This is a genomic window from Pseudomonas sp. rhizo25, assembly GCF_031931935.1.
In the GTDB taxonomy this organism is placed as follows: Bacteria; Pseudomonadota; Gammaproteobacteria; order Pseudomonadales; family Pseudomonadaceae; genus Aquipseudomonas; species Aquipseudomonas synxantha.
In genome coordinates this window covers 1-56,558 of sequence record NZ_JAUJXA010000018.1, presented here as the reverse complement: position 1 = coordinate 56,558, position 56,558 = coordinate 1, and the positions used below count along the sequence as shown (strand labels likewise).

Annotated in this window: 51 protein-coding genes and 2 pseudogenes (1 of these 53 running past the window's edge); 29 read left to right on the top strand and 24 right to left on the bottom strand. The window is 59.9% G+C overall.

The window, feature by feature from the left end; all coding sequences use genetic code 11:
• The 4 genes from QZR30_RS24945 to QZR30_RS24930 form a co-directional block, all read right to left on the bottom strand.
• Positions 1 to 1,421: the 5' portion of an undecaprenyl-phosphate glucose phosphotransferase gene (locus tag QZR30_RS24945; RefSeq protein WP_046068989.1), read on the bottom strand. The gene continues 19 nt to the left of window position 1, outside the view; only the first 1,421 of its 1,440 coding nucleotides appear in the window; its start codon is at positions 1,419 to 1,421; its stop codon lies off the left edge, out of view.
• Positions 1,422 to 1,923: 502 nt separating this feature from the next.
• Positions 1,924 to 4,410 (bottom strand): TonB-dependent siderophore receptor, encoded by a 2,487-nt coding sequence (locus QZR30_RS24940; RefSeq protein WP_311904452.1) that lies wholly within the window; start codon positions 4,408 to 4,410, stop codon positions 1,924 to 1,926.
• Between the two features lie 105 nt (positions 4,411 to 4,515).
• On the bottom strand, positions 4,516 to 5,466 hold the full coding sequence (locus tag QZR30_RS24935; protein WP_311904451.1) for a FecR domain-containing protein: 951 nt from the start codon (positions 5,464 to 5,466) through the stop codon (positions 4,516 to 4,518).
• Positions 5,453 to 5,968 carry a sigma-70 family RNA polymerase sigma factor gene (locus tag QZR30_RS24930; RefSeq protein WP_046072525.1) on the bottom strand — a complete coding sequence of 172 codons (516 nt, stop codon included), beginning with the start codon at positions 5,966 to 5,968 and terminating at the stop codon, positions 5,453 to 5,455. The genes QZR30_RS24935 and QZR30_RS24930 overlap by 14 nt, the downstream gene beginning before the upstream one ends.
• Before the next feature lie 168 nt (positions 5,969 to 6,136).
• On the opposite strand from QZR30_RS24930, the gene QZR30_RS24925 reads away from it, so the two are divergent.
• A complete protein-coding gene (locus tag QZR30_RS24925) occupies positions 6,137 to 6,766 on the top strand; it encodes a LysE family translocator (protein ID WP_046068986.1) in 630 nt (209 codons plus the stop codon).
• Between the two features lie 68 nt (positions 6,767 to 6,834).
• Here the strand turns inward: QZR30_RS24925 and inhA are convergent, their stop codons facing one another.
• Positions 6,835 to 7,515 (bottom strand): isonitrile hydratase, encoded by a 681-nt coding sequence (inhA, locus tag QZR30_RS24920; RefSeq protein WP_046068985.1) that lies wholly within the window; start codon positions 7,513 to 7,515, stop codon positions 6,835 to 6,837.
• Between the two features lie 90 nt (positions 7,516 to 7,605).
• Between inhA and QZR30_RS24915 the strand changes: the two genes are divergently transcribed.
• Positions 7,606 to 8,574 (top strand): GlxA family transcriptional regulator, encoded by a 969-nt coding sequence (locus QZR30_RS24915; protein WP_274358260.1) that lies wholly within the window; start codon positions 7,606 to 7,608, stop codon positions 8,572 to 8,574.
• On the opposite strand, the gene QZR30_RS24910 is transcribed toward QZR30_RS24915, so the two are convergent.
• The 4 genes from QZR30_RS24910 to QZR30_RS24895 all read right to left on the bottom strand — a co-directional run bounded on the left by QZR30_RS24910 (position 8,560) and on the right by QZR30_RS24895 (position 13,844).
• Positions 8,560 to 9,471 (bottom strand): alpha/beta fold hydrolase, encoded by a 912-nt coding sequence (locus QZR30_RS24910; protein WP_311904450.1) that lies wholly within the window; start codon positions 9,469 to 9,471, stop codon positions 8,560 to 8,562. The genes QZR30_RS24915 and QZR30_RS24910 overlap by 15 nt on opposite strands.
• On the bottom strand, positions 9,459 to 11,285 hold the full coding sequence (locus tag QZR30_RS24905; protein ID WP_068966819.1) for a glycoside hydrolase family 15 protein: 1,827 nt from the start codon (positions 11,283 to 11,285) through the stop codon (positions 9,459 to 9,461). Before QZR30_RS24905 ends, QZR30_RS24910 begins: the two co-directional genes overlap by 13 nt.
• Positions 11,278 to 12,078 (bottom strand): glucose 1-dehydrogenase, encoded by an 801-nt coding sequence (locus tag QZR30_RS24900; RefSeq protein ID WP_046068981.1) that lies wholly within the window; start codon positions 12,076 to 12,078, stop codon positions 11,278 to 11,280. Before QZR30_RS24900 ends, QZR30_RS24905 begins: the two co-directional genes overlap by 8 nt.
• Positions 12,079 to 12,149: 71 nt before the next feature.
• On the bottom strand, positions 12,150 to 13,844 hold the full coding sequence (locus QZR30_RS24895) for a hypothetical protein (RefSeq protein WP_311904449.1): 1,695 nt from the start codon (positions 13,842 to 13,844) through the stop codon (positions 12,150 to 12,152).
• Between the two features lie 82 nt (positions 13,845 to 13,926).
• On the opposite strand from QZR30_RS24895, the gene QZR30_RS24890 reads away from it, so the two are divergent.
• From QZR30_RS24890 to QZR30_RS24860, 7 genes are all read left to right on the top strand, one after another.
• A complete protein-coding gene (locus QZR30_RS24890; RefSeq protein ID WP_411741017.1) occupies positions 13,927 to 14,322 on the top strand; it encodes a c-type cytochrome in 396 nt (131 codons plus the stop codon).
• A 99-nt stretch (positions 14,323 to 14,421) separates the two neighbouring features.
• Positions 14,422 to 14,922: a sigma-70 family RNA polymerase sigma factor gene (locus QZR30_RS24885; protein WP_046068979.1), complete on the top strand. Its 501-nt coding sequence runs from the start codon at positions 14,422 to 14,424 to the stop codon at positions 14,920 to 14,922.
• A gap of 26 nt (positions 14,923 to 14,948) precedes the next feature.
• A complete protein-coding gene (locus QZR30_RS24880; protein ID WP_311904447.1) occupies positions 14,949 to 15,899 on the top strand; it encodes a FecR family protein in 951 nt (316 codons plus the stop codon).
• Positions 15,900 to 16,002: 103 nt separating this feature from the next.
• A complete protein-coding gene (locus QZR30_RS24875; protein WP_046068977.1) occupies positions 16,003 to 18,408 on the top strand; it encodes a TonB-dependent siderophore receptor in 2,406 nt (801 codons plus the stop codon).
• A gap of 254 nt (positions 18,409 to 18,662) precedes the next feature.
• Entirely contained in the window at positions 18,663 to 19,700 is a 1,038-nt protein-coding gene (locus tag QZR30_RS24870; protein ID WP_199525528.1) for a type III secretion effector protein, read from the top strand.
• A 25-nt stretch (positions 19,701 to 19,725) separates the two neighbouring features.
• Positions 19,726 to 20,157, top strand: a complete 432-nt coding sequence (locus tag QZR30_RS24865) for a type III secretion protein (protein WP_233518717.1) — start codon at positions 19,726 to 19,728, stop codon at positions 20,155 to 20,157.
• Between the two features lie 241 nt (positions 20,158 to 20,398).
• Positions 20,399 to 21,250: a type III secretion protein gene (locus tag QZR30_RS24860; RefSeq protein WP_236708695.1), complete on the top strand. Its 852-nt coding sequence runs from the start codon at positions 20,399 to 20,401 to the stop codon at positions 21,248 to 21,250.
• Between the two features lie 8 nt (positions 21,251 to 21,258).
• Here the strand turns inward: QZR30_RS24860 and QZR30_RS24855 are convergent, their stop codons facing one another.
• Positions 21,259 to 22,410: an MFS transporter gene (locus tag QZR30_RS24855; protein WP_046068975.1), complete on the bottom strand. Its 1,152-nt coding sequence runs from the start codon at positions 22,408 to 22,410 to the stop codon at positions 21,259 to 21,261.
• Positions 22,411 to 22,769: 359 nt separating this feature from the next.
• Here QZR30_RS24855 and QZR30_RS24850 point away from each other — a divergent pair, with 359 nt between their 5' ends.
• The 5 genes from QZR30_RS24850 to QZR30_RS24830 all read left to right on the top strand — a co-directional run bounded on the left by QZR30_RS24850 (position 22,770) and on the right by QZR30_RS24830 (position 29,826).
• The gene (locus QZR30_RS24850) at positions 22,770 to 23,756 is read left to right on the top strand and encodes a diaminopimelate epimerase (RefSeq protein ID WP_274358265.1); all 987 of its coding nucleotides are present in this window, start codon (positions 22,770 to 22,772) and stop codon (positions 23,754 to 23,756) included.
• 299 nt (positions 23,757 to 24,055) lie between these two features.
• Positions 24,056 to 26,062 (top strand): type VI secretion system tip protein TssI/VgrG, encoded by a 2,007-nt coding sequence (gene tssI, locus QZR30_RS24845; RefSeq protein WP_274358266.1) that lies wholly within the window; start codon positions 24,056 to 24,058, stop codon positions 26,060 to 26,062.
• Positions 26,062 to 26,898: a DUF4123 domain-containing protein gene (locus tag QZR30_RS24840; protein WP_274358267.1), complete on the top strand. Its 837-nt coding sequence runs from the start codon at positions 26,062 to 26,064 to the stop codon at positions 26,896 to 26,898. The genes tssI and QZR30_RS24840 overlap by 1 nt, the downstream gene beginning before the upstream one ends.
• A 4-nt stretch (positions 26,899 to 26,902) precedes the next feature.
• Entirely contained in the window at positions 26,903 to 27,664 is a 762-nt protein-coding gene (locus QZR30_RS24835; RefSeq protein WP_046068971.1) for a hypothetical protein, read from the top strand.
• 11 nt (positions 27,665 to 27,675) lie between these two features.
• A complete protein-coding gene (locus QZR30_RS24830; RefSeq protein ID WP_274358268.1) occupies positions 27,676 to 29,826 on the top strand; it encodes a lipase family protein in 2,151 nt (716 codons plus the stop codon).
• Here the strand turns inward: QZR30_RS24830 and codA are convergent.
• The 5 genes from codA to QZR30_RS24805 form a co-directional block, all read right to left on the bottom strand.
• Positions 29,823 to 31,073, bottom strand: a complete 1,251-nt coding sequence (codA, locus tag QZR30_RS24825) for a cytosine deaminase (RefSeq protein ID WP_059396889.1) — start codon at positions 31,071 to 31,073, stop codon at positions 29,823 to 29,825. The genes QZR30_RS24830 and codA overlap by 4 nt on opposite strands.
• A gap of 50 nt (positions 31,074 to 31,123) precedes the next feature.
• Positions 31,124 to 32,392, bottom strand: coding sequence for a cytosine permease (gene codB, locus QZR30_RS24820; RefSeq protein ID WP_059396890.1), 1,269 nt, complete (start codon positions 32,390 to 32,392; stop codon positions 31,124 to 31,126).
• Between the two features lie 183 nt (positions 32,393 to 32,575).
• Positions 32,576 to 33,025: a GNAT family N-acetyltransferase gene (locus tag QZR30_RS24815; RefSeq protein ID WP_059396891.1), complete on the bottom strand. Its 450-nt coding sequence runs from the start codon at positions 33,023 to 33,025 to the stop codon at positions 32,576 to 32,578.
• Between the two features lie 77 nt (positions 33,026 to 33,102).
• A complete protein-coding gene (queD, locus tag QZR30_RS24810; RefSeq protein ID WP_003190259.1) occupies positions 33,103 to 33,459 on the bottom strand; it encodes a 6-carboxytetrahydropterin synthase QueD in 357 nt (118 codons plus the stop codon).
• Positions 33,460 to 33,539: 80 nt separating this feature from the next.
• Complete coding sequence (locus QZR30_RS24805) at positions 33,540 to 34,619, bottom strand: hypothetical protein (protein ID WP_046071949.1); 1,080 nt, start codon at positions 34,617 to 34,619, stop codon at positions 33,540 to 33,542.
• A 158-nt stretch (positions 34,620 to 34,777) separates the two neighbouring features.
• On the opposite strand from QZR30_RS24805, the gene QZR30_RS24800 reads away from it, so the two are divergent.
• From QZR30_RS24800 to QZR30_RS24785, 4 genes are read left to right on the top strand one after another with little or no spacing between them, the layout of a single operon-like run.
• A complete protein-coding gene (locus QZR30_RS24800) occupies positions 34,778 to 35,080 on the top strand; it encodes a PepSY domain-containing protein (RefSeq protein WP_059396892.1) in 303 nt (100 codons plus the stop codon).
• The gene (locus tag QZR30_RS24795) at positions 35,080 to 35,391 is read left to right on the top strand and encodes a PepSY domain-containing protein (protein WP_046071951.1); all 312 of its coding nucleotides are present in this window, start codon (positions 35,080 to 35,082) and stop codon (positions 35,389 to 35,391) included. Before QZR30_RS24800 ends, QZR30_RS24795 begins: the two co-directional genes overlap by 1 nt.
• The gene (locus QZR30_RS24790; RefSeq protein ID WP_311904444.1) at positions 35,391 to 36,059 is read left to right on the top strand and encodes a response regulator transcription factor; all 669 of its coding nucleotides are present in this window, start codon (positions 35,391 to 35,393) and stop codon (positions 36,057 to 36,059) included. Before QZR30_RS24795 ends, QZR30_RS24790 begins: the two co-directional genes overlap by 1 nt.
• Positions 36,056 to 37,369 carry a sensor histidine kinase gene (locus QZR30_RS24785; protein WP_046071953.1) on the top strand — a complete coding sequence of 438 codons (1,314 nt, stop codon included), beginning with the start codon at positions 36,056 to 36,058 and terminating at the stop codon, positions 37,367 to 37,369. The genes QZR30_RS24790 and QZR30_RS24785 overlap by 4 nt, the downstream gene beginning before the upstream one ends.
• Before the next feature lie 194 nt (positions 37,370 to 37,563).
• On the opposite strand, the gene QZR30_RS28130 is transcribed toward QZR30_RS24785, so the two are convergent.
• Positions 37,564 to 38,319 (bottom strand): methyl-accepting chemotaxis protein, encoded by a 756-nt coding sequence (locus tag QZR30_RS28130; protein WP_370881255.1) that lies wholly within the window; start codon positions 38,317 to 38,319, stop codon positions 37,564 to 37,566.
• 102 nt (positions 38,320 to 38,421) lie between these two features.
• A pseudogene (locus tag QZR30_RS28125) lies at positions 38,422 to 38,568 on the bottom strand (HAMP domain-containing protein); the annotation flags it as partial.
• A 1,380-nt stretch (positions 38,569 to 39,948) separates the two neighbouring features.
• On the opposite strand from QZR30_RS28125, the gene QZR30_RS24775 reads away from it, so the two are divergent.
• The 3 genes and pseudogenes from QZR30_RS24775 to QZR30_RS28115 all read left to right on the top strand — a co-directional run bounded on the left by QZR30_RS24775 (position 39,949) and on the right by QZR30_RS28115 (position 43,114).
• Entirely contained in the window at positions 39,949 to 41,268 is a 1,320-nt protein-coding gene (locus QZR30_RS24775) for a Na+/H+ antiporter family protein (protein ID WP_161793259.1), read from the top strand.
• A 166-nt stretch (positions 41,269 to 41,434) separates the two neighbouring features.
• Positions 41,435 to 42,256 (top strand): annotated as a pseudogene (locus QZR30_RS28120) (cache domain-containing protein); the annotation flags it as partial.
• Positions 42,257 to 42,292: 36 nt separating this feature from the next.
• Positions 42,293 to 43,114 carry a methyl-accepting chemotaxis protein gene (locus tag QZR30_RS28115; RefSeq protein WP_442965900.1) on the top strand — a complete coding sequence of 274 codons (822 nt, stop codon included), beginning with the start codon at positions 42,293 to 42,295 and terminating at the stop codon, positions 43,112 to 43,114.
• Between the two features lie 4 nt (positions 43,115 to 43,118).
• On the opposite strand, the gene trhP is transcribed toward QZR30_RS28115, so the two are convergent.
• Positions 43,119 to 44,432, bottom strand: coding sequence for a prephenate-dependent tRNA uridine(34) hydroxylase TrhP (gene trhP / locus QZR30_RS24760; RefSeq protein ID WP_311904442.1), 1,314 nt, complete (start codon positions 44,430 to 44,432; stop codon positions 43,119 to 43,121).
• Between the two features lie 174 nt (positions 44,433 to 44,606).
• Here trhP and QZR30_RS24755 point away from each other — a divergent pair, with 174 nt between their 5' ends.
• Complete coding sequence (locus QZR30_RS24755) at positions 44,607 to 45,674, top strand: AI-2E family transporter (RefSeq protein ID WP_311904441.1); 1,068 nt, start codon at positions 44,607 to 44,609, stop codon at positions 45,672 to 45,674.
• Here QZR30_RS24755 and QZR30_RS24750 read toward each other — a convergent pair.
• The 3 genes from QZR30_RS24750 to QZR30_RS24740 all read right to left on the bottom strand — a co-directional run bounded on the left by QZR30_RS24750 (position 45,671) and on the right by QZR30_RS24740 (position 46,746).
• The gene (locus tag QZR30_RS24750) at positions 45,671 to 45,853 is read right to left on the bottom strand and encodes a hypothetical protein (protein ID WP_043051642.1); all 183 of its coding nucleotides are present in this window, start codon (positions 45,851 to 45,853) and stop codon (positions 45,671 to 45,673) included. The two genes, QZR30_RS24755 and QZR30_RS24750, sit on opposite strands and share 4 nt — an antisense overlap.
• 91 nt (positions 45,854 to 45,944) lie before the next feature.
• The gene (locus tag QZR30_RS24745; protein ID WP_046071958.1) at positions 45,945 to 46,139 is read right to left on the bottom strand and encodes a hypothetical protein; all 195 of its coding nucleotides are present in this window, start codon (positions 46,137 to 46,139) and stop codon (positions 45,945 to 45,947) included.
• Between the two features lie 232 nt (positions 46,140 to 46,371).
• Positions 46,372 to 46,746 carry a hypothetical protein gene (locus QZR30_RS24740; protein ID WP_046071959.1) on the bottom strand — a complete coding sequence of 125 codons (375 nt, stop codon included), beginning with the start codon at positions 46,744 to 46,746 and terminating at the stop codon, positions 46,372 to 46,374.
• 156 nt (positions 46,747 to 46,902) lie between these two features.
• Between QZR30_RS24740 and QZR30_RS24735 the strand changes: the two genes are divergently transcribed.
• Complete coding sequence (locus QZR30_RS24735) at positions 46,903 to 47,721, top strand: shikimate 5-dehydrogenase (protein WP_311904440.1); 819 nt, start codon at positions 46,903 to 46,905, stop codon at positions 47,719 to 47,721.
• A 376-nt stretch (positions 47,722 to 48,097) separates the two neighbouring features.
• On the opposite strand, the gene QZR30_RS24730 is transcribed toward QZR30_RS24735, so the two are convergent.
• Positions 48,098 to 48,751, bottom strand: a complete 654-nt coding sequence (locus tag QZR30_RS24730; protein WP_311904439.1) for a YceH family protein — start codon at positions 48,749 to 48,751, stop codon at positions 48,098 to 48,100.
• Between the two features lie 116 nt (positions 48,752 to 48,867).
• Here QZR30_RS24730 and QZR30_RS24725 point away from each other — a divergent pair, with 116 nt between their 5' ends.
• Positions 48,868 to 49,377, top strand: coding sequence for a DUF1993 domain-containing protein (locus QZR30_RS24725; protein ID WP_046071961.1), 510 nt, complete (start codon positions 48,868 to 48,870; stop codon positions 49,375 to 49,377).
• Between the two features lie 65 nt (positions 49,378 to 49,442).
• On the opposite strand, the gene sstT is transcribed toward QZR30_RS24725, so the two are convergent.
• Positions 49,443 to 50,663, bottom strand: a complete 1,221-nt coding sequence (sstT, locus tag QZR30_RS24720; protein ID WP_056846103.1) for a serine/threonine transporter SstT — start codon at positions 50,661 to 50,663, stop codon at positions 49,443 to 49,445.
• Between the two features lie 241 nt (positions 50,664 to 50,904).
• On the opposite strand from sstT, the gene QZR30_RS24715 reads away from it, so the two are divergent.
• On the top strand, positions 50,905 to 52,062 hold the full coding sequence (locus QZR30_RS24715; RefSeq protein WP_059396897.1) for an MFS transporter: 1,158 nt from the start codon (positions 50,905 to 50,907) through the stop codon (positions 52,060 to 52,062).
• 4 nt (positions 52,063 to 52,066) lie between these two features.
• Here QZR30_RS24715 and nhaR read toward each other — a convergent pair whose 3' ends face one another.
• Positions 52,067 to 52,969, bottom strand: a complete 903-nt coding sequence (nhaR, locus tag QZR30_RS24710) for a transcriptional activator NhaR (RefSeq protein WP_046071964.1) — start codon at positions 52,967 to 52,969, stop codon at positions 52,067 to 52,069.
• A gap of 134 nt (positions 52,970 to 53,103) precedes the next feature.
• On the opposite strand from nhaR, the gene QZR30_RS24705 reads away from it, so the two are divergent.
• From QZR30_RS24705 to mnmH, 4 genes are all read left to right on the top strand, one after another.
• The gene (locus tag QZR30_RS24705) at positions 53,104 to 53,355 is read left to right on the top strand and encodes a hypothetical protein (RefSeq protein WP_046071965.1); all 252 of its coding nucleotides are present in this window, start codon (positions 53,104 to 53,106) and stop codon (positions 53,353 to 53,355) included.
• Between the two features lie 31 nt (positions 53,356 to 53,386).
• On the top strand, positions 53,387 to 54,136 hold the full coding sequence (locus QZR30_RS24700) for a TerC family protein (protein ID WP_034119028.1): 750 nt from the start codon (positions 53,387 to 53,389) through the stop codon (positions 54,134 to 54,136).
• A 93-nt stretch (positions 54,137 to 54,229) separates the two neighbouring features.
• Positions 54,230 to 55,264, top strand: a complete 1,035-nt coding sequence (selD, locus tag QZR30_RS24695; RefSeq protein ID WP_046071966.1) for a selenide, water dikinase SelD — start codon at positions 54,230 to 54,232, stop codon at positions 55,262 to 55,264.
• A complete protein-coding gene (gene mnmH / locus QZR30_RS24690) occupies positions 55,264 to 56,367 on the top strand; it encodes a tRNA 2-selenouridine(34) synthase MnmH (RefSeq protein ID WP_311904437.1) in 1,104 nt (367 codons plus the stop codon). The genes selD and mnmH overlap by 1 nt, the downstream gene beginning before the upstream one ends.
• The last annotated feature ends 191 nt before the right edge of the window (positions 56,368 to 56,558 follow it).

Below are 56,558 nucleotides of genomic sequence, written 5' to 3'. Positions count from 1 at the left end.
GAAAGAACGGCAGGAATCGTCATGAAAACGATGTACAGATCCAGCCACACCGACCATTTGGCGATGTATTCCAGGTCGTATTCGACCCGCTTCTGGATCTTGAACAGGGTGTCGGTCTCGCCGCGGTAGCCGTTGATCTGCGCCCAGCCGGTGATGCCCGGCTTGACCCGATGGCGCGAGCTGTATTCGCTGACCGCTTGCTCGAACGGAATACCGGCGGCCTTGGTGGCCGTGGCGTGGGGGCGTGGGCCGACCATCGACATATTGCCCAGCAGCACGTTGAACAGTTGTGGCAGCTCATCGATGCTGGTCTTGCGAATGATCCTGCCTACCCGGGTGATGCGTGGGTCCAGGCGCGTGGTCTGGTTCTCGGCGTTGAGGTCGGTCTGCTCGACATACATCGAGCGGAACTTGAACACGCGAATCAGGTTGTCGTTGTAGCCAAAGCGCTTCTGGCGAAACAGCACCGGGCCCTTGGAGTCGAGTTTGATCGCGATAGCGGTCACTAGCATCAGCGGTGACAACAGCAACAGGCCCATGCTGGCCAGCAGCAGGTCTTCGCAACGCTTGATAAAGGGCGACCAGCCGCGCAGTGGCAACTGTGACGTGTTGAACATCAGGATGCCGCCCACATCGGTGATGCGGTTATGGCCATAGCGCAAGGCGGCCATGTCTGGCACCAGCATGACGTTCACCGACATCTGCCGCAGGCGCTTGACCAAGCCATTGATGCGCTGTTCGGCGGCCCAGGGCAGGGTGATCATGACCTGGTTGACCTGTTCGGAGCGGATCAGCTTTTCCAGGTCGCGGGTATTGCCCAGCAAGGGCAGGCGGCTCAATTCCTTGGGAATGCGCTCGGTACGGTCGTCGATAAAGCCGATCAGGCCGGAACGGATATCGCTGTTGCGCGACAGGTGTTCAGCCACATGCACCGCTGTTTCGGTAAAACCCAGGATCACCGTGCGCTGCAAGAACTTGCCGTTCTTCATCAAATGGCGATACAGGCGCAGCATCAATATCCGCTCCACGCCAAACAGCACCAGGCTCATGGAGAACCAGGCCGCCAGGTTGCGTGGGCTCAACTGTGGGAACAGGAGCAGGATCTGGTACATGAACAGCAGGATGCAAAACGCCGAGACCCAGGCCACCAGCATCACGCGAAAACGCAGGCGATTGCTGAACAGATCCTCGGAGTACACCCCCAGGGCCTGGAACAGAATGATGGTCAGCAGCGCAAAGAACACCAGCAGGCCCAGGTAGTGGTTGCGCATGTGCTCGGCGACAGGTTCCGGATAGAACAACAGGATAATTGCCGGCACCACAGCAGTGAGGCCGTGGATCAGTTTTACAAAGACGACAAAAAACTCAACGAAACCGGGGCGAGTCAAAAACAGGCTATCGACCGACGATTTACCGCGCATAGATCAGATCCTCAATACACCACCAGAACGTTCCTGTTCGTTTGCTCATCCATAAGGCAGGTGTGCTTTACAAGTGGTGCAAATCGAACGACTGCTGTCGCTGGGTAATACGTAATGCCTGTTCGTGCGCAGGAATTTACGGGGTGATGGCTAAATAGTGGCTTCCTTGAGGTTCCGTGTCAATGATTTGGCTTTTTTCGCCGTTGCCGTCAATGGCTCTCATAAGGCCCCCATGATATGACGCTTTATTGACATTGGTGGGGGGTCTTTCAGAATAATCGAGAATTGATGCTGGCTTTTTGGAGTGTAGGAACAAACATGGGGATTTGCCCGACGGCGAAAAAAAGCTTTCTGACGTTGTAGGAGGGGAAGGGCAAGGCTTTTTAGTAGGAGCGAGCTTGCTCGCGAAAACGTCAACGATAACGCGTGTTTCCTGGATAAACGCGGCGTCTGTGAGGTTTTCGCGAGCAAGTTCGCTCCTACAGGAGGGAATGTGCAGTGCTTAGAAGTTGCCTTTGAGGCTCAGCGTCAGGTTGCGCGGCTCTCCGTAGAGATTGCCCCAACCGGCTGTGCCTACGGTCTGGTAGTAGTTTTTATCAAACAGGTTGTTGCCGTTGAGCGCCACGGTCCAGGTGTCGTCTACCTGATACGCCAGGCGCGCATTCCACAACGCATATCCGGCTTGTTCAAGCTTGATGGTTTGCAGCCGGTAGTTGCTGCTTTGGGCGTTAACCCCTGCACCGACTGTCCATTTCGACAGCGCACCGTCCAACTGATAGTCGCCCCACAACCTGAGCATATGCCGTGGCACGTAGGTGTTGGATACCGCGCCTTCGGCTGTGCTATCGATGTTCTTAAGGTTCTTGGTCTGCGTGTAGGTATAGCCGCCGAACACTTGCAGGCGTTCGAGCAATTCACCACTGAGCTCGGCCTCCACCCCTTGGGCGCGAACTTTGCCTGTGTCGGTGTAGCAGTAGCCGTCGGAGGAGCTGCCGCAACGGGTCTCGAAGTCGGTTTGGGCGGCATTCTTTTCGATTGCGCGGAACACTGCCAGGGAACTGTTCAAGCGCCCGTCAAACCACTCACCCTTGATGCCAAGCTCGTAGTTCTCGCCCATTTTTGGCTTGAGGGCCGAACCGCTGACGGTGGCGTAGGAGCTTTGTGGCTGGAAAATATCGGCGTAGCTGGCGTATACCGAGATATTGTCATTGAGGTCATAGATCAACGCGCCAAACGGCGTTACCACGCCGGTTTCCTTGGTGCGTGCGTCTTGATCGGCCCACTCGCCCCACGCCAGGTTCAGGGATTTGCGGCGGTTTTCGTACCAACTGACGCGACTGCCAAGGACCAGCATCAGGGGCTCGGCCAGGCGCAGGCGCAAGGTGGCGTATGCGCCGTATTGCGTGGCGGTCTCGTTGACGGTGCCGCCTCGGTACATGTTGGGCCAGAAGGTGTCGTCGGCAGGTTCCGGGAAGTGGTGATTGGGGTTGAAAACGCTTTGGCGCTGGGGCAGGTTGCGGATCGCGTAGACATCGTCCTGGGTGCCGCGACTACCGTTGGCGCCGAGGATCAATTCATGTTGCAGGCCAAACGCCTCGAATTGACCGTCGATATAGGCATCCAGGCCGTAGTCCTTGTGATCGTAGTCCAGCAGTGCGGCGTAACTGGTGAGCGTAGGGGCCGGGTTGCCATAGTCCACGGTGCTTTCGCTGGCGGCGTATTTGATGTCTTGCAGGTTGCGGCTATGCACGGCGCTGACTTTGAGTTTCCAGTCGTCGTTGAAGTGATGGGTCAGATCGGCGAACAGCGTGGTGCGCTGGCTTTGCCAATCGTTCCAGGCCTGGCCCAGGCAGGTGGAGCGGCTCAGGCCGAGGCTTTTGCCGTCGCGGTAGCGCGGCAGGCCGCTCCAGCACGGCGTGGCGTCGACATCCTCATGGCTGGCACCGAAGCCCAGGGTGGTGTCGGGTGTGACATCCATGTCCAGGGCTGCGTAAAACGCTTGGTCCTGGCGCTTGGCAAGGTCCATGTAGGAACCGCGATTCTGTTGGCTGACCGCCGCGCGGCCACGCACCGTGCCGCTGTCGTTCAACGGGCCGCCGGTGTCGAGTTCGGCGTGGTAGTTATCCCAGGTGCCCGCTGACAGCCCGAGGCTGGTGGTCGGGGTGGCTTGGGGCCGCTTGCGCACGAAGTTCACTGCACCGCTGGCGGTGCCGGCGCCCTTGAGCATGCCGGCGGCCCCCTTGAGCACTTCCACCCGGTCATAAATCGCCATGTTTGCGCTGAAACTGTCGGCCTGTATGTAATCCTTGCCGATGTCCAGCGGCACGCCATCGAACTGGTACTGGCCGAGCATCTTGAAGCCCCGGGAGTAGAAATACTTGCCGCCCATGGGCGATTCATAGCTGGTGATGCCGGGCGTGCGCTCAAGCAATTGGTCGATGGTGGTGATGTTCTGGTCATCCATCAGCTTGCGGGTCATCACGCTCACCGATTGCGGGGTGTGTCGCAGGCTTTGTTCACCCTTGCCGATGGTCACCGCACCGGTGGTGTAGGAGCCGCTGCCTTCGGTGGTGGCGCCCAGGCGATCGCCTGTGATGGTGGTGGCGCCCAGGTTCAGCGCCGAGCTGTCTTGCTGCTGAGGCAACAGCAACCAAGCGTTCCGGCCCTGGCTTTGAGCCTGCAACCCCTGGCCCTGAAGCAACCGGCTCAGGGCCGATTGTGGGTCCAGGGTACCGTTCAGCCCCAGGCTGTTTTTGCCGGCCACGCTGCCCGCGTCATATGACAGGCTGATACCGGCCTGCCGCGCAAATTGATCAAGGGCGCCGGCCAGAGGGCCAGGGGCAATATCCCAGGCGCGGGCCGGGCGCTCGTTGCCGGGCTCTTGGGCACTTGCGGTATAGGGCAGGGCGCTGGCCGCCACGCTCGCGCCGAGGAGGAGGGCGTTGACGGCGTGTCTGAGAGGTGAACGTTTGGAGGGGAACGCTTGCATGACCGCGGGATGCTCCTGAGGAAAGTGGACAAAACCGGCCTGTTGATCGGCCTTTCCTTACAGGTCGAGCGGCAATGAGAATTCACCTCATTTATTTTCAGTCGGTTAAACCCGAGCGGAGACGGTCACCCAATAACGGCTGCGGTAGGTCACAGCGACCGGCAACGATTGGGCCACCAGTTTGAGTACCTGGTCAGTGTCATCCAGTTGGTAGGTGCCCGAGACCCGCAGCCCGGCCACCGCTTCGCCGCAACGCACCAGCCCGTTGCGGTAACGGCCCAATTCGGCCAGGAAGTCATCCAGGCGCATATTGTGAGCGCTGATCACGCCGTCACTCCAGGCCCAGGGGTCCAGGCCGTTAGCAGGTGAAGGGCGAATGCCGCCGCGGTTGAACAGCACCTGTTCGCCGGGCTTGATCACCCGGCGCGCAGTGGTGTCATGGCTGCCGGAAAATACCGCCACCGCGCCTTGTTGCACGGCCAATAATGTGCCTGCTGACTCTTCGCGCACCAGCAAGCGCGTGCCGAGGGCGCGCAGGTAACCGTCGCGGGTGTGTACCCAGAGCGGGCGATTGTCGGCGCCGGTATCGATCAGCAGTTCACCCTGATGCAGGTTCACCAGCCGGCTTTCGGCGCTCAGCGCGATATCGAAGGCGCTGGCGCTGTTGAGCTGGACTTTGCTGCCATCGCCCAATGCCACCCAGCGCCGCTCACCGGTGGCAGTGCGGTAGTCGGCCATAAGCGCGGGCAGGGGGGTGTAGTCGCGACCCAGCCAGGCGAGGCCGGAGGCGCCGGCAAACAACCCCAGCACCTTCAAGCCTTCACGCCGACTGATGCGTTGGCGCGCGCCATCGAGTGCATGGCGACTGACATGCGCCGGTAGTTGCTTGAAATCGTCATCCATGGCCGCTACCCGCTGCCAGGCCTGCTGATGTGATGCGCTGCGCTGCAACCACTGCTCAAAGGCCGCGGTGCTGGCGTCGTCGGCGACGTTGAAACGCAGCTTGATCATCCACTGGATGGCTTGGTCCACCAGGCGCGGGTCAGAGTTCGGCATAGCGCAACCGATAACAGGCGTGCAGCGCCTTGGACAGGTCACGTTCCACCGTGGCCCTGGATACGCCCAGGCGCAGGGCGATTTGCGGGCAGGTCAGGCCGTCCAGTTGCGCCAACAGGAACGCCTCGCGCACCCGCGGCTTGAGCTGATCGAGCAAACGGTCGATGCGCTCCAGGCTGTCGAGGATCAGCAAGCGGGTTTCTTCGCTCGGCACCTCGACTTGGGGGAAGTGCGCCAGGCTTTCCAGATAGGCGCGTTCCAGCTCGCGACGCCGGTATTGGTCGATCATCAAGCTGCGTGCAATGCTACTTAAATAGGCCCGCGGCTGCTGCAAGGTCTGGTGCTTGCGTGCGTTGAGCAGGCGCACAAAGGTTTCCTGCGCCAGATCGGCGGCGTGTTCACGGCAGCCGGTGCGCCGGCTCAACCAGCCGCGCAGCCAGGAATGGTGGGCCTGGTAAAGCTGGCCGATGGCGGCAGGGTCCAGAGGGTGATCGCTCGACATGGTCATCCCGGCGCAGCAAACTTAATTGATAATGTTTCGCATTCTAGACGTTGATCGTGGCATTCAGCAATCACCTGGTTTTCTGCGCAAGCAATGTATCCAGCACAATTTTTTGTGTGCCCTGTACTCGCCGATTAATCTGGGCTTTTCCCGGCGGACGGTTCACCCATGATCAGCCTCGTCACTCTTGCGGTTTTTTCCGGCGCTGTTTTGCTGTTGCTGCTATCACCGGGGCCAAATATGGCGTTTGTGATCAGCCATGGTGTGACCCATGGCTGGCGCGGAGGCTGTGCGTCGGCCCTGGGCATCGCTGTGGCAGACCTGTTGCTGACGGCGTTGACCGTCATGGGGGTGACGGCGTTGGTCGCCAGTTGGCCGCCAGCGTTTGACTTGATTCGTTACGCCGGTGTGATCTACCTGTTGTGGCTGGTGTTCAAGACCTTGCAGACGCGCTCCGGGCCGGACACTGCGCACGTCGATCGCGTGGCCCTGGGCAGGGTATTTCTACAGGCCATGCTCAACAGTTTGCTCAACCCCAAGGCGCTGTTGTTTTTCATGGTGTTCCTGCCACAGTTTGTGCAACCGGAGGCTGGGCCCATCGCCGTTCAATTAATGGTGCTGGGTGGCGTGCTGACGCTGATTGCAGGCGTGTTTCACGCGCTGCTGGGGATGTTTGGCGGTGCGCTCAGTCGCTTCTTCGCCAAGCGCTCAAAAAGCGCCTGGCTGCAGAAGTGGGGTTTGGCGGCAGTGTTGATGGCGTTGGCTGTGCGTTTGGCGGTGATGTCTCGTCCTGCCTGAAGACACGCTGGACGCCAAGCAAGCTTTTTTGTGGCGAGGGAGCTTGCTCCCTCGCCACGGATGAACATTCAACCCAACCGCGCAGCCGCTCGGGTCACAATCTCCCCACGCACTCTGCGCGACTCTACCGTGCGCTTGTTGGCTTCCTCCAGCACATGCCTGGGCGCAGTCTCCGGGCTGCCTGAGTCGAACGGTGGCGCCGGCGCATATTCGATCTGCAACTGCACCAGTTGCGCCGCCGCTTCGCTATACAACTCGGCCGCCAGGGTCAACGCAAAGTCGATTCCCGCCGTGATCCCTCCGCCCGTAAACAGGTTGCCGTCACGCACCACACGTTCCTGCACGGGGATGGCGCCGAGCGGCGCGAGCAGGTCGTGGTAAGCCCAGTGGGTGGTGGCCTTGCGACCGCGCAGCAAACCCGCCGCCCCCAATACCAGCGAGCCGGTGCATACCGAGGTTATGTAACGTGCGGTCTGCGCCTGTGTGTTCAGGAAGTCCAGGGTTTGCGGGTCTTCCATCAACGCGCCCACGCCTACACCGCCGGGCACGCACACCACATCCAGCGTCGGGCAGTCGGCATAGGTCATGGTCGGCGTGAATACCAGGCCGGTACTTGAGGTGATCGGCGCCAGGTCTTTCCACACCAGGTGCAGCTTCACGTCGGGTAGTGAACCCAACACGTCATAGGGGCCGGTAAGGTCCAGTTGCTGGATACCGGGGAATAACAGAAAGCCGATGTGCAAAGTCATTAATCAAGCTCCGATAAAGGGGTGGACGACCTCACTGTAGGAGCCTAGGCTTTGGCGCATACGCCATTGAGCCCACTAATCACGCCAATCATGCCCAGAATCATTCATGTACTCGCCTTCGAGAATGTCCAGGTGCTGGATGTGACCGGACCCCTGCAGGTGTTCGCGTCCGCCAATGACCTGGCACGCCAGCGTGGCTTGGCGTTGCCTTACGCGGTGAGTGTGATCACCGCCCAGGCTGAACCGGTAATGACCTCTGCCGGTCTGGCGCTGCTGGCCGAACCGCTGCCCGCCAACGACACGCCTTGCGACACCCTGGTGATTGCCGGTGGTTGGGGCGTGTATGGCGCTGCCGAAGACCCGGCGCTGGTGCAATGGGTGCGGGAAAAGGCCCGGCACACACGGCGCATGGCTTCGGTGTGCACCGGAGCTTTTCTGTTGGCCGCCAGTGGCTTGCTCGACGGCTGCCGGGTGGCCACGCACTGGACGCGCTGTGAAGAACTGGCGCGCAAGTTTCCCGCGCTGACGGTGGAGGCCAATCCGATTTTCATCCAGCAAGGCGCAGTGTGGACGTCGGCCGGGGTGACCGCCGGGATCGACCTGTGCCTGGCTCTGTTGGAAGAGGACCTGGGGCGTGCCTTTGCCCTGGAAGTAGCGCGTCACCTGGTGGTGTTCCTCAAGCGCCCGGGCGGGCAGGCGCAATTCAGCGTGACGCTGGCCCTGCAAAAGAGCGACAGCCGCTTTGCCGAATTGCACGCCTGGATCGCCGAGCACCTGACACTGGATCTGAACATCGCCAACCTGGCGGCGCAGGCCGGCATGAGTGAGCGTAGTTTTGTGCGTCACTACCGAGCCGAAACCGGCCAAACCCCGGCGCGCGCTGTTGAGCTGATCCGTATCGAAAGCGCACGCCGGCAGTTGGCAGACAGCACCACCTCGATCAAACGCATTGCCCTGCAATGCGGCTTTGGCTGTGAAGAGACATTGCGCCGCAGCTTCCTGCGCGCCCTGTCGGTGACGCCCCAGGCTTATCGGGAGCGTTTTTCAGCGCTGCAGTAATTCCAGCAAGGCCTCCAGCGTGACCTTGGGCGCTTCCTGGAAAACATTGTGGCCCACGCCGGGCAATACGTGCCGTCGATAAAAACCGCTGAATTGCTCCACATCCTCATCCTCTTGAGAGGGCGGGCCAACGCCATCGTCGGCACCGCACAATGAGATGCTCGGCACCGAGATCGCCGGTTGCGGCACCAATGCCTGCTCGATGAATTCCAGCGCGGGGTCACCCGGTGCATACATGAATCGATGGCGATAGGAGTGAATCACCACCGCGACAAAATCCGGGTTATCAAACGATGGCGCGGTGTTGGCGTACAGGCTTGGCCCTTCACGCCAGGTCGGTGACCAGAGCCGCCATAACAACTCGCAGAGTTCACGGCGGTTGGCGGTCAAACCGTCGACCCCGCGCTGGGTGTGAAAGTAATACTGGTACCACAAACGATGCTCAGTTTCCGCAGCCCGAGGCGTGAGCGACTTGGCGATGTCCTGGATGTTATAGCCATCGCCGGTCACCAGGCCGCGTACCCGTTCCGGCCACAGCGCCGCGACAATGCACGCGGCGCGCCCACCCCAGTCAAAGCCTGCGAGAGTAGCCCAGGGGATCGCCAGAGCATCCATGAAGTCCAGCAGGTCCTTGGCCAGCGCCGCCTGCTGGCCGGAGCGCATGACCTGGGCGTTGGTAAACCGCGTCGGGCCATAACCGCGCAGATATGGCACCAACACCCGATAACCCCGCTCGGCCAATACCGGCGCGATCTCGTCGTAGCCGCGTGGGTCGTAGGGGAAGCCATGCAGCAGAATCACCGGCTCGCCCTCGACAGGCCCGTGGGTCTCGTAAGCCACATCCAACATAGAGGTGCGCACGTACAGCAATGGGGCAGGGGGGTTCAGGGTTGCCATACAGTCTTCTCCCCGCTGAGCTTGCGGTCCAGAAACGTCGCCGCACTGATCAACGCCAAATGGCTTAGAGCCTGGGGCGTATTGCCCAGGTGCCGGGCCTGGCTGTCGAATTCTTCGGCGTATAACCCCAGGGGGTTGGCGTAACGCAGCAACTGTTCAAATTCCAGATGGGCTTTTTCCACTTGGCCGGCGCGGGCCAGGCATTCGACGTACCAGAATGAGCAAGCGGCAAACGCGCCCTCGGTGCCTTGCAGCCCATCGATCTGGCTGTCGTCGTTGCGATAACGGTAGACCATGCCGTCGCGCACCAGGCTTTTCTGGATCGCTTCCAGTGTCGACAGCCAGCGCGGGTCGGTCGCCGCTACAAAGCGCACCAGCGGCATCAACAGCATCGAACCGTCCAGCGCGGTGCTGCCGGTATGTTGCACAAAATGCCCGCGCTCCTCGTTCCAGAAGTTGCTCCAGATGTCGGCGTAGATCGCCTGGCGCGTCTGATCCCAGCGGGCGAACGGTGCCGGCAGTGAACGTTTGGACGCCAGGCGAATGGCGCGATCCACGGCCACCCAACACATCAGGCGCGAATGCAGGAAGTGGTGCTGCTCGCCGCGCATTTCCCAGATGCCCACGTCTTTGCGGTTCCAGATCTCACACACTTGGTCGACCACTTCCACCGTGTGTTTCCAGCCTTCGTGGGAGATGGCTTCGCCGTATTTGTTGACCAGATACACCGCGTCCATAAGTTCGCCGTAAATATCCAGTTGGATCTGGTCAAACGCTTCATTGCCCACGCGCACCGGTTGGGCGCCGCCATGGCCGCTCAGATGGTCAAGTGTGGTTTCCGGCAGTTCCTGGCGACCGTCGATGCCGTAGAGGATGTTGATCTTGGTCGGCTGCCCGCAGCAGGCGCTGACCCGGCCTTTGAGCCAACGCATGTAGGCATTGGCCTCTTCGACAAAACCCAGGCGCATGAACGCGTAGACGGTGAACGAGGCGTCGCGGATCCAGGTGTAGCGGTAATCCCAATTGCGTTCGCCGCCGGGGGTTTCCGGCAGGCCGAAGGTAGCGGCGGCGATGATTGCGCCGTGCTTGCGCGAGGTCAAAAGCTTCAACGCCAAGGCCGAGCGGTTGACCATTTCACGCCAGCGCCCACGGTAATTGGACTGGGAGATCCAGCCACGCCAGTACTTCAGGGTACGCTCCAGGTACAGGTCGGTGCAGTCATTGACCACACGCGGATCGTCCTGGCCACCGAGCACGAATTCGGCGCCTTCGTCCTGGGCCAGAGTGAAACTGGTGACGGCTGCATGTTCTTCGAGGGTCAGCGGGTGGCTGCCCACCAGGCGCAGGCCGGGCTGATCGTCGGCGCTGAACAGCACGCCGCTATCGTCGGCTGTGGCGCGAGTCTTGGCACGCGCGTAGTCGTGGCGCACGGCGCAGCGCAGGTGCAGGGTGGCTTGGCCGCTGACCACCCGTACCCGGCGAATCAGCAAAGGCAGCTCGTCGACCTCTTCGCTGACCGCCAGCAGGTCGGTGACTTCTACCACCGCCGCGTCGCTGAGCCAGCGGGTTTGCAGCACGTTGGTGTCGGGCAGGTAGATCTGTTCGCGGCGGGCGTTGGGCAAGTCCGGGGTGAGCTGGAACGTTCCGGCCTCGGGCGTATCGAGCAGCGCGCAGAAGATCGACGGGCTGTCGAATTCGGGCCAACAGAAAAAGTCGATGGTGCCCCGGTCGTTCACCAGTGCTGCGCTACGCATGTCGCCGATGATGCCGTGAGCGTCGATGGCGCTTTGGGGTTCGCTTTTCAAATCAACCATTGCCATTAAACTCCGGATAAAGACTCATGCCACCATCGATAAACAGCGTACTGCCGACGACATAATCAGACGCGTCGCTGGCCAGCCATACCACCGCATTGGCCACGTCTTGCACATCACCGACACGGCCATAAGGGATCAATTTGAGTAACTCTTTCTCCGCAGCGCCTTCGGTGGCGGCACGGTTGATCGCCGTACGAATAGCGCCGGGCGCAATACCATTGATGCGGATACGTTGCTCGCTGACTTCCTGGGCGAGGGTGCGCATCAGCATCTCCACACCGCCCTTGGACGCCGCATAATTCACATGCCCGGCCCAGGGGATGAGTTGATGCACCGAGCTCATATGGATGATTTTACCGGCGGCGCGGGACACGCCTTCGCGAATACCTTGACGATTGAAAATACGCACGGCCGCACGGGCACAAAGGAATTGCCCGGTGAGGTTGACGCCGATCACGGTGTTCCAGTCCTCAAGGGTCATGTCGACCAGGTTGGCGTCTTTTTGCAAGCCGGAGTTGGCCACCAGGATATCCAGGTGGCCGAAGGCGTCGAGCGTCTGGGCGAACAGGCGTTCGACGTCAGCTTCCTTGGACACATCGCCACCGATGGCAAGCGCCCGGCCACCGGCGGCATTGATCTGTGCGGCGAGGGCCTCGGCCGGTGCCGCCTGGGAATTGTAGTTGAGCACCACCGCCGCACCCGCTGCGGCCAGGGCTTTGGCGGCACCGGCGCCAATGCCGGAGCTGGCGCCGGTGACCAGGGCCACTTGTTGCTGCAAGGAAATCTGCATCGCCCACCCACTGTGATTATGAGAGTCCTTTCAGCTGACTGACGACGAGCAGTGGAAGTTCACCGTTTGGCTCATATGCCCAGTCCATGGGCAACAACGGTATGCGCGCCGATACATACCCGTCGGCTGACCCTGGCAGCGCTGTCAAACCGGGACAGGTGCTGGAACAGGGGATCGGCCAGGTAGGCATCAATGGCCGAGTCCGGAGCATGGGGGCTGGGAGGAGGCCCTTCGCGGGCGGCGGCCGGCCGATGAATGATTTGCCCGTCGACCATGCCGATTTCGACCGCAGCCCTACCGGCCACCAGGTTCACAAACGTGTGCATGTCATAGAGCAGGATGCCGTTTTGAAGTGACCACATGTCCATGCTGCCGACATTGTGCAAGCCTACCGGGATGATGCGCTCGCATTCGGCCGGTGTGAGCCCGTTGCCGATCAGCACCGCCCGAGCCTTCTCATCGTTGCGGGCAACCAGCACCAGGTTTTCCAACTGTCGGACCAGGTTACCCAACCCACTTGCCGGCTCCCGGAGCAGGCTGAGCCATCCCAGTAGACCGCTATGGGAGCGCTTCTTGAGGTGTTTGAGCTGAACGCCATAAACCTGGCCATGCAGGTTGTCCCGGATGAAAAAATCGACATCCACTTCCACGGCACTGTCTTTTGTATGGTGTTGCAGCAGTTCGAAATCGAGCACTTCAATATGGGCGCAACGTTTGAGCCGGTTCAACAGGTAGGCCTTCTGTGCATCAGAGGTGGCCTTGCCGTGCCAATTGGCACCGAGCTTTATTTCTGCAAGTTTTTCGGCTGTCTCGATGGCGCCACTCGCCAGGTTGCGCGTTCCCAGGATCAGTCCGCCTCCAGAGAAATCGAACAGCCGGTCAACCACGGGGAGTTGCGCTTGAATCTGACTGACAAGTTCGTAGACCGGCGTGATGCCCTTCTGCGCGGCGTGGCGATGATCGAAGGGTGGGGTTCCAGGGTGCTGTGCCCCATGCACCGCGTGAATGATCATCAGCAGCAAGGGTTCGAGTTGATCGAATAATAATCCGGCCACGGGACCGTAGTCTGGCGGCAGTCGCCAATGCTGGGGAAATATAGTCAATGCCGATACGCTGGCGTTTGGCAGTTGGTTTCGTCGAGCCGGGTCGGCGGCCACGATGGCAAGGCTCTGGATGGCCAGGGAGGCAGACGCAAGAGATGCCTGCTCCAGGGCTGAACCAAACCACACTCGTCGAAGGTGCATGCGCATGGCGTCCGAGGACGGCGTGATGCTGCAACGGCCGGTCTCATCAAGGGTTGCCCTGGCGATACCCAGTATGACCAGCGCCAGTAGCTCAGAAAGCCAAACGCATTGGCACGTCAGGCTAACAGTGTCATGCGAGGATGGGGCACCCATGGCTTCGCATGGCATGGTCGAGAGTACGGTTTCAAACAGCTGCAGATCGAGCAGCCGCGCAATATCGGTCAGGGTGCCGTTGGGTAAAGGTCCCGTGTCGACGGTGGTGTGTATCTGGGTTTGCTGCAGATGCGCCTCGCGGGATTTCCACAGTGCGCTCGTGCCGGTGAGTGGCAGCTTGGGTGCCAGCAGCGCCTGTATCTGGCACAGCTGTTCGACCAATGTCTGCACGCCCGGGCATTCATCCGTCAGGGAACTGATGAGTTTTCGATTGGATTCGCTCAAACAGAACTTGTGCGGGTAAGTGCTGACGTTGCAGGCAAGGCGTAAGGCGTGGTGGCAGCGGGTATCGATAAAAGGCGTGTGCATAGGTGTAGCGCTCGGCCGGAAGGTGAATGTTATTGTATGGTGCTTAGAATAAAGGGAATGGAGAGGGCGCGATGGAATGTATATGCCGACAGGCACCGCACGCATGAACAAAATACTCATAGGTCTATCAGCGGTTTTGTCACTGGCTCAAACGTCGGGGGCCTTGGCAGAAAACATTAATGGCAAGACGCTCTACCTCCAAAGATGCGCGGTGTGTCATGGGCCCGATATCAGAGCGACCGGGCCATTGGCTAAAAAAAGCAATCCGCCAACGCCTGACCTTACAACCACAGCTTTCAAGCAGCGGCTCAAGGATTATCCGGGAGTTATCGTGTCGTCGATCATCCTTCGTCCCAATGGCGACCTGATCCCAAGAACGTTGCGGGAGAACGGTGTAAAGATAGCGCCGCATGCCTGGAGCATTAAGGATCTGCGCGACCTGCATCAATATATGAGTGCGGTTATTTCAAAAAAATAAGTGCTCTCGGGAACAGAAGTGGCGCAGGCGATCAGCAGCAATTGCCCTGCTTAATAGGAAGCATTACTATTCACGCCCCGCCTACCCAGTGCATCCGCGATGACCCCTCAGCCGCCCCGCAGAACAGGCTTTTTCGAGCACTACGAAGAGTTGATCGGAACCTGGACGCGCCGCCTGAGAAACCGCCAGCAAGCCGAAGATCTGGCCCATGACACCTTTGTGCGTGTGCTTGAGTCCCGCGCCAGCGAGGTAGTACAACCGCGCGCCTACCTGCATCAAACCGCACGCAATATTGCGGTGGACGCCTACCGCCGCGAAGACCGCCGCGCGGCGCTGACGCTTCAAGTCATTGATCACAGCTTGCCCCATGGTGGTGATCCGGAGCATTACATGCACGCGATCCAGTTGGCCGATTCCATCGAGCGGGCCTTGGCGGAGCTGCCGCTCAACTGTCGCAGGATTTTCATCTGGCAGAAAATCGAGGGCCTGACCCAGCAGGAAATCGCCGAGCGCCTGGGGCTGTCTAAAAACATGGTGGAAAAGTATATGATCCGCACCCTGCGGCATCTGCGTGATCGTCTGGATGCGATGGCGCCATGACCCGCTTTGAATCAGGATCTTGCTCGATGGATAACCGTGTCCGTGATGAGGCCGCGCAATGGTTTGTACGCCTGCAGGACGGCCCATTGAATGCCGAGGAGCGGCAACGTTTCGATGCCTGGCGGGCGCGGGCGCCTGAGCACCAGTATGAATTCGATGTGCTGCAAGGGCTGTGGGGCGCCACCGATCTGCTGCCCAGGGCCCGCTTGCAGGCCCTGGGCGATACGCCGGTCGAGGCTCCCAGGCGCCGTGCGGTATTGCGCTATGCCGTTGCCGCCAGTGTGGTCGCCATTGCAGTGGGCCTGGGTTTAGTCAGCGGGGTGGGCCAGTCAAAGCCTTACAGTGCAGAGTTCAGCACCCGATTGGGCGAGCATCGCCAGGTAGCCTTGCCCGATGGCTCGGTGATGGACCTCAACAGCCGCAGCGTGGCCGCGGTTCGCTATGAAAAGGGCCTGCGGAACGTGGAACTCAAGCAGGGCGAGGCGATGTTCAGTGTCGAGCATGACGCCGGGCGCCCGTTCGTCGTGGTCGCCGGGTCAGGTCAGGTAACGGTTACCGGCACGCGTTTTGATGTGCGCCGCGATGAAGACCAGACCCGCGTGGCGGTCGAGGCCGGTACGGTCAAGGTGCAGGGGCGCATATCGGATCAGACAGTGACGCTCACCGCCGGCCGTGGCACCCATGTCGATACCCAAGGCCAAGTGGCAGCGGCCTACGCGGTGAACCCTGAAGAACTGACAGCGTGGCGTACCGGCAAACTGGTGTTCAACAACGCCACCTTGGGCGAGGTGGCCCGGGAAGTGTCGCGCTACCGTGAGCAACCGCTGCGTGTCAGTACGGCAGCGGTGGGCAACCTGCGCCTGACCAGCGTATTCAAATCCAGTGACACCGACGCCTTGCTCAAAGCCTTGCCGCACATCCTCCCCGTGGCCTTGCGCACCTTGCCGGACGGCAGTCAGGAAATTATTTCACGCTGACATTCAGGTTTTTTTCGAGTTCTTCGTCTTCTCCTGCAACTGCAACCGCAACTGGTTTGCATTAACAGCCGCACACTCTTGCGATCACAGGACTAGGTTCGACGTGAAAAAACTCGCCATCCACAATAATAAAATCTCTCGCTGGGCTCCCCTGGCCCTGGCCATTGCGGTCAGCACCGCGCTGCCTGCCACGTATGCGGCCGATGGCATACATATCCGCGCCCAGTCACTGGGTGCTGCGCTCAGCCAACTGGGCCAGCAGACTTCGCTGCAAGTGTTCTTCAGCCCCGACATGGTGGCCGACAAGCAAGCTCCAGCGGTGGATGGCAACCTCTCGCCCGAACAAGCCCTGCGCCAACTGCTGCAGGGCAGTGGGCTGGATTACCAGATCGACGCCGGCTCCGTGACCCTGCGCCCGGTGAGTAACGGCACCGGTGAAGCGGGTTCACCGTTGGAGCTGGGAGTCACCGATATCAAGGTGGTGGGCGACTGGCTCGGCGATGCTGATGCCGCCGTGGTGCAAAACCATCCGGGTGCGCGTACCGTGGTGCGCCGCGAAGCCATGGTGGAGCAGGGCGCGATGAACGTCGGTGATGTGCTGCGACGTATACCAGGCGTGCAGGTGCAGGAAGCCAACGGCACCGGCGGCAGCGATATTTCCCTCAACGTCGGTGTACGCGGCTTGACCTCACGGCTGTCGCCGCGCTCCACCGTGCTGATCGACGGCGTACCGGCGGCCTTCGCCCCGTACGGCCAGCCGCAACTGTCGATGGCACCGATTTCTGCCGGTAACCTGGAAAGCATCGACGTTGTCCGCGGGGCCGGCTCCGTACGTTATGGGCCACAGAACGTGGGGGGCGTGATCAACTTCGTGACCCGCGCAATTCCGGAGAAATTCTCCGGTGAGGTCGGCACTACCCTGCAGACCTCCGCCCATGGTGGCTGGAAGCATGTGGAGAACGCCTTTATTGGCGGCACGGCAGACAACGGCATCGGCGCCGCATTGCTGTACTCCGGGGTCAACGGCAACGGCTATCGCAACAGCAATAACTCCAACGATATCGACGACGTGATCTTCAAGACCCATTGGGCGCCGACCGATCAAGACGACTTCTCGCTGAACTTCCACTACTACGACGCCAGCGCCGACATGCCCGGCGGCCTGACCCAGCAGCAGTTCGACGCCAACCCGTATCAGTCGGTGCGCGACTGGGACAACTTCAGCGGTCGCCGCAAGGACGTGTCCTTCAAGTACATCCGCCAGATCGATGATCGCACCCAGGCCGAAGTGCTGACCTACTATTCCGACAGCTTCCGTGGCAGCAACATCGCCAACCGTGATTTGAAAACCCTCAGTTCCTACCCGCGCACCTACTACACCTTTGGTATCGAGCCGCGGGTGTCCCATGTGTTTGACCTGGGCCCGAGCACCCAGGAAGTCAGCGTTGGCTACCGTTACCTCAAGGAAGGCATGCACGAGCAAGCCACCAGCCTGAACCTGGTCAACAACGTGCCGACGCCGGGCGGGCAGAGCGATGGCCATGTCTATCAGGACCGCACCGGTGGCACCGAAGCCAACGCCTTCTACATCGACAACAAAATCGATATTGGCAAATGGACCATCACTCCGGGCATCCGCTTTGAAGATATCCGCACCCAATGGCATGACCGCCCCGTCGTGGCCCTGAACGGCAAGCGTACCGAGGAAAAACGCCGCGAGATCCACAACAACGAGCCCTTGCCGGCCCTGAGCGTGATGTATCACGTCTCCGATGCCTGGAAACTGTTTGCCAATTACGAAACCTCCTTCGGCAGCCTGCAGTATTTCCAGCTGGGCCAGGGCGGCACCGGCAACCAGACCGCCAATGGCCTTAACCCGGAAAAAGCCAAGACCTACGAGATCGGAACGCGCTACAACGACAGCGTCTGGGGCGGCGAAGTGACACTGTTCTACATCGACTTCTCGGATGAGCTGCAATACGTCAGCAACGATGTAGGCTGGACTAACCTCGGCGCCACCAAGCACGCCGGTGTCGAAGCCTCGGCCCACTACGACCTGTCCAATCTCGACCCGCGCCTTGACGGGCTGACGGCTAACGCCGGCTTTACCTATACCAAGGCCACCTCCGAAGGTGATGTACCGTTCAAGGGCCGCGACCTGCCCCTGTACTCCCGTGAAGTGGCGACGCTGGGCCTGCGCTACGACGTCAACCACTGGACCCATAACCTCGATGTCTATGCGCAATCCAAGCAGCGTGCACCAGGTACCGGCACCACCTACATTACCCAGGGCACCGACGATGGCCAATATGGCGACATCCCAGGTTATGTCTCCGTCAACCTGCGCAGCGGCTATGACTTTGGCGCGCAATTGTCGAACCTCAAGCTGGGCGTGGGTGTAAAAAACGTCTTTGACCAGCAGCATTACACGCGCTCCAGCGACAACAACGCCGGGATATACCTGGGTGAGCCGCGTACGTTCTTCGTCCAGGCAAGCGTCGGGTTCTGATATTCAGTTGATAGGAAAAATCGCAACCCACGGGTTGCGATTTTTTTTTTGCTCGGGCACGCCGCCGCTTTGCCTGGGGGCAGCAGCTAAAAGACCATTGCCTGCTCGATCTGTTTCCTACACTCGCACAGCATATATTGTTGCTGGCACAGGAACTGATTCCGACAAAAAGCCACACATGGGAAAGCTGATGGGCTTCGACACTACGTTGGAGCGACAAGCTGAAAATCGCGCCCACTGTAATGGAGAAACGCATGTCGGTACCGATGTTGGATCCATCCCCCGTCTCTACCTCATCAACCTCTGATCCTTCGCAGGCCACTGCCAAGCCCGAGGTCAAGAACACTCGTGAAGCGCCTGCTGCGCCTTCTTTCAAAGGTCAGAGTTCCGCCAACGTAAATTTTCAATCCGGGGAAAGTAAGGCCGGTCCAGTGTTCGGCAACCATCAGGCGGCCACCACTGGCGCAGATGTGTCAGGCAGCCACCATCACCATCATCACGCTCCTGCAATGCAGGATTTCCTGAGCCAGTTCAAGCAATGGATGAACCAATGGTTTTCCGGACATCGGCCGCCTCCGTATCCAGGCTGCGGCGGTCCACCACCAAGGCCGAACCCAGGTTGCAGCAATCCGCCGCCGAGGCCGAATCCCGGGGCGAGCAACCCGCCACCGCGACCAGACCCTACCGGCGGAGAAAGGCCCTATCCGGTCGCGCCTGGCAGGCCAGATCCGCAATACTCGCTGAAGAACAATGAAGAGTTGGCAGCGCAATTGCGCGACAGTTTCCATGCTTTCAGGGACCCCAGGAATCCAGGGTATATCAGTGTTGACAGCATCCTTGCGATGGCGAGAAGAGGGTGGTCGCCTAACCCCGCCATGCGGGAGAACATTCGCTTGGCCAATGAGCTGCTGCGGCGTCCGGAACTGATGGCGGCGCTTGACCGACAAGCGTCTACCGGTGCATTGGATAATCTCATCGACTTTCAGAATGTGATCGCGGTCATCAAGGGCGAAAACTACTTCAAGTACAAGTCTGACAAGGAGTTGGCCGCTGAAATGCTCGAGCATTTTGACGAATTGAAGGGCTGGCCCTGGGGGCCAGACCTTAGAATCCACGACCTGAAAAAGCTCGCCCGCCAACCTTTCACAGGCGACGCTGAAAAGGACCACCTTATCCAGTTGGCCCAGGCAGTGATCCAGCGAGGTAATCTGCTCAAACTGATGGACGACCTTGCCAGTAAAGACGGGGACGGAAAGATCAATTGGAGAGCATTGGTCCTATTGTCCAAGTGACCAACCTACAGGCGCTGCACGGCGAATGCGGCGCCTGACTCAATTGTTCGAGGAACGGATTACACTCATTTGCCACATAGCTGATATCTACAGTAGTGATTCACCCGCCGCTTTTCAGATTCCGAGTGAGGGCAAACTCATGAATTCAACCTCGTTTAACTCCCCCCCATCCCAGCGCCTTGAACTCTTGCACAGCACCCAGGACGCGAAACTTGCGGTATCAGAGGAGGGCGCAGCAACGCGAGGCCTGCACACCCCTGCAAAGGAACATGCGGCCCAAGCCCTGCGCATGAAGGCTTTTGCCGGTCAGCGACAATTCCAGGCGCCCGTTTCGGATGACTTTTCCAGGGGCATGCTTGCGGACGGACAGACCCCCGAAGATGGTGCCGGATCGATAAAAAATGTCGGGCTGATTCACACCCTCGCGGGCTGGTGGCGCAGACGCAAGTTGGGTTGAGCGTCGCTGGTTGCGGTTTTACATATTGTTATTGGTATTCGTTGTCCGTAAGGAACTGCCGGGTTCATCCAACCACACATGATGTGCTTGTCCGAGTGGAATTCATTCGTTGATTTTGGTCATCACCGAGCCGATCACCAAGCGGATATGCATCTCAAAGAGTTGGAGAAAACCCATGTCAATCGATGGTGTACTACCTCCCGGGCGGTCTCACGCCCCTGGTGGACCGGCCCCGCAACCCATGGCGCCACCACCGGTCGACAGCGCTGGAGCCTGGAGTGAAACGCCCTCCGTGCCTGCGGCTGTTGGGCCTCGCAAGCCCTTCCTGCTGCGCGAAACATTGTCTGTCCTGCGTCATCGAAACTTGCAGAACTTCCCCCCGCAGCGGGCGCAGTTTTCCCTGCCGGGCCCCAACTCCACGGACAAGCAATTGGCGAGTGCCCTGGAGAAAGCCTTCGGGTTGCTGCACTCGTATATGAATGACGGGCGCTTGACCTGGTTGTCATTGCAGCGGATCGCCGCTGAGCCCACCGGAAAAAACGAGGAGTTGGACGGCGCGATTCAGGTCGTCCGGGAAATTCTCGAGCGCCCGCGACTAAGCGATGCGATCTTCGGTCGTGACGGTGATATCACGCGAGATAGTCTCAGGGCGGCGGCCCAGGCGTTGCAGGGCAACAGCTCCCCAAGCGCCTTCAGCCAGGATCCCTTTCATGCCCAGGGCAATGCTGATGTGGTTGAGGCGCTGCAAGGGCAGTTTGAACACTTGAGAGATAAAACCAAGGATCGGACCTTTCTTTTCGAACAGCACCAGTACGTAGACATCGCCAAACTCAGGGAAGTTTTGCAGGATCCGTATGAGGTTGATCAACAGGGCAACCCGGTGCTGGACCCGTCCACCGGGATGCCCAGGTCCAAGTACAGCGAAATGTGCGTCTACACGATGAAGAACATTTTTGAGCGGCCGGGTCTGCTACCTGCGCTGAAGCATGCGAATACTCCACGCCTGTTTGGCCCGCCGCATGTAGAAGACCACCTGTGCAACAAAAACCTCGAACGTTGGCAGGAGCAGCACAAAGCTCGCAAAGCGCGTTGAGCCGTGACCTACACCTTGAGGATTCTGCCGCTGATAGCGACTGCCGCCAGCAATACCGCAATCAGCACGAAAGCGGTACTCAAACTGCTGCCATGGGCGATAAAGCCGATCATGGCGGGGCCGGCGAGAATACCGGCGTAACCCAGGGTGGTGATGGCCGGCACTGCAATATGTTCAGGCATGACTTTTTGTCTACCGACGGCGGTGTACAGCACCGGCACGATATTCGAACACCCGGCACCCACCAATGCGTACCCGAGCAACGCTGTTTCCCAAGCCGGCAATAATGTCGCCAGGAGTAAGCCGGCACACGCCAGCGCGCCACCGATCACGATCACTAGCGTGGCGCCCAGGCGTCGGACAATGGCATCACCGGTCAGGCGCCCAGCGGTCATGGTCAAGGCAAATGCCGCGTAGCCAAGACCGGCGTAGGCCTCATCCAGGCCACGCTCAGCACTCAGGAATACCGCACTCCAATCCAGCACGGCACCTTCAGCCAGGAACACGATAAAACACAAGCAGCCGATAAACAGCACCACTCCGTGGGGCACTGCAAATGCAGGACCTGAGCTTTCACTGCCATACGGCAACAGGTGCGGCGCGGCCTTGAACAGCGCAACTGCCATGATAATGACCACCACCAGGGTCGCCTGCAGGGGAGACAGGCCCAGCCCCAGCAAACCGGAAACTCCTGCCGCGCCGACAATGCCACCCAGGCTGAAGAGGCCATGAAACCCTGACATCATGGTCTTGCCACTGGCGCGCTCAACGATGACGGCTTGCAGATTCACGGTGGAGTCCACGGTGCCCAGGCCCGCACCAAACAGGAATAACCCGGCGATCAGTAACGGGATCGAACTGACAGTGGCCAACATCGGCAGGGCCAGGCAGATCATCAGCGTCCCGGCGGTAAGCACGCGCCGGCAACCGTAGCGAGACGCCAGCGCGCCCGCCGCCGGCATTGCGATGATCGAACCCACCCCCAGGCACAACAGCAATAGACCAAGCGTGCCTTCGTTCAGGTTCGCGCGCGCCTTGGCATACGGCACCAAGGGCGCCCACGCGGCAATACCAAAACCGGCGATAAAAAAAGCGATACGGGTGGACATTTGTTCCAACCGCCCGGGAACCACGGGGGCTGGAGTGGGAATGGCAGTCATGAAAAATCCTTGGTTTTGCGTTCAGCGAACGATGTCCGGCGTGACATCCTTGCACATCAGGCCTTTTCGAGCGAGCAGGGTTCCCTTCGCGTGCGGGGTAAAAAATGCGGATCGATAGCATTATTTTACGAACACGGAACGCGTTGACGCTTGAAAACCACACTGACGTTATCGTGCCTGTAAGGGGTGACCTGAAGGTGTGTAATCCTTGTGAGGGTGGTTGAGCCTCAGGTTTCTTGCGGTGGATTACCACCTTTGAGCCCACTTCCCACACATCGAGCGATCTGTAATACGCTGCTGTCGCGCTAAGCAGGTATCAGAGCGGACGAACCGATGAAAAATTCAAGGCGGGCGTGGTCATGACCCGGTTTTACGATGCGCGCGGCAATATTTATGGCGTGGTCAGCCCTTCCTATTTATGCAGCCGGGGAATTGAGGTGCCCGACAACGCCGGCACGGCTGCAAGCACGCGCAAGGCGTGGGCCGCGTCAGCTGTTGCGTCCGAATGTAGCTGGGGTTCATTGCCACGTGCGAAGGATGCCAAGGCATACCGTTGCGACGGTTTGCTGGTGGGGCCTTTCCAGGCCCGGCCACCGTTTGATTTACTGATCATCAATACCGACGGCTCCCTGGCCGAACGCAGTGGCAATGGCCTGACTATCTTCGCCCAAGCGTTGACTGACCAAGGCATGATGACCCAGGGCAGCGAATTGCGCGTGTATCACGACAAGCCCGATGCGGTATCGCCCGTGGTGACTTATATCGAGCCTGCACTCTACGAACAAATACGTGGTTTCTGGCTGACCTTGGGTCGCCCCGAGTTCGGGCCGCTGGCAGTAGGGGCAATTGGCGTGGGTACGGTGGCAGCGGGGCGACATGAGTTCAGCCATGTGGCAGCCCTGGCCGCGATTGACCCTCAATGGCGGCGCAGTCAGTTTGTGCGGGTGGGCAACCCCCATTGCGTAACGTTACTGGAGCAGGCGTGCGCCTTGCCAGCTAACGATACGATGCATCAGCCAGGGTTGTTCAACCGTTTACAGAGCATCGCCTTTGCCCCTCCGGCAGGTAGTGGCCAACCCTGTGTCGGTGGGGTCAACCTGCAGTGGGCCGCTCGGGACTCCGGCAAGCGCGTCATTGCCCGTGTATTTGAGCGAGGTGAAGGGCCTACCGCGTCTTCGGGCACCAGCGCCTGCGCCGTGGCTTGTGCCGCGTGGCGAGCGGGTTGGGTGGAGGCTGGAGACGTCGCCGTGGTAATGCCGGGTGGTACGGCTCCAGTGCATTTGCAGGCGGAGGCTGGGAACCTGTTGAGTGTCAGTCTGTTTGGGGCCGCCCGACTGATAACCTGAACCTGTGAAAACCCCGGACGGCTTAATCCGGTGTCAGCTGTTCCTGAATTGTTAGCTGTTAAAACTGTAAGTCAAAGTAAGAAATTTCTTGATATTAGCGAGCCTTGTTTTACAGCGTGTCGCATTTTTTAAAAGACACTTCCAATCTCGACGTACGAAACTTCTCTTTTATTTTTTAACATCCGAAACGTTGCCGAAATCGCTAAGCTTTAACGTGTTCAGGTGCTTTTTTCGCAAGCCATTGAGGGTTGGCGTGGAAGAGTATTTCAATCGAAAAAGTTGATGGCGGGTAACAAAGGATGGTTCACGCGTTTTCTTCCTCACGTTTTAAATTGTTGCTTCCAGGTATTAATACGGACTTCCAGGTTTTGTCCTTCAAAGGTCACGAAGCCCTCGACCAGCCGTACTTCATTCACATGCAATTGATCAGCGAAGACCCTTCCATTGACCTGGAAGCCTTGCTTCGTCAACCCGCCTATCTGGACTTCGGCGAGGGGGATACGGGCCTGCATGGGCAGGTCTACGCCATCGGCCGGGATGACCAGGGCGTACGGTTCACCCGTTATCACCTGACGCTGGCCCCCCGCCTTGCATGGCTTGCCCATCGCCGCAACCAGCGGGTTTTCCAGCAGCGCAACGTGCCGCAGATTATTGCGACGATCCTTGAGCACCACGGCATTCTCGCCGATACCTATACCTTCGAGCTCGGGCCGGTGGTGTATCCCCCGCGGACATTCTGCGTGCAGTACATGGAGTCCGACCTGCACTTCATCCAGCGACTGTGTGAAGAGGAGGGTATTCACTTCCATTTTCGCCACAGTACGGACAATCATCTGCTGGTGTTTGGTGATGACCAGACAGTATTTCGAAGGTTACCGGTGCAGCGTTATTGTTCATCGCCTGATCCTGCGCTCGAGGCCCGCGTAGTCCAGCGTTTCGACCGGCGCCTGCAAACCCGCAGTCAACGCAGCGTACGCCGTGATTTCGACTTTGAGCATCCTTCGCTACACCTGCAAGCCCAGGCCGGAGCCACGGATCCTTTGGAAGACTATGGCTCCCCCGCTGGGTTCACCAGCCGTGAACGAGGTGCTCAACTGGCGCGCCGCGGCCTGGAGCGCCATCAGCGTGATCGTCATCGAGTATTGGGCAAGAGCGATCAACCGGCGTTATGCAGTGGTCACTTTCTCGAGTTGTGCGATCACCCCGATCCAGTCTGCAACGACTTGTGGCTACTGACTTCGGTACGTCATGAGGGCTACCAACCGCAGGTTTTGGAGGAGGCCGCATTTGGAGTCGACAGGTTTCAAGGCTATCGCAACCGCTTCACCGCGACACCTTGGAGCGCAGTGCATCGACCGCCGCTCAAGCACCCCAAGTCGACGATCAGTGGCAGCCAAACCGCGACGGTGACCGGGCCTGCGGGTGAGGATATCCATTGCGATGCCTATGGCCGTGTGAAGGTGCGCTTTCATTGGGATCGTCGGGACAAACCTGACGATACCAGCAGCTGTTGGCTGCGGGTAGCGTCCGGTTGGGCGGGGGATGGGTTTGGCGCCATGGTCATTCCACGGGTGGGCATGGAAGTGCTCGTGAGCTTCCTGGAGGGCGACCCCGACCAACCCCTGGTCAGCGGTTGCCTGCCCAACGCGCTACACCTGCCCGCCTACCCCTTGCCGCAGCACAAGACGCGCAGCGTTCTGCGTAGCCGCAGTTCTCCCCACGGAGCAGGGGCCAACGAGTTGCACCTTGAAGACAGGCGCGGCGAAGAACTGATCTACCTGCGCGCACAACGCGACCTGGAACAACAGGTGGGCCGTGACAGCCGCCTGGAAGTCGCCGGGCAGAGGCATGAAATCATCCGAGGGGTGAGCACGCTCCGGCTGGAAAGCGAGGAGCATCGCCACGTCGACGGTGATCGCAAGGTAACGCTCAAGGCACATGACCACCTTGACGTACAGGGCGATAGCCTGACCCGAGTGGGCCAGACCCTGGTGATCGAAGCCGGCCAGCAGATTCATCTCCAGGCCGGTGCCAGCCTGGTAATCGATGCGGGTGCGCAACTGAGCCTTAAGGCGGGCGGAGAGCACCTGGTGATTCAAGCCGGGAGTATTTTCAGCAGCCGCACCATCAGCCTTGGTGGCACACCGTCGGCAACCCATTCGGTGGGCCCTGTGCGAGTTGACGCGCCAATATCTGCGGTGCAAGGCGTCATCATGGACTTGGCCAAGCAACTGGGCGCGGATTTTTGCCCCCTGTGCGAAGGCTGCCGAGAAGGCGGCTGCGATATCGTGGGGAGGGCGGCTTGATGGACAGCTTGCCCAATCGATGGATGGCTCAACAGCGGCAGAGAGGGTACGCGCTGTGCCTGATGCTGGAGGGCCATAACACGGCTCGCCAACCTCTGTTGGCAGGGCGCGGCCCATTGCACTATTGCGAACTCTACAGCGAGACCGATGCGGCGCAATTGGCGAGCTCAGGCCCGGTCATAGTGTTGCTGGAGCAGATGCAGGAACCTGCATTGGTCGAGCTGCTGCAACACCCCGAGTCGAATTGGGGGTGGATGGGTAGTTTGCCTGCTGCCGATTTGGACGATGTGACTCGACATTGGCGCGCGCGATTGCTGCTGGGGCCCAAGGGCCAGCAGGTGCTTTATCGAATTCACGACAACCGCACCCTAGGGCGTGCCTTGGCCCATTTATCTAAAGCGCATTGGCCGGACTACCTCGGGCCGCTCATCAGCGTGTGCTATTGGCACGAAGGCCGTTGGTGCCAGGCCGAGAACCCCGCACCAGGCGACTATCCGGTACCCGACCCGTCACCTTGGCTGGGTGCACCCAATCCCCAGGCCGAAGCCATCCTGCACGCCAATATCCTGCGCTACCTGTTGGCCGAGCACAGCGAAGACCTGGCTGCATTGGTTGAGTTTCAGGACCCGAGGATCTGGCTGGCCCAGGTACTGGAGCAGGCACGCACCTGGCAATGGCACACGCCTGAGCAGTTGGAGTTTTTGGTGGTGCGTCGGTTGGAAGAGGCGACCCGCAGCAGCATTGTCCATTGGCAACCGAGGGTAGGCGAGGCGCCAGGGGCGCATTTTGAACGGGTGGTGGAGCAGTGGCGTAGGGAGGAAGGGAAGGGTGAATAGATGGATGAAAGTGGGGTTGCTTGTGGTCGGGGTCGTAGGGTTTTCGGGGTGTACGGGGAAGGGGGTAGAGCATTTTACGTTGGAGGTGGATTTGCCGCCGCAGTTTGAACTTAAAACGGCGGCTAATTATCGACCTGCAACGGGTGAAACCTGTGTCTTGCCGAGACGCCGGGGCAAGAGACCGGAGCGGAAAGTCTTTTTTACAGACTACAAACCTGTCGCGAGCAGGGTGAGTTATGAGTTACCGCTGACTGAAACGGTAGAAGGGTGCCCGTTGGTACTGCGTAGTTTGGAGTTTGATTTCTATGCGAAATGGGGAAAGCGGAGTACGGATGTGGGTGGGGATATTGCCACTATCTCTATCAGAGATTATCTGGATATGCCCGGGATGCGGGAGTCAGATGTGCAGGATTTTTCGGGCCAGTGTCAATGGTTGTTTCGGACTGTAGGCCCTCTTCACGGGATCAGGAAAATTCTCCAGTGCCGTTCGGTTAATGCGGAGGGGAAATTGCAAAAAACACGAGTAGGTGGGTTCGCGCAACGAGACGAACTCTCAGGAAAGACCCTGAGGATGGTGCTGACTTTGACTGATGAGGAGAGACCCGCTTTTGACGATAACTGGGTATCTGTTCCAGGAGGGTGGAAACGCTGTAAAGGTAAGGACTTCTCTGATCGGGATGCCTACTGCAACGGCAACACGACCGATTTTAAACCTATAAAAATGCCGGACGGTCGCATCTGCGATATCTATCCATCCTGTGAGTGAAGGAGTGAGTCATGTGCACGGACGCAAGGAAGCGATCATTTTTCAGTGATAGCACGCCAGCTTGTTCATTACGAGGGCAGTGGGTGAGCTTTTGCTTAGTCGATGAAGTCGGAGTAGGAACGATGTATGGCGGTCTGCCGTATACCGTTCACGACAGTGCAGGACAGCAGTACAAAGGTCGATTGAACGGAGAGGGCAGCGCCAAGTTAAAAGATATTTATAGCGGTCCCGTAGTTCTTGTTTTTGACGAACTTTATTCAGGAACAGAGCAGCCATATCGCCGATTAATGATGCGGCCGACTTATCAAATTCCTATCAGCGAGCTTCAAGTTCGGGCAGAACAAACTAAACTTTCTACGTCCCATGGGCGTCGTGTTGAAGCCAATCCTGCTCAACAACAAGCTGACCGGTTCTATCAAGTCGAAGTCAGAGATCTGGTTCGACATGTCGCCCACTTGCCTCCGATAACGCCTCGTACCCATCGTCCCAAACTTCATGCATTGAAAATGATGGCCGAGCTGGGATTCGGCCCGCCCGAGCCAACATTAACGGGTATCGTGCTGTTTCCAAACAAGCACACCATTCTCGAGGTACGACCATTGCGGGCCTTGCGCCCAATGCTATCTGTCGAAGACAACATCTGTGCCCTGAATGTGTATCAACTGGCATTGTTTGCTGCGTTGAGTTATTGCGATTTTGGGCAAGTCCCTCGAGAAAAACCCTTAAAGCAGGTCCGGTTTCCGTTGGATCCAAGCGTTGGAAATCTGTTCGCTGAACAGCTGTCGGTGTATCACGAAGCCTGGCAAATCGATCCGAAGCAAACGCAGCGTTTCTATCCGCTCTATGAAGAAGTCCCATACTCCCAGCGTTTCGAAATCCTGCCTTTCGATCCCGACTTATATCCCCAAAATCGCCCGGAACTAAAGGACAAGCAGGAACACCCTGCACGCCTGCATTTTTTCGATGACGAAAAATTTGGCACTGATACCCAGGCGTTCATCACTCACCACGACGAGGTCATCCTGATTTCCGTGCGAGGAACCGTCAGCGGTGCTGATGCGCTACGTGACGCAGACGCCCATCAAGTGGCTTTCGTCGACGGCGTTGGTAAAGTCCACGAGGGCTTCTACCAGGCTTACCGTGCTATGCGTGATTTCGTATTGCAATACCTTGACCAATTCCACATTGGCCAGCGTATTGTGATTTGCGGCCACAGCCTTGGCGGCGCTATTGCATTGCTGTTGGCCGAAGGGCTGCGCCGAACCCCGGATGCTAACTACAACATTCTCCTCTACACCTACGGCGCCCCTCGCGCCGCCGACTCCGAGTTCATCGCCGGCGCCTCGTCCTTGGTCCATCACCGCATCGTCAACCACAACGACCCCGTCCCCAGCGTTCCGGCGCGTTGGATGAACACCACCGCCAAACTCTGGATCCCCGGGGCCATCACATTATTCAGTGCCCCTGCACCCGGAGGCCTATTGTTCGCCGCCGGGCTGATACGTGTGGGCGGCAACCCCTATCAACATCACGGTGAGCAACATCACTTCATGCCGATCACGCTCCCGGACGGCACCCATTCTTCGGTGCTATGGAAACCTGGCTGTGAGTCCATCCAGGAGGCGGGCTGTCATCGTGCATTGCAACTCCAGGGGGATATGCCCGACCGTGACAATCTGCTGCGGCAGCTTTTTCAGGCCGGCCAACACTTCATGACCGCCAGCTACATCCCCGCAGCCTGGGCCACACTGCGACGCTGGCAGCAAGCCCTGGATCGCCAAGGCCCCCTGGTGACCTTGAGGGAGTTTGAGCTGCTCGACCGCGCCCTCGAAGATATGCGCGAGCAACTGAGAGCCAAACGGCGAGAACTTGCCCGCCAGCGTCCCGCCAATGATCGCAGCTATGAACCTACCGATGCCTTGAACGCCGAGATCGACCGCTTGCACACCAGCCGCGAGCGCCTGGCAACCCTGCGCTGGCGTCGCCTTGAAGCTCGCGACGTCTACGGCAGTCAAGCACAGTCTGCGCAACTGCAATCGAGCCTCAAACGTTGGTTCAGTCACGCTGAAAACCGCGAGCTTGCTCAATTTGCCAGCATTCCGCCGCCTGCACACCATGATCAGGGAAAAGCGCAAACGCTGGACATCGACTCAATCGTCTAGCCAGCCGGGTTATATAAAAACTCCACCTGCGCCGGCTGTCGTTTCATCAGCACCTTACCGTTGCGGATCGAGTACAGCGGCAGGCCCTGGCTGCGAACGACCTCATAGTCGCTGTCGGCGGACAGGATCAGCAGGTTGGCGGGGCGACCGGCCTGCAGCCCATATCGGTCGCCCAGGGCCATGGCCTTGGCACTGTTGTCGGTCACCAGGTCGAGGGCGTTTTGCAGGTTACGGTAGCCGAGCATATGGCAGATGTGCAGGCCGGCTTCCAGGACCCGCAAGATGTTGCCGTTGCCCAGGGGGTACCAGGGGTCAACGATGGAGTCCTGGCCGAAGCACACGTTCATGCCGGCCTCAAGCAGTTCGTTGACACGGGTGACACCCCGGCGTTTCGGGAAGCTGTCGAAGCGACCTTGCAGATGGATGCTTTCAGTGGGGCAGGAGACAAAGCTGATGCCTGAATGCCCCAGCAAACGGAACAGTTTGGCGCAGTAAGCGTTGTCGTAGGAGCCCATGGCCGTGGTGTGGCTGGCGGTGACCCGCGCGCCCATGTCGCGGCTGCGGGCTTCCTCGGCGAGGACTTCGAGGAAACGTGAGTGCGGGTCGTCGGTTTCGTCACAGTGCACGTCCACCAGGCAGCCCGTGCGTTCGGCAAGGTCCATGAGGAATTTCACTGAACTGACCCCTTGGTCGCGGGTGTATTCGAAGTGGGGGATACCGCCGATCACGTCGGCGCCCAGGCGAACGGCCTCTTCCATTAGTTCGCGGCCATTGCGGAACGACTCGATGCCCTCCTGGGGGAAGGCGACGATTTGCAGGTCGACCAGGTGCGCGCTTTCTTCGCGCACCTCCAGCAGGGCCTTGAGTGCCGTGAGGTCCGGGTCGGTGACGTCGACATGGGTGCGCACATGCTGGATGCCGTGGGCGGCGAGGGCCTGGATGGTTTTTTTAGCGCGGGTCTTGGTGTCTTCCAGGGTAATAGTGGCCTTGCGCTCACCCCAGCACTCGATGCCTTCAAACAGCGTGCCGCTCATATTCCAGCGCGGTTCCCCGGCGGTGAGGGTGGCGTCGAGGTGGATATGGGGTTCTACAAAGGGCGGTATGACCAGGTTACCGGCGGCGTCCAGGTCGCTGCTCGTGAGTGTCGGGGTCCCGGTGTGCGCAGTAATGCTGGCGATCCGGCCGTGTTCCAGGTGCAGATCATGCAGGCCTTCACGGTTGCGCAGGCGGGCATTGATGATGTGCATGGTCAAGTTCCTCTTGGCTAAAAACAATCAGGCAGACAGCCGCCGGATCCTCAGGGCGATACCGATGTCCAGGCGGTCATGGCGCGTAGTATGGCGCTGAGCAGCATATAGGTCAGCGACGCGGCAACAATCCCCACCAGTGGTGCGACCCAAGGCGAGTTGAACGCCAGTACGGTGCCCACCCCATAGGCTACCAAACCGGGCCAGTTGAACGCCGGAAGGCGGGCTTGCGCCAGGCGTGGGTATTGGCCGCGATAGCGATAGAAGAAGTCCGCCATGATCACTCCACCAATCGGCGGGATGACCGTGCCCAGCAGGATCAGGTACGGCACCAGCATGTCGTACATGCCGAGCAAGGCGAGCAGGGTGCCGATCACCGCACCGGCCAGGGTCACGGTCTTGCGGCGTCGGGTGCGCAGCAGGTTGCAGCCGGCGACGGCAAAATTGTAGATGGTATTGTCTTGGGTACTCCAGATGTTGAGCAGCAACATGGCCATCGCCGCCATGGCGAACCCCTGCAGCAGCAGGACTTCCACCACATCCGGTTGCTGATAGACGATGGCGCCATAAGCGCCGATCAGCACCATCAGGCCATTGCCGATAAAAAAACCGATCAGGCTTGCCAGCACCGCGACCTTGGCCGAGCGTGAAAAACGTGTCCAGTTGGTGGCTTGGGTCGCACCGCTGACAAAGGTGCCGAACACCAGGGTGATAGCCGTGGATAAGTCCAATTCACCGGTTGGCACCACCGCCAGCAGTCCATCCAGGCCGCCGACTTTCAGGGTCGCCACCCACATCGACAGAACCAGCAATATGCCCATGGCCGGCACGGCGATATAGGACAGGATTTCCAGCCCGCGATACCCCACGTAGGCCGTGGCGCAGAACAGCAAGCCAAACACCACCATCAACCCCAGCACGCTGCCCTGGCTCAATTCGAAATACTTGCCCAATACCACGGCCGCCGTGGCAGTACCCCAGGCATACCAGCCAATCTGGGTAAAACCCAGGATCAAGTCACTGAGCTTGCTGCCGACTTCGCCAAAGCAGAAACGCCCCATCAACACCGAGTTCAAGCCGCTCTTGAAGGCGATGTAACCCAGACCTGCGGCGTAGATACCCAGCAACAGGTTACCCAGGGCCACGACGCCGAGCATCTCGGTGAAACTGAACGCTACCCCAAGCTTGCCGCCGGCAAACATGGTAGCGGTAAAAAACGTGAAGCCCAGCAGCACCATGGCCGTGGATGCCAGGCCCTTGCGCGCATGCAAGGGGACTTCGCTGAGGGGGTAATCGTTGCCTGGTTCCTGCTGCGTCATGTGGGTTGCTCCCTGAATGAGTGACGCAGGCCTGTTGCAGCGTGCGTGCCAAGTCAGAGGCAGTGATGCGCCCAGTTTGTGCAGCGTATTTATAGTCAAACCAGCAAGTGTCGCAGAGAAGGTCATGCCAGAGTTGCCGATCAAGCGCGAAAACGGTGCAGCAAGTGACACAAGTTGGATCTGTTAAATCGCCTGTAGAAATTTGCTCATGTACACCCGGCGCAGACCGTTTTCCACGGCCCGATGGGTTTGTGCATACCCTCGACGAGCGTATAGCGCGATGTTCTCGGTCATGGCCTCATTGGTGTACAGGTGGATGTGCGTGTACCCAGAGTCGGCTGCTTGTTGCTCGGCGAAATCCATCAGCACGCGCCCTAGCCCCAGGCCTTGGGCATCCGGTGCCACGGCCAGGTTATCCAACAGCAGGCCAGTGTCGGTATCGAGCAGGATGATAAAGCCTTGGACCTGCCCCGCATGGTCCAATACATGTACGCCACCGGCTTCGATCCGCTGGCGATAGTCTTCCAGCATCGGCGCGGGTTTGCGGCCGATGCGCAAGACGTAAGGTGAGTAAGCGGCCTGGGCGATGGCCTCAATGGCAGCAAGATCCTGGACAGTGGCGGGGCGCATCATTGCAATGAGCTTCTCTGGAAGATTCCACCGGCGCTTCGAAAAAACCACCCGCAGGTGGTTTTCCGACACGCGATCGCTTACTCGCCGCGATAGATGCAGCCGCTGGTGCAGGTCTCATGGATGCGGATCGCACTGAGTTCCGGCAGCAGGGGCTTCAATTCATTCCAGATCCACTTGGCCAGCACTTCGCTGGTGGGGTTTTCCAGGCCGGGGATGTCATTGAGGTAGTTGTGGTCGAGGCGTTCGTAGAGCGGCTTGAAAATCGCCTTGATCTCCGAAAAGTCGCGAATCCAGCCGGTATGGGGGTCCAGGTCGCCGCTCAGGTGGATCGCAACCTTGAACGAATGCCCATGCAGGCGCCCGCATTTGTGGCCCTCCGGCACGTGGGGCAGGCGATGGGCGGATTCGAATGTAAATTCCTTGAAGATTTCCACAGTGTTTTCAGCTCGGTCAGGTGTCTGGCAGTTGGCGAGTTTAACAGCTTGATCAGCCCCTGCGCACACCGCTCCTGCCGTCAGAGGGCAAGCAGTCGGTCGCCCAGCGCGCTGTTGTCCGCCAAGGCCAAAAACTCATCCCCTAGTCGCCGACTCTCGCTCATCGCGGTTTGCCAGTACTTGTTGCGGCTCGGGTCATCACCCATGAAGCGCTTGAAATCACTGCGGTCCGGCAGTTTGCCGTAGGGCAGGCGTGCCAGGTAGTCCCTGGAGGGCGCCAGCAGCAACACATCCTGCAAGCCTTGCGGGTTGCTGCGTCGCCATGGCAGGCCCTTGTCAAACCAGCCCGGGATGACCCGGTCAGTGAAGTGCGGGTACAGCACAATGTCATCGCCGTGGTAGGGCAGGTCGAGGTGATAGTCGAGCAGGCCTCCGTCGCGATAGGTGCCGGCACCGGCGCCGGGCAGGTCGCGCACGCCTTGCATGACCATGGGGATCGAGCCGGACGCAAGCAGCGCCTGGCGCAGGTTGCCCAACTCCAGGCTGAGGAAGCGCGATGGGAAATCGTGAAGGGGATGCACCGGCGGTGCCTGGCGCGGGTCATGGATGATCAGCCGTTCGAAATGCCGCGACAGCCGTGCGCGGCCCCGCAAGTTATCCGCGATCACCGAGGAAAGGCCCAGCCCCAGCCGCCCACGGTGGTCGTCGGCGAGCAGGCCGTGGCTCTTGACCACCATGATGTTCAGGCGATAGTCGGGATTGTCCAGTATGCGTGCATCACGGCCAGCCAGCAGGTCATCGAGCATGCGTTGGCAACTCTGGCTGACGCCGGCCATGGTCACGCCTTTGGCGAAGCGCTGTTCGTTATACAGGCGGCCCAGGTCCAGCAAGCCTTGCACAGGGTCGGGCAGGCAGGCGCTGGCGAACCGCCAGGAACCGATGGACGCGCCGATCAACGCACGCTCGCGCGGCACGCGGGGTAGCCAGTCACCAAACAGCGCCAGGTCCAGGCCCTGGATGCCCAAGGCCTTGGGGCCGCCAGCCGCACCGGGGAGAATGCCGACGTCGGCAGGCGCAAGACCCTGCTCGCGAATGCGGGCGAAGGCGCGTTTGCCGGCCTTGAGGGTCAAGGCAGGGAACTTGATATGGATGGCTGTCATACCGGTCTCTGATTGGGCGAACGGGGCATTATAGAAAATATTGCAGACGGTGGGAGAAACGGCTTGCGCGCAATTGCCATGGTGGCAATTCAGTTTCAGTTAAGTTGCAACAGGTAGGGTGACCGGCGTAGGAAAACATCCTGTAACGGAGACTTATCATGACGCGCCTCACTGTTCTGGGCGCCGCCGCTATCATCATGGTTACGGCGGCCCAGGCCGCAGCCTTGGACCCGGACAAGCCACTGAGCGTCCCCGCCACTGTTACTATTGTCGCCTTTGACCAATTGGACGCCACAGCCCTGGCGCTGCACCCTGGCTCGACGCTGCTGGGCACCGACTTGGATGAGGAATACGGCAAGTACGTCTATGAAGTCGAACTGGAAGATCGCAACGGCATTGAATGGGACGTTGAACTGGACGCGCTCAACGGGCAGGTTCTCAAGAATCATCAGGATACGTAATGAAGGTAAATTTACGCGGCGGCAGTCGAGTGGCGCTGGTGCTCATGGTTTTCTGCTCCGGCCTGGCGGCCCGCGACCTCAATCAGGACGAGGCCTTGGCGCTGCGCCAGCAGGGAGTGATCCTGCCGCTGGAGCAACTGTTGCAGCAGGCCATGGCGCGGTACCCCGACTCGCGGCTGCTGGAGGCCGAGTTGGAAAAGAAACACGGCCAATATGCCTACGAGGTGGAACTGGTGACCACCGAAGGCGTGGTGCGTGAGATCAAACTGGACGCCACCAACGGTGACCTGATCAAAGATGAGGAAGACTGATGCGCCTGCTCCTGGTGGAAGACAACGTGCCCCTGGCTGACGAGTTGCTGGCCGGTTTGCAGCGCCAAGGCTATGCAGTCGACTGGCTTGCCGATGGCCGCGACGCTGCGTATCAAGGTCGTAGCGAACCCTATGACTTGATCATCCTCGACCTGGGCCTGCCCGGTTTGCCCGGGCTTGATGTGCTTGCGCAATGGCGCGCCGCTGCGCTGGCCATCCCGGTATTGATCCTCACCGCCCGCGATTCCTGGGCCGAGCGTATCGAAGGGCTCAAGGCCGGCGCCGATGATTACCTGAGCAAACCCTTTCACCCCGAAGAACTCTACCTGCGCATCCAGGCCCTGTTGCGACGCTCCCACGGCCACGCCAACCAGCCCACCCTGCAGGCCGCAGGCCTGCATCTGGATGAAGCGCGCCAGTGTGTGCTGCGCGATGGTACCGAGATCCAGCTGACGGCGGCCGAATTTCGCTTGCTGCGCTACTTCATGCTGCACCCCGAACAGATCCTGTCGAAAAGCCATCTGGCCGAGCATTTGTATGATGGCGAGACCGAGCGAGACTCCAATGTGCTGGAGGTGCACGTCAATCATCTACGCCGCAAGTTGGGGCGCAGTGTGATCGAAACCCGGCGCGGCCAGGGCTACCGGTTTGGCGCCGCCCCGGCATGAAGTCGATCCAGCGGCGTTTGAGCCTGGGCCTGATCAGCGTGATGGTGGGCGTTGGCGTAGTGCTGGCACAAACCAGCCTGTGGCTGTTCGAGGCCGGTTTGCAGCGTTACCTGGAAGCGGGTTTGCGCAATGACAGTGAGAACCTGCTGGTGGCGTTGGTGCGTGGGCCAAACGGCGTACAGCTGGATGAGCAACGCCTGTCACCGGCCTATCAGCGACCGTTCTCCGGGCATTATTTCCGGATCGACTTTGCCGATGTCCACTGGCGTTCCCGTTCACTCTGGGATCAGGAACTGCCCCGCCTGCCCGAGGCGGGGCTCAAGGGCAACCTGCAACTGGGCCCGGAAGGCCAGCAATTGCTGGTGTTGCGTTCGGACTACAAGCGCTTCGGCCTGCCGATTTCCATCAGCGTGGCCCAGGATTACACACCCGTGCGGGAAAGTTTTCGCCTGATGCGCCAGATTGGCCTGGTGATGGGGCTGGCGGCGCTGCTGCTGGTGCTGGTCCTGCAGCGGGTCACGGTGCGCCGCGCCCTGCGCCCGCTGGAGACGGCGCGCAACCAGATCGCCCAACTGCAACAGGGCAAGCGCTCGCAGCTCGACACCCAGGTGCCATTGGAGTTGGAACCATTGGTGGCGCAGATCAACCATTTGCTGGCGCACACCGAAGACAGTCTCAAACGTTCCCGCAATGCGCTCGGCAATCTGGGGCATGCGCTGAAAACCCCAATGGCGGTATTGCTGAGCGCGGCCTCCAGTGAGGCGCTCAAGGATCATCCGCAGTTGAGCCAGCTATTACGCGACCAACTGGAGCAAATCCAGCAACGCCTCAATCGCGAGCTCAACCGTGCACGGCTGGCTGGCGAAACCCTGCCGGGTGCTTTGTTTGATTGCGAAAAAGAACTGCCCGTCCTGCTGGCGACCTTGAACATGATCCATGGCGACCATCTTGACCTCAGCTATCACGTTTCGCCGGGCCTGCAATTGCCCTGGGACCGCGAGGACTTGCTGGAATTGCTTGGTAATTTGCTGGACAACGCCTGTAAGTGGGCGGATGCCGATATTCGGCTGAGCGTCAGCGAAACCCAGCAAGGCTACCTGTTGGTGGTGGAGGACGACGGTCCCGGTATTCCAGAGGCCCAGCGTAACCAGGTCTTGGGTCGCGGCGCGCGACTGGACGAGCAAATTGACGGACATGGCCTGGGGTTGGGGATCGTGCGGGACATCGTCGAGGTGTGGGGCGGGACGTTGCAGTTACAGGAGAGTGAGCTGGGTGGGTTGAAGGCACTGGTCGAGTTACCCAAGCGTTAATGCCCGGCTAAATCTCTAAAAGTATGGGGCTTGCTTCCGTGGCGGCCTGACAGTCAACGGCTGCCCAACTGAGGTGTCGCGATCCAAATGTGGGAGGGGGCTTGCCCCCGATGAGGGCGTGTCAGTATATGCATCTGGGGCTGACCCAACGCCATCGGGGGCAAGCCCCCTCCCACAGTAGATCTCCATTAGGCTTACACCCTGAACTGATCCATCAACCCCTGCTGTTGATTCGCCAGGCTGTTCAACGCCTGGCTGACCCGCGCCGATTCATTGGCCTGCTCCGATAATGACTCGGTCACATCGCGAATGGTCGCCACATTGTTGTTGATCTCCTCGGCCACCGCGCTTTGCTCTTCGGCGGCGCTGGCGATCTGCAGGTTCATGTCGCTGATCACCGTGACCGCGTCGCCAATCTGGCGCAAGGCCGTTACCGCTTGGCCGACCTGTTCGACGCTGCCTTGGGCCTGGCGATAGCTGTTGCCCATGGAGCCGACCACGTCGGTGGTGCCGCTTTGCAGTTGCTCGATCACCAGGCGGGTTTCTTCCACCGATTCCTGCGTGCGCCGCGCCAGGTTGCGCACCTCGTCGGCGACCACGGCAAAGCCCCGACCGGCTTCACCGGCACGGGCGGCCTCGATGGCGGCGTTGAGCGCCAGTAGGTTGGTCTGTTCGGCGATGCCGCGAATCACTTCGAGCACCGAGCCGATTTTCTCGCTGTTGGCGGCCAGGCCTTCTACCTGGGTCATGGCGGTGCTCATGTCGGCGGCGAGGTCGCCAATGTTGGCGGTGGTGCGGTCGATCACGGTCAAGCCTTCGCGTGTGGCCTGGTCGGCGTCGCGAGCAGCCTGGGCAGCTTGGGCGGCGCTGCGGGCAACGTCCTGAGCGGTGGCGCTCATTTCGTGGGAAGCTGTCGCCACCTGATCCACCTGGCGGTACTGCTGCTCCATGCCAGCACTGGTTTGCGTGGCAATCGCGGCGGACTGGTCGGCGGTGCCACGGGCATCCTGCACCGAGCGTTTGACCTCGGCAATGATCGGTTGCAGCTTGTCGAGGAAGCGGTTGAACCAGCCGGCCAACTGGCCCAGTTCATCCTGCTTGTCATAGGCCAGGCGCCGGGTCAGGTCACCTTCGCCGCTGGCGATATCTTCAAGCATGTGTGCCACGCCGAGGATCGGCCGGGTCACGCTGCGCGCCATCAGCCACACCAGTATCAGGCCTACCACAGCGGCCAGCAGGCCCAGGCCAAGCTCCAGCAGGGTGCCTTTGGCATTGTCAGCGTCCAGCTGGGTTTTCAACGCCTCGGCGGGCGCCACCAGGACTTTTTCCGGTACATCCAGCAACACGCCCCACGGCTTGCCCCCAGGGATCGGCGCAAAGGGCGCCAGCACCTTGAGCTGATGACCGGCACGCAGGCTGTGGGTTTGAGTACTGCTGGCCAAGGCGCTGACCAACTGCTCGCCGCTGGCCGTATCAACCTGAGCCAGGCGCTGGCTGAGCTTACTGGCATCCGGGCTATAGCCGGCAAGCAAACCGGTCGGGCTGAGGATGCTGACCTGGGTCTGGCCGTCGTACAGCTTCTGACTGGCCTGTTGGCTCACGGCCTGCAGGCTGTTGAGGTTGATGTCCACCGACAGTGAGGCGATGACTTTGCCATTGACCATCAGCGGGAACACGATGCTGGTCATCAGCACCTTCTGGCCGTCGATCACATAAAAGTAGGGTTCGATCACACACGGCTTGAGCGTGGTGCGCGGGCAGGTGAACCAGGCATTGGCTTTTTCGCCACTGGGGCTGACGGACGTGTCGGTCATGTCGCTTTCGGGCAGCGCCATCGAAGTGATCTTGCCCGGCGTCGGCTGCGACCAGTACAAGGCGAATCGGCCTTTGTCATTACTGCCCAGTTCTGCCTGGTTGGCGAACAACTCGTCCTTGCCGTCCAGCGCATTGGCTTCGAACACCAGGGACAAACCCAGCAGGTCGGGGTTGGCTTGCAACGCTGCCTTGACCTGGCGGGTCAGGTCTTCACGGGTATCGAAGGCGTCGAGAAAGCGTTTCTCTGCCTGCTCGCGCAAAAACAGCACCTGGCGGGAAAACCCATGGCCGTACTGGTAGGCATCCATGAACTGCTGGCGAATGCCCAACGCCTGTACTTCACCTTGGGCCTCGATGCGCGCCTGGGCGGCTTCGTCCAGCATCTGCATGCTGGAGGCCTTGACCTGCTCCGAGCTCTGCGCCATGCGATACAGCGACAGACCCACCAGCAGGGTCACGATCCCCAGCAGGCACAAGCCCGCGAGCAGGGTGATTTTCCATTGAATGGAGAGCTGCCTGAGCGACATCGGGACATCCTTACCTGAAAGCACATGGAAACAGCTTATCGGCCGGTGCGCGTGGTTCTTTATTCAAACGATCAATTTAAACCTCAAAAACGGCGCCGCTTTTTGACATGCGCGCCTGGCTGCTGCAAAGTGCGCGCCCTCTAATAAGACCTCTTTCAAGCCTGCACGCCGGCAGCTGTTCCCATGGGCCGTGCGCGGGCATGCCTGTCTTTTTTGTTTTTGCTTGAGGTAACCATGATTAACGCAGTCATCGCCGCGGTCGGCACCATGCTGGTACTCAGCCTGTCCCGCGTGCATGTGGTCATCGCCATTATTGTTGGCGCCCTGGTGGGCGGCTTGACGGGTGGCCTGGGGATCGACGCCACGCTCAAAGCCTTCAACGGCGGTTTAGGTGGCGGCGCAACCGTGGCTTTGTCCTACGCATTGCTAGGCGCTTTCGCGGTGGCAATTGCCAAGTCCGGCTTGGCCCACGCGCTGGCGGACAAAGCCTTGCTGCTGGTTGATCGCCAGGAAGCCAGCGGTGGCAGCCACGTCAAATGGTTGTTGATTGGCCTGTTATGGGTGGTGGCGATTGCTTCGCAGAACATCCTGCCGATCCATATTGCGTTTATCCCGTTGCTGGTGCCGCCGCTGCTGTATGTGCTGACCAAGCTGCAACTGGACCGCCGCCTGATTGCCTGCGTGATGACGTTCGGCCTGATCACGCCGTACATGTTCCTGCCGGTGGGCTTCGGCAATATTTTCCTCAACCAGATCCTGCTGGCCAACGTAGCCAAGAGCGGGGTGGATATCAGCCAGGTCAACGTCACCCACGCCATGGGCCTGCCGGCACTGGGCATGGTGGTCGGCCTGCTGGTGGCAGTGTTTATCAGCTACCGCAAGAAGCGCGTGTATGACCTGGAAAAAATCGAGCGCGTCGAGCAAGTGGCGGTGCAGTACAACCCGCTGACCCTGCTGGTGGCCGGCCTGGCGATTGCCTCGGCGTTCATCATCCAGCTGTGGCTGGACTCGATGATCATCGGCGCCCTGGCCGGATTCCTGATCTTCTCGGTATCGGGCATTGTGCGCTGGCGCGACACCGATGACCTCTTCACCGAAGGCATGAAGATGATGGCGATGATCGGTTTCATCATGATCGCCTCGTCGGGCTTTGCCGAAGTGCTCAAGGCTACCGGTGACGTGCGCTCGTTGGTGGAAGCCTCGGCGGCGTTCATCGGCCATAGTCGTGGGGTAGGGGCGTTGCTGATGCTGCTGGTGGGGCTGCTGGTGACCATGGGCATCGGCTCGTCATTTTCCACGGTGCCGATCCTTGCGGCGATTTTCGTGCCGTTGTGCGTACAACTGGGCTTCAGCCCGTTGGCAATCGTGTGCATCGTAGGCACCGCCGGCGCATTGGGCGATGCCGGCTCGCCCGCGTCGGACTCCACCCTCGGCCCCACCTCTGGCCTGAACATCGACGGCCAGCACCACCATATCTGGGACACCGTGGTGCCGACCTTCCTGCACTACAACATACCGCTTCTGGCTTTTGGGTGGCTGGCCGCGATGACGCTCTGATGAATTCTCTGTAGGAGCGAGCTTGCTCGCGAAAAACGCCAACGATAATGCGAACAACCTGAAACCCCGCAGAGTTCTCAGGTGCTTCGCGAGCAAGCTCGCTCCTACAGAAATCACTCACCTGGCCGTTAACCTCTCAAGTCGCCACTAATAAGAGAGAAAAGCCATGCGTCTGAGTTTGAAGGCCAAAGTCCTGGCCCTTGCCGTAGTGCCGGTGTTGTTGTTTGCCGTGGTCATCAGCCTGACTACCGTGTGGATTCTCCAGGGCCAGGCGCGCAACGAAGTGGATGAAACCCGCCAGCGCTTGCTCAACGACGCCAAGGCCACGCTTCAAGGTTACGTCGAAGTGGCCATGACCACCATCAAGCCGCTTTACGATGCGGCAGCCCCCGGCGACACCGCGGCGCGGGCGCAGGTGGTCAAGTTGCTCTCCAATACCAGCTACGGCAAGGACGGCTATTTCTTCGGCTACGACTCCGAAACCATCCGCCTGTTCAAGGGCAACAGCCCGGACGGCGTGGGCAAAAGCTTCAAGGACAACCGCGACCCCAACGGCGTCTACGTCAACCGCGACCTGGTCAAGGTCGGCAAGGATGGCACCCACTACCTGCAATACAGCTCGACCCAGCCCGGCCAGACCGAACTGGTGCCCAAGCTCGGCTATACCGAATACCTGCCCAAGTGGGACATGGTCATCGGTACTTCGGTGAACCTGGACGGTATCGAGGCCCAGGTGGCGGTGGTCGAAGCCAAGGTCGAGAAACGCATGGAAGGCGTGCTGCTGAGCATCCTCGGCGTCGCCGTGGTGGTACTCCTTGTGATTGCCGCGGTGGGCATGCTCGTGGCCAATACCATCCTGCGTCCGCTCAACCTGATGAAGGCCAACCTCGACGACATCGCGGCTGGCGAAGGCGACCTCACTCGGCGCCTGGCGATTACCAGCCAGGATGAGCTGGGCGACCTGGCCGGTGCGTTCAACCGCTTTGTCGATAAAATCCATGGGTTGGTGCGCCAGATCACCGAAATGACCGCCCAGCTCACCGGGCTGGTCGGCCAGGTATCCGACCAGGCCCAGCGCTCCGAGCAAGCCATGGAGCGCCAGCGTCACGAGACCGATCAGGTGGCCACGGCGATCAACCAAATGTCGTCCGCTGCCCATGAAGTGGCGCGCAGCGCCCAAGGCGCCGCTGTCGCCGCGCAACAGACCGACGCTGAAGGCCAGGCCGCCAAACGTGTGGTGGACGGCAGCATCGCGCAGATCCATGCGCTGGTGAACGATATCCGCAGCAGTGGCGTGTCCCTGGACAGCCTGCAGCAGGATGTGTCGTCGATTGTCAGTGTGCTCAGCGTGATCCGCTCCATCGCCGAACAAACCAACTTGCTGGCGCTCAATGCTGCCATTGAAGCCGCACGGGCCGGGGAGGCCGGGCGCGGGTTTGCCGTGGTCGCCGATGAAGTACGCGCCCTGGCCAGCCGCACCCAGACCAGTACCCAGGAAATCCAGGGCATGATCGACCGTCTGCAAAAAGGCACCGAGGCTGCCGTGGACGCAATGCGCCGCTCCAGCGATGCCGGCGATGGCACCTCGGCCCAGGCCAACCAGGCCGGGGCGTCCCTGGACACCATGGCTCAGTTGATTGGCACCATCAATTCGATGAATGCACAGATCGCCAGTGCCGCCGAAGAGCAAACCGCTGTGGCCGAAGAGATCAACCGCAGCGTGCATCAGATTGCCGTGGCAGTGGACAGCGTGGCGGATGAAACCCAACTGGGTGCCCAGACCTCCCGCAGCTTGGCGGATCTGGGCCAGCGCCTGGGTAAGTTGGTTGGTCAGTTCAGGATCTGATCGTTCACAGGTCGCGCATCAGCAGGCCAAAATGCAGGTCCATCTCGGCCGGCAAGGGCACATACACGGTGTGCCCGTCCCCCGGTGCCACCTCAATGGCTTCATCCTTGGCGTTGCGCAAGGTGGCCAGGTCAAAGTGAAAGTTGCCGGCCGGCGTCATTAATTCCAAGTGATCGCCAACGGCAAAACGATTCTTCACCTTGACCTCTGCCAACTCGCCACGACGCTCGCCGGTCAGCTCACCGACAAACTGCTGTCGCTCGGACACCGAGCTGCCGTTCTGGTAGTTCTGGTATTCATCATGCACATGACGGCGCAGGAAACCTTCGGTGTAGCCGCGCTGGGCCAGGGACTCCAGATTGGTCATCAAGCTGCGATCAAAGGTGCGCCCGGCCACCGCGTCATCGATGGCCTGGCGGTACACCTGGGTGGTGCGTGCGCAATAGAAGTGGGATTTGGTGCGGCCTTCGATCTTTAACGAGTGCACGCCCATCTGCGCCAGGCGCTCCACATGCTGCACGGCGCGCAAGTCCTTGGCGTTCATGATGTAGGTGCCATGTTCGTCTTCGAAGGCAGGCATTGACTCATCGGGACGATTGGCTTCCTGCAGCAGGAACACCTGGTCGGTGGGCGCGCCGATTCCCAGCGTCGGCTGATATTGCTGGACGATGTCGCCGGTCGCGTTCTCCACCGCGGGCGTGGCCTGGTACTTCCAGCGGCAGGCGTTGGTGCAGGTGCCTTGGTTGGCGTCGCGCTTGTTCATGTAGCCCGACAGCAGGCAACGTCCGGAATAGGCCATGCACAAGGCGCCATGTACGAACACCTCCAGCTCCATGGCCGGTACGTGCTGGCGGATTTCATCGATCTCTTCCAGGGACAGCTCCCGCGACAGGATCACTCGGCAAATCCCTTGTTGTTGCCAGAACGCCACGCTGGCCCAGTTCACCGTATTGGCCTGCACCGACAGGTGAATCGGCATCTGCTCAAAATGCTGGCGCACCAGCATGATCAGCCCGGGGTCGGACATGATCAGCGCATCCGGGCCCATGGCGATCACGGGCGCCAGGTCCTTGAGGAAGGTCTTGAGCTTGGCGTTGTGCGGCGCGATGTTGACCACCACGTAGAAGCGCTTGCCCTGGTCATGGGCTTCCTGGATACCCAGGGCTAGGTTGGCGTGGTCGAACTCGTTGTTGCGCACCCGCAGGCTGTAGCGCGGCTGGCCGGCATAGACCGCATCGGCGCCGTAGGCGAAGGCGTAGCGCATATTCTTCAGTGTGCCGGCAGGAGCGAGCAGTTCGGGGGCAATGATAGGTGGCATGGGTGTGGGTCGCAAAAAGCCGCGAGGGTAGTACAGGGGCGGGCGCGGTTCATTGATCCAAGTCTAAACAAGGCGATCTATGCTTGTTCAATAAACAAGGGCACTCCCACGTTTCGCCGCGGACTAAGCAACAGGGCCGACACCGGCCCTCTGCTTTTTTGACATGGATCGGACATGAATCAAACCAACCTGCAATTCAAGACCCTGTTGTTGCTGCTGGCCCTGGTGACCGTCGCTTTTATCTGGATATTGCTGCCGTTCTACGGCGCGGTGTTCTGGGCAGTAATCCTCGGCATCATCTTTGCACCCATGCAACGCCGCCTGCAGCAGCGGTTCGGCTGGAACCGCAACCTGACCTCCCTGACCACCTTGTTGGTGTGCCTGGTGATCGCGATTTTGCCGGTGATCATTACCAGTGCGTTGCTGGTGCAAGAGGGGGCCACGCTGTACAAAAACGTTGAGAGTGGCAAGCTGGATGTGGCCGGTTATATCGAGCAATTCAAGCATTTCCTGCCGCCGTACTTCCAACACCTGCTCGACCGCTTCGGCATGGGCAACCTGGAAGGGCTGCGGGAAAAAGTGGTCAAGGGGGCGATGCAAGGCAGTCAGTTCTTTGCCTCCCAGGCGTTCAGCTTCGGCCAGGGTACGTTTGATTTCCTGGTGAGCTTTTTCATCATGTTGTACCTGCTGTTTTTCCTGCTGCGCGACGGCCCGGAGCTGGTACGCAAGGTGCGCACGGCGGTGCCGCTGGCCGAGCCGCAAAAGCGTCGCCTGCAGCTCAAGTTCAACCGGGTGGTGCGCGCCACGGTCAAGGGCAACGTGCTGGTGGCCGTGACCCAAGGCGCATTGGGTGGCTTTATATTCTGGTTCCTGGATATTCCCAGTGCATTGCTCTGGGCGGTATTGATGGCGTTTCTGTCCCTGCTGCCAGCGGTGGGCGCAGGGATTGTCTGGGGCCCGGTGGCGGTTTACTTCCTGCTCAGCGGCTCGATCTGGCAGGGCGTGGTGCTGGGGCTTTTCGGTGTCTTCGTAATTGGCCTGGTGGACAACGTGCTGCGTCCGATCCTGGTGGGCAAGGACACCAAGATGCCGGACTACCTGATCCTGATCTCGACCTTGGGTGGCCTGTCGGTGTTCGGCCTCAACGGCTTCGTCATCGGGCCACTGGTGGCGGCGTTGTTCATGTCGTGCTGGGCGTTGTTCGTCGAAACCAAGCCACGGGTCAAATTGCCGTTGCCCTAGGCTTGAAGCCTGAAGTTGGCTACTCGTTGGCGCTGTGTCTCGGCGTCGGACAATGAAGTGAGCGGGCCGCTGATCGGCTCGCCATCGCGGACCACGTACCAACAGGCGAGCAGGCCAAGCTTACGTAGAGGGGCTGGGACGGCGCTGCCGATGACAGACATGATTTGAACAGTGGGCATAAGTACCTCCAATCGTTATGGAGGTCACCTTACGATGCGCTGGCACCGGGGAAAAATCACCTGGCTCGATAGTCGACATCGACGCCAGGCGTTAATCCACCACCTGGTCGAGCATGCTCACTACTTCGTGCTCACTGAGCAGCCCTTTGCGCACCAGGTTTTCGGCCAGCAATGCGAGGAACTTCGCACTGCGGTGGCCCTCAAGGTGCTTGAGTTCGGTCAGGGCACTGTAGACCTTGCTGGACGTGCAGAGACCGGCGGTGCGATGCGGATTTTGCGTGGGCATGGCAATCGTCCTTAATTGTTATTGGGTGGACTGGATCGATAGTGAGACTGGTTTATGACGCAACCATGACAGTGCACGCCTGGGCCGATCAAGAGGATATTGCGCCTTTATAATGTGGGATAGACGCTTGGGCATTGTTCTCACAGCGACATTGGCAAAATAAATCCGGACTTTCCAGGCAAAAAAAGGCCCCGCTCAGAAGCGAGGCCCATTCAAGTTACTTAATTCAAACCTACCAACCGCGGCCGTAGTAGCCGTGTGGGTGGCCGTAGTAGCCGCGAGGCGGACCATAATAGCCGCGTGGAGGGCCGTAATAGACCGGGGCCGGGCGGTAATAAACCTGCTGTTGTACATACACCGGCGGTGGTGGCGCGTAATAGACTGGTGGTGCAGCGGCATACACCGGCTGCGGCTGGACGTACACCGGTTGTTGCACATAGACCTCACGAGGCTGGCTGGCAACGACGGAGCCAACTACCGCTGCGCCAACAAGTGCGCCCAACACTGCCGGGCCACCCCAACCACCACCGTGGGCGGAGGCTTGGCCGGCCATCGCAAGTGCACCGATCAGCAAGGCGATTCTGGGGATTTTACGAATCATGGTCATTCCTCGGTTAGCCCCTGCGCTTGTGGTCTGCAATCAATAGACTCAAGGATTGTCGCGGGGATACTTTTAAGACAACGTGTTTCAAAAAAACAGCACTTCCATTAGGTAAAGGTTGTGTAAGGTCTGTACCGATTTGCTTACTTCAAGGAGTTACCCATGCAGATGCACCCCAACAAGGACACCCAGCTGTGCATGTCACTGTCGGCGCGCCCCGGGAACTTTGGCCTGCGTTTTCATAACCACTTGTATGAACAACTGGGTTTGAATTTCTACTATAAGGCCTTCAGCAGCCAGGACCTGCCCGGCGCGATCGGTGGTATCCGCGCCTTGGGCGTGCGTGGTTGCGGAGTATCGATGCCGTTCAAGGAGGCCGCCATTGCCTTAGTGGACGAACTTGACGATTCAGTTCAAGCCATTGATTCGCTCAATACCATCGTCAACACCAATGGCCACCTCAAGGCCTATAACACGGACTACATTGCCATCGAGCAATTGCTGAAAAAGCACGCCGTGCCGACTGACTCCACGTTCGCCCTGCGCGGTAGTGGTGGCATGGCCAAGGCAGTTGCCAGTGCCTTGCGTGATGGCGGCTATGCCCGCGGCGTGATCGTGGCGCGCAATGAAGCGGCGGGCCAGGCATTGGCGCGCAACCTTGGGTATGAATGGCAGGCGGACCTGGGCGACTTGCGCCCGCAGATGCTGATCAATGTGACGCCCATCGGCATGACAGGTGGGGCCGAGGCGGATGTATTGGCGTTTGAGGCCGACGCGATTGATCAGGCGGAAACTGTCTTCGATGTAGTGGCGATTCCAGCTGAAACACCCCTGATCGTGCGTGGGCGCGCCAAGGGCAAGCGGGTGATTACCGGGCTCGAGGTGATTGCAATCCAGGCGCTGGAGCAGTTTGTGTTGTACACCGGTGTGCGCCCGACGCAGGAGCAATTTCAGGCGGCGGTAGCCTTCGCCCGCAATTGAAGGCCGCTGTAGCGCTGATGTGGGAGGGGGCCCCCGATGACGGTGTATCAGCCCCAGATGCACTTATTGAACGCCTTCATCGGGGCATAGTGATCTACACAACTTCTAGTGTGGCGCTGTACCTGTGGGAGGGGGCTTGCCCCCGATGGCGGCCTTAGGGTCGACCAGGATCTTGGATCAGACCGAGTACATATCCATTGCTGCGGTAACGGCGGCTATGGGTTCCGCCCTTACGGCGCCTAAGATCAACAGCAGATCAAGATCAAGAGCGACTCGCTGCGCATCGTGGTTACCGGCTACACAGTTGTGTAGACACCCATGCTCATCGGGGGGCAAGTCGAATCGTCGCACCACCCCTCCCACATTTTTTACTGTGTCAGGCCTGTTCCAGTTGTGCCAGGCGTTCTTCCAATGCTGCAATCCGGGCTTCCAGTTCTTCGATACGTTCCAATGGGACTGAACTGCCAGGCCCACGCTCCACCGGAGCTCCCCGCGCCGTGAGTATCGCCTCGATGTCCGCCGGGTCTCCCAACGCATGGGTATACCGGTCTTCCCGCTGTCCCGCCTGACGCGGCACCAGCAATGCCAACCCCCGCGCTATCAGACGTTCCAACTGATGCACGACCTGCTCGGCATCCTCGAAATCATGCATGCGCCCGCTGCGGGTCAGCAGCTCATTGACCGTCTGCGGCCCACGCAGGAACAACAGCCCGGTCAAGATCACCTGGGCCGGCACCAGTTCCAGGGCCTTGTCCACACGGTGTTCCCAGCGGTCGGCGCGGCTGCCCATCACCAGGCGGGTAAAGCCTTGGCCTTCCAGCGCACGCAGGCTCTGGCCGACCTGACTTTGGCTGAGGTTCATCACCGGTTCGCGGCTGGTCTTCTGGTTGCAGGCCAGCACCAGGGCGTTGAGGGTCAGTGGGTAGGTTTCCGGGTTGGTTGCCTGTTTCTCGATCAGGCAGCCCAGGACGCGGATTTCCGTGCTGTTCAGGCGCGGCTCAGGGGTGTCGGTGTCGTGCTCGGCGGTCATCGCGCTTTCCCTATGCAGTGAAGGTCACCAGCGTAATCCTCAAAAAATAAAAGACAAGCGTCGGGCATGGCTATAATCGCCGCTGGTTCCAACCCTGCCATTACCGTGAGACTGCCATGACTATTTCCCTGTACGCCGCTTCTATCCCGGTCTTCAAGCAAATGCTCACCGCCCTGAGCGGTGTGTTGACCAAGGCCGAAGCCCACGCCACCGCCAGGAACATCGAACCGAACGCCTTGCTGCAAGCACGTCTGTTCCCTGACATGTTCCAACTGGTGCGCCAGGTGCAAATCGCCGTCGACTTTGCCAAAGGCGTTTCCGCCCGCCTGGCCGAGATCGAAGTACCCAAATATGAAGACAGCGAAGTGACCTTCGCCGACCTGCAAGCGCTGATCGCCAAGGTCCTGGCGTTCGTCGACACCATCAAACCCGAGCAGATCGATGGCAAGGAAGGTATCGAGATCGTCACCCGCCCTGGTACTCCGAAGGAAAAGCGCTTCAGCGGCCAGTCCTACCTGTTGACCTACGGCCTGCCGCAGTTCTTCTTCCACGTCACCACCGCTTACGCCTTGCTGCGTCATAACGGTGTGGAAGTGGGCAAGCGCGATTACATGGGCGCGTTCTAAGCCGCCACAAAAAAGCCCGGGAGCGTTCTTCAACGAACCATCCCGGGCTTTTTCATGGCTGGCTTTTAAGCCGGCTGTTCTTCCTTGCCCAGACACGCCGCCGCAGTAAACAGCACATCGGTCGACGAGTTGAGTGCAGTTTCCGCCGAATCCTGCAGTACACCGATGATGAAACCGACGGCCACTACCTGCATGGCGATTTCACTTGGAATGCCGAACAGGCTGCACGCCAGTGGAATCAGCAGCAGCGAACCACCCGCCACCCCCGATGCACCGCAGGCACACACCGCGGCAACCACGCTGAGCAGCACGGCTGTAGGCAGGTCCACGGCGATCCCGAGGGTGTGCACGGCCGCAAGGGTCAGTACGGTGATGGTGATCGCGGCACCGGCCATATTGATGGTGGCGCCGAGTGGGATCGATACCGAGTAGGTGTCTTCATGCAGGCCCAGGCGTTTGCTCAGCGCCAGGTTGACCGGAATGTTCGCCGCCGAACTGCGGGTGAAAAATGCGGTGATGCCGCTTTCACGCAGGCACATCAGCACCAACGGGTAAGGGTTGCGGCGTAGCTTCCAGAACACGATGGCAGGGTTGATCACCAGCGCCACGAATAGCATGCAGCCGATCAGCACCACCAGCAGATGGGCATAGCCGAGCAGGGCGCCAAAGCCAGAGGTGGCCAGGGTCGAGGCCACCAGGCCAAAGATGCCCAGCGGGGCGAAGCGGATCACCACGCGCACGATCAGGGTCACGCCGTTGGACAGGTCGTCCAGTACCGTGCGGGTGGTTTCGCCGGCATGACGAATGGCGATGCCCATGCCGATGGCCCAGGCAAGGATGCCGATGAAGTTGGCGTTCATCAGCGCGCTGATCGGGTTATCCACCACGCTGAGCAGCAGGCTTTGCAACACTTCGCCAATACCGCCGGGAGCGCTCACGGTGGCGTCATGGGTGGCGAGGACCAGGGAAGAGGGGAACAAGGTGCTGGCCACCACTGCAACCACGGCAGCAGCAAAGGTGCCGAGCAAATACAGGAACAGGATCGGGCGGATATGGGTTTCCTGGCCGTGTTTATGGTTGGCGATCGAGGCCATTACCAGTACAAACACCAGGATCGGCGCGACCGCTTTCAGCGCTGTGACAAACACCTTGCCGATAAAACCGGTGGCGCGGGCAGCCTCGGGAAACAGCAAGGCCAGCACGATCCCGGCGATCAGGCCGATGACGATTTGGGTGACCAGGCTGACGCGCATTAGACGTTGCAACAGGGAAGGGGCAGCAGTCATAAAGAGTTGTCTCTAGTTTTTTTAGTTGGGTACAGCATTGCAGGCAGAAAGTACTGTAGGAAGTAGTCGCGAAGTCTAACATGCTGTACGAAGCGTCTTGTTCGCTGCGGCATTCAGTCACCCGCGTCCGTCGAACTTGTCCAAACCCGGACATATCCTGTTAATATTCACCCCTCTCATCTTTCCTCTCCGTCAGCGGGCCCTCAGGGCTGTCGTTGATGTCGTCGTTTCTGGAGTTTTCATGTTGTTCCCTATCCTGCTGCTGTCGGCTGCCGGTTTTACCGTGCTGACCACAGAATTCATCATCGTCGGCCTGTTGCCGTCGATTGCCCGGGACCTGAATGTCAGTGTGTCCCAGGCTGGGCTGCTGGTGACGCTGTTTGCATTTACCGTGGCGGCGTTCGGTCCCTTTCTGACCGCGTACTGCGCACGATTCCAGCGCAAGCGCCTGTTTATCAGCATCCTGATCATGTTCGCGGTGGCCAATACCGTGGCGGCATTGGCGCCCAATATCTGGATAATGTCCCTGGCCCGTTTGATTCCTGCCTTGGGGCTGCCGGTGTTCTGGGCCTTGGCTAGCGAAACGGCGGTAGATATCGTCGGCCCGGAGTTCGCCGGGCGTGCGATTGAAAAAATCGGCTTCGGCATCGTCTGCGCCACGGTGTTCGGCATTCCGGTGGGTACGCTGATTTCCGATATGTTCGGCTGGCGCAGTGCGTTCGCCGTGCTCGCGGTGATTGCCCTGGCCAAGGCGTTGCTGCTGTTTATCTACTTGCCGGTTACCCGGGCGAAGAACGAGCAGGTCACCTTGCGCTCACAATTCAAGATCCTGCGCAGCCCGGTGATGCAGGGGCATATCCTGTTGTCGATCCTGGTGTTCAGCGGCATGTTCACCGCTTATACCTACCTGGCGGATATCCTTGAGCGCCTGGCCGGGTTCGACGGTACGCTGGTGGGTTGGTGCCTGATGGGCTTTGGCGCAGTCGGGCTGATCGGCAACTCTCTGGGCGGGCGCGCCGTGGATCGTCACCCGTTGATCGCATCCATGGTGTTCTGCGGGTTCATGATCGCGGGCATGGTGGCAGTGGTGCCGGCGATTCATTCGACTATAGGCCTGGCGGCAGCGATGGCGGTGTGGGGCGTAACCCAGGCGGCGATGTTCCTGGTCAGCCATGTGCGGCTGATGAAGGCCGCGCCCCATGCGCCGGCGTTTGCCGCATCGCTGAATATCGCCGGCGCCAACCTCGGCATCGGTCTGGGCGCAATGGTCGGTGGGCATGTCATCGATACCTTGGGCCTGGGCAGCCTGGGGTTTGCCGCTTCGGGCTTCATCCTGGTGTCGATCCTGCTGGCACTGTGGCTGATGACGGCCAAGCAATCGGTCGCCCCCAGCACCTGATGGATCAGGGCAGGGCGGTAAACAACTCCCGTCGGGCACCTTCGGTAATCGCCACGATGCCAGGGTGCTTGACCTTGCGCTCCACCGAAATCGCATAGAACGACTCGGTCACCGCATCGGTCTGGCCGATCAGGGCCACGCCGTATTGGCGTACCACCTCGTCGGCGATCACGCTGGGGGCAATAAAGATCCCACTGCCGGATTGCCCGAACGCTTGCATCAGCGCACTGTCATCGAACTCGCCGATGATCCGGGGCTGAACCTGCTGCTCGGCAAACCAGCGCTGCAAACGGCTGCGCACCACCGTCTCCGCTCCCGGGATCAATAGCGGCGCGCCCTGCAAACACTGTGGGAAATCACCGCCATATTGGTCAGCCAACGCCTGGGTGGCGAAAAAACTGATACCGCATTCCCCCAGCTTCTGGCTGTAACCCTTGATGTCCAGATGCGTGGGCATGGGGCTGTCGGAAATCACCAAGTCCAGGCGCTGGATCGCCAGGTCGGCCAATAAACGTTCCAGTTTATCTTCACGGCAGGTGATGCGGATCGGTTCGCTCAGCTCCATGGTCGGTGCGATCAACCGGTAGACAATGGACTTGGGTACCACATCCGCCACCCCGACCCGGAACGGAATCTGTTGTTCATCGGGCTGGGCTCGCAGCATCGCCTCCAGTTCATTGCCGGTCTGGAACATCTGCTCGGCGTAGGGCAGGGCCTGGCGCCCGGCTTCGGTCAGCTCAAGCTGGCGCCCTACACGCTGGAACAGCGCAATGCCGAAGGTGTGTTCCAGCAGGCTGATCTGCCCGCTGATGGTCTGGGGCGTAAGGTTCAACTGCTCGCAGGCGCGCACGATGCTGCCGGTCTTGGCTACCACCCAGAAGTAATGCAGCTGTCGATAATTGAGCATGACGGTCTACACTTCGTAAAAACCGAAGTATACGCGAGAAAAATACGAATTTTCCTGAACTGTTTGCCTGCATAGAATGCCTCGCTATCGCGGGGCCACTATTTGGACCCAATGGTTCTAACGAGGAATACACCATGAAACTCAATTCCCTGGGCGCGGCGTCGTTGCTTGCGCTTTCATTGGTAATGATCAGTGGCTGTGATCAGGTCGAGAAAAGCGCGCAACAGGTGTTGGGCAAGGCCACCGAATCGGCCAAGCAGGCCATCGACGACACCCACAAGGCCGCCGAACAGGCATTGAGCGAAGCGACCCAGGGCTTGATCAGTCCTGAGAAGCAGGAAAAAGACGCTGAAAACGACGCTGAATCCGACACCCAAGAAACCTAATTTCCCAGCACCACCACGTCAGGACTGACCTATGGATTACCTTTTACAACTGGCCGCCAGCCCCACCGCCTGGGTGGCCCTGGCCACCTTGATCGTCATGGAGATCGTGCTGGGCATCGATAACCTGATCTTCATCTCGATCCTCACCAACAAATTGCCCGAGAAGCATCGGGCCAAAGCGCGACGCATCGGTATCAGCATGGCGTTGATCCTGCGCCTGGGCCTGTTGAGCACCATCGCCTTCATCGTGCAGCTGACGGCGCCGGTATTCGAAGTGTTCGGCCAGGCGTTTTCGTGGAAAGACATGATCCTGATCGCCGGTGGCCTGTTCCTGGTCTGGAAGGCAACCACCGAGATCCATCACAGCATGGACCCGGAACCCGAAGAGAAGGCCACCGTCAGCAACGGTGTGACCATCGGCTTTGCCGCGGCCATCGGCCAGATCCTGATGCTCGACCTGGTGTTCTCCATCGACAGCATCATCACCGCCGTGGGCATGACCGAGCACTTGCCGATCATGATCATCGCCGTGGTGGTCTCGGTGATTGTGATGCTGGTGGCGGCCGAACCTTTGGCCAAGTTCATCAATAACAACCCGACGGTGGTGATGCTCGCCCTGGGCTTCCTGATCATGATCGGCATGACGCTGATCGCTGAAGGCTTCGGCGCCCATGTACCTAAAGGCTACGTGTATGCGGCCATGGCGTTCTCGGCGGCGATCGAATGTCTGAACATCGCCCGGCGTAACCGGCACGCACGATTGCTTGCTGCCCGGCAGTAACGCTTGACCTCAAAAGCCAGCCGCGTTTATTAGAGCGCGGTTGGCTTTTGGCTATCTGGTAGAATTCTCCTACACGATAGTCAGAGGTTTTCCATGAGCGATCAGATTCGACTTACGCAGTACAGCCATGGTGCGGGTTGCGGTTGCAAGATCTCGCCCCAGGTGTTGGAAGTGATTCTGGCCGGTAGCGGCGCACAAAACCTCGATCCCAACCTCTGGGTGGGCAACGCCTCACGCGATGATGCGGCGGTATACGCCATCGACGACGAGCGCGGCGTGGTATCCACCACCGATTTTTTTATGCCGATCGTCGACGACCCCTTCGACTTCGGCCGTATCGCCGCCACCAATGCCATCAGCGACATCTACGCCATGGGCGGCGACCCCTTGATGGCCATCGCCATTCTCGGCTGGCCGGTCAATGTGCTGGCGCCCGAGATTGCCCGCGAAGTAATCCGTGGTGGTCGCGCTGTATGCGACGCTGCGGGTATTCCATTGGCGGGTGGGCATTCGATCGATGCGCCGGAACCGATCTTCGGCCTGGCCGTGACCGGCATCGTGCAAAAACGCCATATGAAGCGTAACGACACCGCCACTGCCGGCTGCCGCCTGTACCTGACCAAACCCTTGGGCATCGGCATCCTCACCACCGCCGAAAAGAAGGGCAAGTTGCGCGAGGCCGATATCGGCCTGGCCCGTGACTGGATGTGCACCCTCAACAAACCCGGCAGCCGCTTTGGCAAGTTGGCGGGTGTGATGGCCATGACCGACGTCACCGGTTTCGGCCTGCTTGGCCACTTGGTGGAAATGGCCGACGGTAGCGGCCTGACGGCCCGCATTGAATATGCAAAAGTCCCACGCTTGCCTGGGGTTGAGTACTACCTGGACCAAGGCTGCGTACCCGGTGGTACCTTGCGCAACTTCGACAGCTACGCCAGCAAGCTCGGCCGTGTGCAGGAGTTGCACAAGCGCGTGCTGTGCGACCCGCAGACCAGCGGTGGCCTGCTGATCGCTGTCACTCCAGAAGGCGACGCCGAGTTCCACGCGGTAGCCGCCGAGCTCGGCCTGGCCCTTGAGCCTATCGGCGAGTTGTTTGAGCGACAGAGCAACGCGGTAGAGGTGGTTTGATGGCGGCTGACATCACCGATTACCGCGACATCTTCCTCAACGACCGGCCGATGATGGATACCCGCGCACCGGTCGAGTTCAACAAGGGTGCCTTCCCAGGGGTGCTTAACCTGCCGCTGATGACCGATGATGAGCGTCAGCGGGTCGGTACCTGTTACAAGCAGCAGGGCCAGCAAGCGGCCATTGTACTGGGGCATGAGCTGGTGTCCGGGGCGACGAAGGCCAAGCGCATCGAGCAGTGGGCGCACTTTGCCCAGGCCAATCCCGACGGCTACCTGTACTGCTTCCGTGGCGGGCTGCGTTCGCAGATCGTGCAGCAATGGTTGAAAACCGAAGCAGGCATTGACTATCCCCGCGTGGGTGGTGGCTACAAGGCCATGCGTGCTTTTCTGCTGGAGACCCTGGAGCAGGCGACCAGCCAGTGTGATTTCGTGCTGCTTGGCGGCATGACCGGCACTGGCAAAACCGAAGTGCTTGGCCAACTGCGCAACGCCCTGGACCTGGAAGGCCATGCCAATCATCGTGGTTCCAGCTTCGGCAAGCGCGCCACGTCGCAACCGTCGAATATCGACTTTGAGAACCGCCTGGCGGTGGACTTGTTGAAGAAACGTGCACGCGGCATCGAGCAGTTTGTGGTCGAGGATGAGAGCCGCATGATCGGCAGTTGCGCCTTGCCCTTGCCGTTGCACAAGAGCATGCAGACATTTTCGATGGTGTGGCTGGAAGACAGCGTCGAGGGCCGCGTCGAGCGCATCCTGGGTGATTACGTGGTGAACCTTTGCGCCGAGTTCATCGAGATGTTTGGTGAAACCGGCCAGGCGTTATTCGCCGAGCGCCTGACCCAGAGCCTGGCCAATATCCACAAGCGTCTGGGCGGTGAGCGTTTTCAACGGTTGCAGGCCGTCTTGCAGGACGCTCTGGCGGAACAGGCGCGAGCTGGCGCCGTGGATCTGCACCGGGTGTGGATTGAAGGATTGCTGCGCGAATACTACGACCCGATGTACGCGTTCCAGCGTGAAAAGAAAGGCGCACGGATCGAGTTCGTCGGCGAGCAGTCAGCAGTGGTGGAGTATTTGCGTGAGCGCAGCGGACGACGAGGTTGATAAGTGAATTTCAAGGGCCTCTTCGCGAGCAAGCCCGCTCCCACATGTTGATTGGTGAACACGGTCAAAATGTGGGAGGGGGCTTGCCCCCGATGGCGGCCTGACGGCCGACCAGAATGTTGAATCAGACCGAGTACATATCCGTTATTTGGGCAACGGCCACTTATGGTTCCGCTTTTACAGCGGGTCAC

Coding starts and splice junctions, on each gene's coding strand:
- QZR30_RS24940 (WP_311904452.1), bottom strand. CDS start 4,410: ATGCAAGCGTTCCCCTCCAAACGTTCACCTCTCAGACACGCCGTCAAC.
- QZR30_RS24935 (WP_311904451.1), bottom strand. CDS start 5,466: ATGCCGAACTCTGACCCGCGCCTGGTGGACCAAGCCATCCAGTGGATG.
- QZR30_RS24930 (WP_046072525.1), bottom strand. CDS start 5,968: ATGTCGAGCGATCACCCTCTGGACCCTGCCGCCATCGGCCAGCTTTAC.
- QZR30_RS24925 (WP_046068986.1), top strand. CDS start 6,137: ATGATCAGCCTCGTCACTCTTGCGGTTTTTTCCGGCGCTGTTTTGCTG.
- inhA (WP_046068985.1), bottom strand. CDS start 7,515: ATGACTTTGCACATCGGCTTTCTGTTATTCCCCGGTATCCAGCAACTG.
- QZR30_RS24915 (WP_274358260.1), top strand. CDS start 7,606: ATGCCCAGAATCATTCATGTACTCGCCTTCGAGAATGTCCAGGTGCTG.
- QZR30_RS24910 (WP_311904450.1), bottom strand. CDS start 9,471: ATGGCAACCCTGAACCCCCCTGCCCCATTGCTGTACGTGCGCACCTCT.
- QZR30_RS24905 (WP_068966819.1), bottom strand. CDS start 11,285: ATGGTTGATTTGAAAAGCGAACCCCAAAGCGCCATCGACGCTCACGGC.
- QZR30_RS24900 (WP_046068981.1), bottom strand. CDS start 12,078: ATGCAGATTTCCTTGCAGCAACAAGTGGCCCTGGTCACCGGCGCCAGC.
- QZR30_RS24895 (WP_311904449.1), bottom strand. CDS start 13,844: ATGCACACGCCTTTTATCGATACCCGCTGCCACCACGCCTTACGCCTT.
- QZR30_RS24890 (WP_411741017.1), top strand. CDS start 13,927: ATGCCGACAGGCACCGCACGCATGAACAAAATACTCATAGGTCTATCA.
- QZR30_RS24885 (WP_046068979.1), top strand. CDS start 14,422: ATGACCCCTCAGCCGCCCCGCAGAACAGGCTTTTTCGAGCACTACGAA.
- QZR30_RS24880 (WP_311904447.1), top strand. CDS start 14,949: ATGGATAACCGTGTCCGTGATGAGGCCGCGCAATGGTTTGTACGCCTG.
- QZR30_RS24870 (WP_199525528.1), top strand. CDS start 18,663: ATGTCGGTACCGATGTTGGATCCATCCCCCGTCTCTACCTCATCAACC.
- QZR30_RS24865 (WP_233518717.1), top strand. CDS start 19,726: ATGCGGCGCCTGACTCAATTGTTCGAGGAACGGATTACACTCATTTGC.
- QZR30_RS24860 (WP_236708695.1), top strand. CDS start 20,399: ATGGCGCCACCACCGGTCGACAGCGCTGGAGCCTGGAGTGAAACGCCC.
- QZR30_RS24855 (WP_046068975.1), bottom strand. CDS start 22,410: ATGACTGCCATTCCCACTCCAGCCCCCGTGGTTCCCGGGCGGTTGGAA.
- QZR30_RS24850 (WP_274358265.1), top strand. CDS start 22,770: ATGACCCGGTTTTACGATGCGCGCGGCAATATTTATGGCGTGGTCAGC.
- tssI (WP_274358266.1), top strand. CDS start 24,056: ATGGTTCACGCGTTTTCTTCCTCACGTTTTAAATTGTTGCTTCCAGGT.
- QZR30_RS24840 (WP_274358267.1), top strand. CDS start 26,062: ATGGACAGCTTGCCCAATCGATGGATGGCTCAACAGCGGCAGAGAGGG.
- QZR30_RS24835 (WP_046068971.1), top strand. CDS start 26,903: ATGAAAGTGGGGTTGCTTGTGGTCGGGGTCGTAGGGTTTTCGGGGTGT.
- QZR30_RS24830 (WP_274358268.1), top strand. CDS start 27,676: ATGTGCACGGACGCAAGGAAGCGATCATTTTTCAGTGATAGCACGCCA.
- codA (WP_059396889.1), bottom strand. CDS start 31,073: ATGCACATCATCAATGCCCGCCTGCGCAACCGTGAAGGCCTGCATGAT.
- codB (WP_059396890.1), bottom strand. CDS start 32,392: ATGACGCAGCAGGAACCAGGCAACGATTACCCCCTCAGCGAAGTCCCC.
- QZR30_RS24815 (WP_059396891.1), bottom strand. CDS start 33,025: ATGATGCGCCCCGCCACTGTCCAGGATCTTGCTGCCATTGAGGCCATC.
- QZR30_RS24805 (WP_046071949.1), bottom strand. CDS start 34,619: ATGACAGCCATCCATATCAAGTTCCCTGCCTTGACCCTCAAGGCCGGC.
- QZR30_RS24800 (WP_059396892.1), top strand. CDS start 34,778: ATGACGCGCCTCACTGTTCTGGGCGCCGCCGCTATCATCATGGTTACG.
- QZR30_RS24795 (WP_046071951.1), top strand. CDS start 35,080: ATGAAGGTAAATTTACGCGGCGGCAGTCGAGTGGCGCTGGTGCTCATG.
- QZR30_RS24790 (WP_311904444.1), top strand. CDS start 35,391: ATGCGCCTGCTCCTGGTGGAAGACAACGTGCCCCTGGCTGACGAGTTG.
- QZR30_RS24785 (WP_046071953.1), top strand. CDS start 36,056: ATGAAGTCGATCCAGCGGCGTTTGAGCCTGGGCCTGATCAGCGTGATG.
- QZR30_RS28130 (WP_370881255.1), bottom strand. CDS start 38,319: ATGGAGCAGCAGTACCGCCAGGTGGATCAGGTGGCGACAGCTTCCCAC.
- QZR30_RS28115 (WP_442965900.1), top strand. CDS start 42,293: ATGACCGCCCAGCTCACCGGGCTGGTCGGCCAGGTATCCGACCAGGCC.
- trhP (WP_311904442.1), bottom strand. CDS start 44,432: ATGCCACCTATCATTGCCCCCGAACTGCTCGCTCCTGCCGGCACACTG.
- QZR30_RS24755 (WP_311904441.1), top strand. CDS start 44,607: ATGAATCAAACCAACCTGCAATTCAAGACCCTGTTGTTGCTGCTGGCC.
- QZR30_RS24750 (WP_043051642.1), bottom strand. CDS start 45,853: ATGCCCACTGTTCAAATCATGTCTGTCATCGGCAGCGCCGTCCCAGCC.
- QZR30_RS24745 (WP_046071958.1), bottom strand. CDS start 46,139: ATGCCCACGCAAAATCCGCATCGCACCGCCGGTCTCTGCACGTCCAGC.
- QZR30_RS24740 (WP_046071959.1), bottom strand. CDS start 46,746: ATGACCATGATTCGTAAAATCCCCAGAATCGCCTTGCTGATCGGTGCA.
- QZR30_RS24735 (WP_311904440.1), top strand. CDS start 46,903: ATGCAGATGCACCCCAACAAGGACACCCAGCTGTGCATGTCACTGTCG.
- QZR30_RS24730 (WP_311904439.1), bottom strand. CDS start 48,751: ATGACCGCCGAGCACGACACCGACACCCCTGAGCCGCGCCTGAACAGC.
- QZR30_RS24725 (WP_046071961.1), top strand. CDS start 48,868: ATGACTATTTCCCTGTACGCCGCTTCTATCCCGGTCTTCAAGCAAATG.
- sstT (WP_056846103.1), bottom strand. CDS start 50,663: ATGACTGCTGCCCCTTCCCTGTTGCAACGTCTAATGCGCGTCAGCCTG.
- QZR30_RS24715 (WP_059396897.1), top strand. CDS start 50,905: ATGTTGTTCCCTATCCTGCTGCTGTCGGCTGCCGGTTTTACCGTGCTG.
- nhaR (WP_046071964.1), bottom strand. CDS start 52,969: ATGCTCAATTATCGACAGCTGCATTACTTCTGGGTGGTAGCCAAGACC.
- QZR30_RS24705 (WP_046071965.1), top strand. CDS start 53,104: ATGAAACTCAATTCCCTGGGCGCGGCGTCGTTGCTTGCGCTTTCATTG.
- QZR30_RS24700 (WP_034119028.1), top strand. CDS start 53,387: ATGGATTACCTTTTACAACTGGCCGCCAGCCCCACCGCCTGGGTGGCC.
- selD (WP_046071966.1), top strand. CDS start 54,230: ATGAGCGATCAGATTCGACTTACGCAGTACAGCCATGGTGCGGGTTGC.
- mnmH (WP_311904437.1), top strand. CDS start 55,264: ATGGCGGCTGACATCACCGATTACCGCGACATCTTCCTCAACGACCGG.